The following is a 57,142-nucleotide window of genomic DNA, read 5'->3' as shown; positions in this document are numbered from 1 at the left end:
GCCGCCACCGACGTGCTTTTGTGGTGGGGCCATGCCGCGCATGGCGAGGTCAAGGACGAGATCGTCGAGCGCGTGCAGAAGCGGATCTGGGAAGGCATGGGGCTGATCGTGCTGCATTCCGGCCATTACTCGAAGATATTCAAGCGGCTGATGGGCACGCCCTGTTCGCTGAAATGGCGCGAGGCGGGTGAGCGCGAGCGGGTCTGGGCGATCAACCGCGGCCACCCGATCGCGCAAGGCATCGGCGAATGCCTGGAGATCGGCGAGACGGAAATGTATGGCGAGCCCTTCGCCGTGCCGGAGCCGCTGGAGACGGTGTTCGTCTCCTGGTACGAGGGCGGCGAGGTGTTCCGTTCCGGGCTGACCTACCAGCGTGGCGCGGGCCGCATCTTCTATTTCTCGCCCGGCCACGAGACCTATCCGATCTATCACAATGAGGGCGTGCAGCAGGTGCTGCGCAATGCCGTGCACTGGGCGCACAATCCGGCGCCCGCATGGTCCGGCATCACCAATGCGCCGAACGTGCCGACGGACAAGGCCAAGGAGAAGATCGTGCAGAAGGGCCTGCGCCTGCATGCCGATGGCGACAAGGGTTTGAGTTGATGGGGGACCTGATCTGATGCATCGCCTGCTCTTGCTCGGCACCGGCTGGATCGCCGGACATCATGTCGAAGAGTTCGCAAAGGTTCCTGGCTGCAGCATTGTCGCCTGTGTCGATCAGCTGCCTGGCCGCGCGGCGGCGTTTGCCGCTGCCAACGAGATCGGCGCTTCTTTCGAGAGCCTTGAAGCGGCGATCGCCTGGGGCGATTTCGACGCCGCCATCAACGCCACTCCGGACGGTGTGCATAAGGCGACGACGCTGGCGCTGCTTGCCGCGGGAAAACATGTCTTTTGCGAAAAGCCGCTCGCGCCGAACCATGCCGATGCGCTTGCCATGACCGAAGCGGCCGAGGCCGCCGGCCTCGTCAACATGGTCAATCTCACCTACCGCAATTCACCGGCGATCCAGGAAGCACGGCGTCTGGTGTTGGCGGGCGCGATCGGCGAATTGCGCCATGTCGAGGCGAGCTACAAGCAGAGCTGGCTGGTCAGCAAATCCTGGGGCGACTGGCGCCTCGAGGACAAATGGCTGTGGCGGCTGTCGACCCGGCACGGGTCGACCGGGGTTCTGGGCGATGTCGGCATCCACATCCTGGACTTCGCCACCTATGGCGCGGCCCAGGATATTGTCAGCCTGCACGCCGATCTGGTGACGTTTCCGAAGGCCGAGGGCAACCGGATCGGCGACTATGTGCTGGACGCCAATGACAGCGTGGCGATGACGGCACGGCTGGCATCCGGCGCACTGGCGACGATCATGGCGAGCCGCTACACGACCGGCCATGGCAATGACCTGTCGCTGGCGCTGCATGGCACCAAGGGAGCGCTCAAGGTCGAGACCGATGGCAAGGCAGCGCGGCTGTCGGCGTGCCTGGGAGAGGACGTCGATGTTCAGCTCTGGCGCGAGCTGGCCCTGCCGGATGTCAAGCGCAACGCCCGGCGGTTTGTCGACGCGCTGGATGCCGGGCAGAATGGTGCCCCGTCCTTCCGGCGCGCCGCCGACATGCAGAAGTTGATCGACGCCGCCTTTGAGAGTTCGGCGAGCAGGCTGCCGATCTCGGTCGGCTGACATCCGGCCATCACAGCGGTTGGCAGCCTTGGCGCAAAGCGATCAGCCAGGATTGCCGTCGCGCCAGGCGGTCTGCCCCATCAACCGGTTCATGGTCGACAGATACTCGTCTTCCGAGGTCGACCAACGCAACCTCGCCATTTCCTCGGTGTCCGGACCGGCGAGATAGCGCAGGCGGTTTGATGGATCGGTCGCCGCCGCATGGATTGTCGCAACGACCTGTTCTTCATCCGCATCCGGGAGCGGGTAGTTCATCATCGACCGCATCATGTGGTCGAAGTAGGGCTTGTATTTTGCCGGCACGGAAACGGCCTGTGACGCCTCCATGGTGTTGGCGGTGAAACTGGTGGTGCGCATGGCGCCGGGTTCGACCAGCTTGACCAGGATGTTCTGCGATTCAAGTTCGTAGGACAGCGATTCCGACAGGCCTTCGACGGCATGCTTGGTCGCGGTGTACAGCGCCAGCAGTGGTACGGCCGCCAGCCCGACGCCGGAGGTGATGTTGACGATCGTGCCGCCGCCATGATCACGCAGATGCGGGATGACGGCCTGCATGACATTCATCACCCCGAAAACATTGGTCTCGAAAATGCCGCGGATCGTCGCCTTCGCGGTCGCCTCGAAGATCGAAACGACGCTGATGCCGGCATTGTTGACGACGGTGTCGATATGCCCAAATCGCGCGATCCCGGCGGCAATGGCGCTCTCTATGCTGGCTGGGTTGGTGACGTCGAGAGGCAAGACAAGCATTTGCTCGGGATAGCCGGCGGCGAGGCTCTGGTCCGGCTTGCGCATCGTGGCGATGACGTTCCAGCCTTGGGCCGCGAAGTGCCTCGCCGTGGTCTTGCCCAGTCCGGAGGAACAGCCGGTGATGAGGACGGTCTTGGTCATTCACATAACTCCTTGAGGTTATGCGGGTGATCTAGGTAAAACGTTTGGGCTGATCTATAATGGAAAATGCCAGTTAAATTACGGATCGTCTCATTTGGACCCCTTGACCGATATCATCGCCCTGTTGCGCCCAAGGACGCTGCTGCTTGGCAATCTCGCAGCAACCGGTGAGTGGGGCATCCGCTCGCCATACCAGACCGACCCCACCTTCTATCTGGTGACCGAAGGTGAATGCTGGTTCGAGCCAGACTATGCCGAGGCGGTGCGGCTGTGCGCGGGGGATTACCTCCTGGCCGCGCAGCCGTCTTCGGTGTGCTTCGTCAGCCACCCCGGCGCCAAGCTCGTCCTGTCCGACACCGAGTTCAAGCAACGCAATACGGTCAACAATGAGCTCAGGGTCGGCACACTAGCGGAAGGCCCGACGACGCGCATCCTTGGCGGCCTGATCCTGTGCGACCCGGCCAATGCCGATCTGCTGTTCGGTCTGCTGCCACGCTTCACCCATATACGGGCGGCGGAGGAAGTCGGGGAAAGGCTGGGAAACCTGATGCGCATCATCGTCGATGAGACAAACGCTGCACGGCCGGCCAGGGACATGGTGCTGTCGAGGCTGATCGAGGTGATGCTGATCGAAACGCTGCGGCGGGATGGCGCTCGGCGCGCGTTACAGCCTCAGGGACTGCTTGGCGGCCTTGCGGATCCGAAGCTGGCGAGGGCGCTCGCCCACATCCATGCGGATGTCGGCAGAGCGTGGACGGTCGCCGAACTCGCCAGAAGTGCCGGTATGTCACGCTCGCGCTTTGCGCGGCGGTTCACCGATATCGTCGGGGCGGCACCGGTCGAATATCTGCTGGCGTGGCGCATGGCGCTGGCCAAGGATGCCTTGCTGCATAGCCACAAACCGCTCAGCCAGATCGCCGCCGATGTTGGCTATCAATCGGCTAGTGCCTTCAGCACCGCCTTCAGCGGCAAGGTTGGCTGCGCACCAACTCAATATCAGGCGCAGAACCTGGGGTAGCTATCTCGTCCATGCCCGGGGAACCCCCGGGCGGGTATGCGGTCGATCTTAGAACGCGCTTGGCAGGATCCAGGGATTGATGCTGATGCCAAGGCGCGGGCCCTTGCCTTCAGCGATATTTTCCGCGGTACCCTTCTTCTCGACCGAGCCGGTCGAGGCGCAATCCAGCTTCACATTGGTCTTGGTGTCGACGCAGGTCGCGGCCGGCAGGTGCTTGACCGGCTGGGTGGTGCCGGCGGCGAAGGCCGAACCGGAAAGTGCCACCACGGCGGCGAGGGCGAGGAGTGTCTTTTTCATCGTCAGTCTCCGTTTTCGACGGGTGAATTTCTTCCGTACATGTACGGTGCTACGTACAAATACGACTGCCGATCGCGAAGTTCAAGTCAAGATCGTACGCGTACGATAAATTTTTTGTTAACCAAGAATTTGCCCTCGGTTTGGTCCGAAAGGGTGGCTGGAAACGAAGGAGATGTCGTTCAGCAGTTGACCAGTGTATCGGTCAATGGCGGTACGTTCTGGGTGCTCAGTGCGGCCAGTTGGAAATCGCACATGCGTTTCACGAATGCCTGCGGGTCGCCGAAGGGGTAGAAGGGAAAGGTGATCAGCAGCGAGATCGTGCCGTGGCCGACCGCCCACAACATGGTGGCGATGGCGCGCGGATCGCCTTGCAATTTTCCGGCGGCGACGCAGGCTTCGACCCGCGTGATCAGCACCTTCATAGCCGGGTTGGCCTCGTGCATTTCTTGAAAACTCCGACCTTCCGGCGGTCTGGTCTTTTCGGTCATGAAAACGGTGCGGTATTCATTGGGATTGCCGAGGCCGAAGGCGGCATATTCGGTCATCACCGCCTGCAAGGCCTCGACCGGATCGTCGGACGGATGCTCCTCGATACGGCGGGCAAGCGTTTCGAAAGCGTCCTCGGCCAACGCGAACAGAATGTCCTGCTTGTCGGCGAAATAGGAATAGACCGACATCGGCGCGTAGCCGACCCGCTTGGCCAGTTTGCGGATGGTCAGGCCCTCATAGCCTTCTTCCTGAACGAGCTTGTGCGCGGCCGCGACCAGTTCGGAACGCAGTTCGGCCTTCTGTTTCTCGCGGCGTTTCTGCACGCTCAGCGGCAAATCCGGTGCCTTTCGGTCGTGTCTGGGGTTGGTTGTATCTGGCTAAATTATATACGCTGTACGGAAACGGACAAGGGCACGGGAAGTTCCCAGACGGCATGGCTCAGATGGCGCCGACGCCGCCGTCTATGGCCAGCGCATGGCCGGTCATGAAGGAGTTGGCCGGGTCGGCGGCGAACAGGATGGCGGTGGTGATTTCATCGACTTCCGCCACGCGTTTCATCGGCACGCCGCGTGTCAGTTCGGCCAGCGCCTCTACCTCCGGCATACCGGAGGCGCGCACGAAACTGTCCACCATTGCCGTCCTGGTGCGGGCCGGGCAGATGGCGTTGATGCGCACACCCTTGGTCGCATATTCGGCGGCCGCCGATTTGGTCAGCCCGACGATGCCATGCTTGGCGGCGGCATAGACCGAGAGTTTCGGCGCGCCGACCAGTCCGGCAACCGAGGCGATGTTGACGATGGCGCCGCCCCTGGCTGTCGCCTTGAACTGCCGCTCCATCTGCGGGATCTGGTGCTTCATGGCATAGAAGACGCCAAGCAGGTCGATCTCAAGCACACGGCGGGCCTCGTCCGACGGAACCTGCGGCAGGCGCACGAAACTCTGGACGATGCCGGCATTGTTGACGGCGACATCCAGCCTGCCGAATCTTTCGACCGCCAGCCGGACCAGATCCTCGGACAGTTTTTCGTCGGCCACGTTACCGGCCAGGATCGCCGTCTCTGTGGGCAAGGTTGCGGCGAGATCTGCGAGCGCCTTCTCGTCGATGTCCGACAGCACCAGCCGCGCGCCCTCGGTGGCAAAGCCTTTCGCGGCACCCTGGCCGAGGCCGCCGGCGGCACCTGTGATCAGCACCGTTGCTCCGTCAAAGCGGCCCATAATTGCTCCCGTCATGTCTGCTTGTCGATCAGTCTGGCGGCGAGATGCGACAGCAGCTTCACCGCCTCGCCATAGGTCCTGGCCTTTTCGGGATTGGAGGCATTGCCGTCCAGCGCGCGCTTGTAGACACCCTGGCAGATCGCCGCCAACCGGAAGAAGGAGAAGGCGAGGAAGAAGGTCCAGTTGCCGATGCCGCCGAGCCCGCGCCGCCGGCAATAGGCAGCGATATAGTCTTCCTCGGAAGGCAGGCCGAGCGCGGCGCGGTCGACGCCGCCGAGGCCGCGAAAGCCGGAAGCATGCGGCAGGCGCCATTGCATGCATTGATAGGCGATATCGGCAAAGGGGTGGCCAAGCGTCGACAGTTCCCAGTCGAGCACCGCGATGACCCTTGGCCGGTCCGGCGCGAAGATCAGATTGTCCAGCCGGTAGTCGCCATGCACCAGCGATACCAGGCCGTCATCCGCGGGCAGGTGCGTTTCCAGCCAGGCGATCAGTCGGTCCATGTCGGCAATTATGCCGGTTTCGGAGGCGCGGTACTGGCTGGTCCAGCGTGCCAGCTGCCGTTCGAAATAATTGCCCGGCCGGCCGAAATCGGAAAGACCCACCGCGTCGACATCGACATCGTGCAGGGCCGCGAGCGTGCCGTTCATGGCGTCGTAGATGGCGGCGCGTTCATCGTTGTCACGTGCCTCGGGCAATGCCGGATCCCAGAAGATACGGCCGTCGAGGAAATCCATGACATAGAACATGCGGCCGATCGGCGAGTCCTCGGCCGACAGATGCAGCATTTCGGGCACTGGCACGGCGGTGCCGGCAAGCGCCTTCATCACGCGGAATTCGCGGTCGACCTGATGCGCCGACTTCAGCAACTGCCCCGGCGGCTTGGCGCGCAGCACATAGCGGCCGCTGGCCGCCGTGATGAGATAGGTCGGGTTGGACTGGCCGGATTTGAATTTTTCGATTGAAGCAAACCCGGAAAAGCCGGGGATTTCCGCCTTGAGGTAAGGCGCAAGCGCTGCCTGGTCGAGCGCGTTGGGGTCGTTCATGCGGTCTCGGGCTGGCGTTCGATCAGCGTTAGCGTCAGCCAGCGGGCGGTCAGAGCCGGTTTCTTCGAGCCCTCGATCTCGATCGTCACGTCGTGCGCCGTCTGCACCCAGCCCGAGGGTCTCACCTTGACATCGGCCAGCACGAAGCGGGTGCGGATGCGCGCGCCGGTCTTCACCGGCGCCAGGAAGCGCAGCGAATCGAAGCCGTGATTGACGCCCATCTTGCCGTTTTCCAGCGGCGGCATGGTCTCGAAGGTCATTGCCGACAGCAGCGACAGCGACAGGAAACCATGCGCGATGGTGCCGCCGAAGGGCGTCTCGCGCTTGGCCCGCTCGGGATCGCAATGGATGAACTGGTGATCGTCGGTGGCGTCGGCGAACTGGTCGATCATCCGCTGCGTCACCACCCGCCACGGCGAAACGCCAACCTCCTTGCCGACACTGGCCAGAAGCACATCGAGACTGATCGGTTCCACGCTCATGTCCTCCAGTTCACCTCCGGCTTCTATGGCCGGAAAATGTCATTCCTTGAACAAGGTCAATCCATGCTGCACCGACTGCCCGCCGTCGATCGGCAGGATGGCGCCGGTGACATAGCTGCCTGCACGGCTGCACAAATAGAGCGTTGCGCCGGCAATGTCATCCGGTGCGCCGATACGGCCGATCGGAACATGGCCGCCGACATGTCTGGCCTGCTCATCGGTACCGGTGGCAAAGGCCGTCATGCGGCTTTGGAAAGGGCCGGGGGCAAAGGCGTTGACGGTGATGCGGCGGGCGGCGAATTCGAGTGCGAGCGTACGCGTCAGATGATGCACCGCGGCTTTGGACGCCGTGTAGGAATAAGCGTCGTCGGCCAATGGCTGCGTCCCCATCACCGAACCCAGGTTGATCACCCGGGCCGGATCGGCGTCGCTGGCGGCGGCTTCGAGCAGAGGCAGCAATTCGCGGGTCAGGTGGAAGACGGCGGTGACATTGACGCCGAACACCTTGGCCCATGCCGAATAGGGAAAACTCTCCAGCGGCGCGCCCCAGGAAACGCCGGCATTGTTGATCAGGATATCGAGTTTGGCGGTCCGCGCCTTGACCTCGGCGACGAGTGCGGCGATGCCGGCCTCGCTGGAGACGTCGCCGGCGAAGCCCTCGGCCCGGCCGGGGGCGCCGAGCCCGTTCAACGCATTGGCGACCTGGATGCAATCCTCGCCCTTACGCGAAGCGATCATGACGCTGGCACCGGCCTTGACCAGCGCTGTCGCCGCCATGCGGCCGATACCGGTCGCCGCGCCCGTCACCAGCGCGGTCTTGCCGGCCACCGAAAACAGCTCGTCGAGATAGGCCATTCCAGTCCTCCACGCTTTGCCCTGGGCAAACAGTTCGCGTTGACAAGGCTATCCGAAGTACGGTCATCCTTGCCACGGGTAAATTGCCGGGCCTCTATGAAGGGTTAGCGACCGATGACGGAGATGAATCTTGGCATGACCGAGCGGCTGAAGCCGATCCACGCGCGCGTCGCGGCCATGGTGCGCGACGAGATCATGCCGCTCGACAAGGAATACTTGGGCGAGGTGGGCAAGGCGGGCGACCGCTGGGTCTACAGCCCACGCCAGAGCGAAATCCTCGAAGGATTGAAGAAGACCGCCAGGGAGCGCGGTCTGTGGAATTTCTGGCTGACAGGCTCGGAACGCGGCTACGGCCTGTCCACCGTCGAATACGCTTATCTGGCGGAGGAGATGGGCAAGGCGCATCTCGGCGCCGAAACCTTCAATTGCTCGGCGCCGGACACCGGCAATATGGAGGTGCTGGAGCGCTACGGCTCGGCCGACCACAAGAAGGTGTGGCTCGAGCCGCTTTTGGATGGAAAAATCCGCTCGGCCTATCTGATGACCGAGCCTGATGTCGCCTCGTCCGACGCCACCAACATTTCGATGCGCTGCGAGAGGCAGGGCGACGATTATGTGCTCAACGGCGAGAAATGGTGGGCCTCGGGCGCCGGCGACCCGCGCTGCGCTATCTACATCGTCATGGTGCGGACCGGCGGCGACGACGAGCCTCAGCACCGCCGCCATTCGATGATCCTGGTGCCTTCCGACACAAAGGGCGCGACCAAGGTCCGCGCCATGCAGGTCTATGGCGACGACGACGCGCCGCATGGCCATATGCACCTGCGCTTCGACAATGTCAGGGTGCCGGCAGCGAACCTGATCCTCGGCGAGGGCAGGGGGTTCGAGATCGCGCAAGGGCGGCTCGGTCCCGGCCGCATCCATCACTGCATGCGTGCCATAGGCCAGGCCGAGATGGCGCTGGAGATGCTGTGCCAGCGCTCCGTGCGCCGCGAGGCCTTCGGCCAGAAGCTGGCGAAACTCGGCGCTAATTTCGACATCATCGCCGAATGCCGCATGGAGATCGAGATGGCCCGGCTGCTCTGCCTCAAGGCGGCTTGGATGATCGACCAGGGCGATGCGCGCGCCGCTGCGCCCTGGATCAGCCAGATCAAGGTCATCGCGCCGCGCGTCGCGCTGAGGATCACCGACGAGGCGGTACAGATGTTCGGCGCCCAAGGCATCAGCCAGGACACGCCGCTGGCGCGGTCGTGGACGCATCTGAGGACATTGCGCCTTGCCGACGGCCCTGACGCCGTGCATCGCCGGCAGGTGGCGCGGTCGGAGCTGAAAAAGTACACGCAGGAGAAGCTGTGAGCAGCAGCCGCTAGACCATGAGGGTTCTGTCAACAACCAAGGAGTGTCGCCGATGACCATTCCCTCCGAAATGAACGCGTTGCTCCTGGTCGGCGACGGCTACACCAAGACGCCAAGCGGCAGTGCGCTCGAGGCGATGGAGCCCTATCTCGTGCCGGGCCGCATCGCGGTGCCGGTGCCCGGACCGAGCCAGGTGCTGATCAAGGTCAGCCTGGCCTCGATCAACCCATCCGATGTCGCCTTCATCAAGGGTCAGTACGGCCAGCCGCGCGCCAAAGGCCGGCCGGCCGGCTTCGAGGGTGTCGGCACGATCGTCGCCGGCGGTGACGAGCCCTATGCCAAGAGCCTCGTCGGCAAGCGCGTCGCCTTCGCCACCGGCCTCAGCAACTGGGGCTCGTGGGCTGAATATGCCGTCGCCGAGGCGACAGCCTGCATTCCGCTGCTCGATACGGTGCGCGACGAGGACGGCGCGGCGATGATCGTCAATCCGATTACCGCCATCGCCATGTTCGACATCGTCAAGCAGGACGGCGAAAAGGCCTTCGTCATGACCGCCGGCGCCAGTCAGCTTTGCAAGCTGATCATCGGCCTGGCCAAGGAGGAAGGGTACCGGCCTATCGTCACCGTGCGCCGCGATGAGCAGATCGCGCTGCTGAAGGAGATCGGCGCTGCCCATGTGCTCAACGAGAAGGCGCCGGATTTCGAGGTCACGCTGCGCGAGGTGATGAAGGCGGAGCAACCGCGCATCTTCCTCGATGCGGTCACCGGGCCGCTGGCCTCGGCCATTTTCAATGCGATGCCGAAACGGGCGCGCTGGATCATCTATGGCCGGCTCGACCCTGACGCCACCATCATCCGCGAGCCCGGCCAACTGATCTTCCAACACAAGCATATCGAGGGTTTCTGGCTGAGCGAATGGATGCGGCAATCTAGGGAGCGGCGCGGTCCGGCGATCCTTGAAGCGCAGAAGCGCTTTTCCGACGGGCGCTGGTCGACCGACGTGACGGCCGTCGTGCCGCTCGCCGAGGCGATCCCGCGGGTGCCGGCGGAACTGGCCAAGCCCAACGGCAAGGTTTTCATCCGGCCTTGATGCTATTCGAAGCCACGCCGGAAGCCCGAATACGAGGCTTTCGGCGCGTCTTTCCTGTTAGGACGCCCGCACATCCGGCCATCCGCAGCGGCCCGCCGAGATCACAACCGCGCTCTTCAGCCCCCTATGCCTCGCCGCTTTGTCCGTGATATGCCGCCGCCATCGAATGCCGGGACGGTGCTGGACTGAGCCTGTTCCGGGTGTTGTGGGGTGTCTTGATGACGATATCCAAGCCGGTTTTCGACCGTTTGGGATTTGGCCTGTGGATCGGGGCGTTCCTGATCGTCCTTGTCCTGGTCTTGTGGTCTCCCCACACGCGGACGGTCTGGCAAGCCTACATAGACGGCAGCGAGGCGTTGCTGGCCCGACAGCCGCTCTACAATATTCAGTCCGAGATGGGATATCTATACGCGCCGGCCTTTGCGGCGCTCTACGTTCCGTTGGTGAAACTCGGTCCGCATCTGGGCGGCCTGGTATGGCATACTATCGGCTTCGCGGTGCTGACCTTTGCCGCGATACGGCAGGTGCGCAAGCTCGGCGGCGGGGAATTGCCGTGGCTGCTTTCCTTTGGGCTGTTCCTCGCCCTGCCGATGGCTTTGGCGGCGATCCGCAACGGCCAGGCGACGATCCTTTTGACTGGCGCCTGCTGGCTTCTCACCTTGTCGGCGCTCGAAGGACGGCGGGCCGAAACCTTCTTCTGGGCCTCGGTCGCTATCATCGCCAAGCCGACCGCGATCATCATGCTTTTGTTGGTCGGCGCCCTGCGCCTGCGGCTGATACCGGTGCTGGTGCTGGCGGTGCTGTTCGTGCTCGCCTTGCCCTATGCGTTCGCACCCGCTAGCTATCTCAACGACCAGTATCGTGTTTTTGGCGGGATGCTGACCTCGATGGCCGTCGACAACACCAGCCACTTTATTCCCACCGATTTCACGGCCCCCTTCACCAAAATCGGGCTCCCCATGCCGGAATCCGGCGCAACCATCGTGCGCATGGTCATGGCCCTGTTCACGCTTTCATTCGTCATCTGGTTCGATCGCAAGCTTGAACGCGGGACGGCTGGTCTCGCCATCTTCCTGACGGCGACATTTTACATGTGCGTCTTCAACCCGCGCGTCGAGCCCAACACCTATGCCATGATCGCCGTGCCTGCCGGTCTCGCTATTGCCTTGTTGTGGCGGGAGGAACGAGGCGGTGTCCTGGCTTCGGTGCTGTCCGTGATGCTGTTCCTGACAGGATTGACCGGAGTCGAGCGCCATATCCAAGATTTAACGTACCCTTGGTTCCGGCCGATTGCGGTCACCGTTATCGCTGGCTTCCTGATCTGGTGGTTCTGGGCCAAGACGGGAGGCAAGGTCATGAATGAAAGGCCTGTCGCAAATGGCTGAGTCGCGGCCCGTTCTCGATATTGTCGCGCCGTTCTTGAACGAGGCGCAGTCCGCATCGGCCTTTGCCGCATTGCTTGACAAGCTCGAAGCCGAGGTGTCGCAGCGCTTCGGCATGGAAGTCCACAAGATCCTCGTGGATGATGGCAGCAGCGACAATGGCGCCGAGCGGTTTTCACAGGCGCTGTCGGGTTCCTGGGAGATCGTGCGGCTCAGTCGCAATTTCGGCAAGGAGGTCGCGGTGCTCGCCGGTCTCGACCAGTCGCGCGGCGACATGGCGCTGGTCATGGACGCCGACCTCCAGCATTCCATGGACACCAGCCTGAAGATGATCGCCGAACTGGTGGAAAATCCCGATATCGATGTCGTCTACGCACAGAACGACCGCCGCGAAGCCAGTTGGCGGCGCAGCCAGCTGGCGAAGCTGTTCTACAGCCTGATCAACAGCAGCCAGCGGTTCGACATCCCAGAAAATGCCGGCGACTTCCGCGTCATGCGCGGCGCCGTAGTGCGCGCGCTGACCAGCCTGCGTGACAAAAGGCGCTTCAACAAGGGCCTGTTCGCCTGGGCCGGCTTCCGCCAGAAAGCCATAGCCTATTCACCGGAGAACCGTGTCACCGGCAAGTCGAAATGGAGCCGGCTCAACCTGATCGCGTTCTCGCTGGAAGGGTTTACGTCCTTCTCCGTCATCCCGCTGCGCATCATCAGCCTGAGCGGGATGCTGGCGGCGTTGGCGGGCATCTTCTACGGAGCCAAGGTGTTCTTCGAGGTGCTGTTCTACGGCATCGCCGTTCCCGGCTATCCCAGCCTCATGGTCGCCGTCGTCCTCCTCGGCGGCCTCAATCTCACCTTGCTTGGCCTGATCGGTGAATATGTCTGGGTCACGCTTTCGGAAAGCAAGGATCGGCCTGTCTATATCGTGCGCGACGTCGTGCGCGGCGTTTCGGACAGGCCGCCAGGCGCATCCGGCGCATGACGCGGCGCATTCGCCTGATCGCCGACGATTACGGCCTGGCGCCCGGGGTTTCCGCTGGAATTCTCGACTTGCTCGATCGCGGCCGCCTGACCGGCACAAGCTGCATGACCGGCTTTCCGGAATGGCCCGATGCGGCGGAGCGTATCAAGCCGCTATGCGGCCGCGCGGCGGTGGGGCTGCACCTGACCCTCACCGACCAGCCGGCCGTCACCGGCCGGTCGAGCCTGGCGCCGCAAGGCCGGCTGCCGCCGCTGCGTTCGCTGGCACTGCCGGTCCTGCGCGGCAGCATTGACGAGCGGGATGTCCGTGCCGAGCTCGACGCGCAGTACAGCCGCTTCGTCAAGGCGCTTGGCCGCCGACCTGACTTCATCGACGGGCACCAGCACGTGCATTTCCTGCCTGTCGTGCGCACATGGCTGCGGGCGCATTTTTCCGAAGCCGGCGGCCAGCCGGCGCTGCGTGGCGCTCCGGCGTTGGGCGATGCCGTCGTCGCGCCGAAGGTCGCGGCAATTGCCGCCGTGGCCGCCGGCTTCAACCGCTCTATGGCGCGCGTCGGCTTCACTCTTTTCGAGCCGCTCGCCGGCATCTATGACTGGCGGCAGCCCGAACGGTTCGCGCCGGTTCTGCAGGCCGCAGTCGAGACACTGCCGGAACGAGGCCTGTTCATGTGCCATCCCGGCCATGTCGACGACACGCTGCGGGCGCGCGACCCGATGCAAGGCGTGCGCGAGGTGGAATATGCGGTGCTGGCCTCCGACGCGTTTGGTGCAAGCCTCGCCCGCGCCGGCGTCGAGATCATGGACGGCAAGGGATGAGCGGCGCCGACCAGCCTCGCCGTTCGACCGGCAGCAAGATCGTGCGCTTCGCCATAGTCGGGCTGGCGAACACGGCCATCGACCTCGCTGGCTTTTTCCTGCTGCTCAAGCTGCATGTTGCGCCGCTGCCGGCCAACGTCATCTCATGGTTGATCGCCGTCATCTTCTCTTTCGTGGCGAATGGCTTCTGGTCGTTCGAGCGCAACCAGGCCATCCGGCTGCATGACGCCTTCCTGCGTTTCGTCTCGCTTGGGGCGTTGATTTCGCTCGGCGTCTCCAGCCTGTCGATCGCGCTGTTCGCCGGTATTGCCGGCGTGTGGCCGGCGAAGATCGGCGGTGTCATCGTGGCGGCGGTGCTGAACTTCCTTGCCGCGCGCTGGTCGATCGAAGGCCGGTTGCTGAAATAGCAGCTACTGCGCCGGCTCCACACTGACATAGGCGGCTTCCTCGAGCTCACGCTTGAGGCGTGTTTCCTCATGGGTCTTCGGGGTGACGAAGCGGCCAAGCAGGAGATAGGCGACCGGTGTCAGGAACAATGTCGAGACGGTGGCCAGCCCCAATCCGCCGACGATGACCCAGCCGAGCGCCACACGTGCCTCGGCACCCGCGCCCGCCGCCAGCACCAGCGGCACGCCGCCAAGGATGGTGCAGATCATCGTCATCATCACCGGCCGCAGGCGGATAGTCGAGGCCTGCTCGATCGCCTCGCGCACGCCGAGCCCGCGATCACGCAGCTGGTTGGCGAACTCGACGATGAGGATACCGTTCTTGGCCATCACGCCGACCAGCAGCACCAGGCCGATCTGGCTGTAGGCGTTGAGGCTGGTGCCCGACAGCAGCAAGGCGAAGATGGCGCAGGCCAGCCCAAGCGGCACCGTCGCCATGATGATGACGGCGCTGACGAAGCTTTCGAACTGGGCGGCCAGCACCAGGAGGATAATGACCAGCGCGAAGCCGAAGATGGTGACCATGGCGCTGTTGGTTTCGCCCAGCGTGGCGGCTTCGGCCAGCGGCAGGATGCGGCTGCCCGGCGGCAAGAGCGGGGTGGCGATCTCCTCGGCGCGGCTCAGCGCGTCGCCAAGCGCGAAATTACCCGAGAGGTTGGAGGTGATGGCAACCGATGGCTGCTGCTGTTCGCGCGACAGCGATGGCGGCACGGCGCGCTCGGTCAGCGTGGCTATGGTCGACATCGGCACGAAGCGGCCGTCTCCCGTCTTCAGGAAGACGTTTTCCAGATCGGTCGGATCGTTGATGGGATTGGTGGTCGAGACCAGTTTTACGCCATAGCTGCGGTCGGCGATGTAGACGTCGACGACATCGTTGCCGTCGAGCATGGCCTGCATGGTGTTGGCGAGCCCCGTGATGTCGATGCCGAGGTCGGAGGCGCGCTCGCGGTCGATGGCGACGGCCAGCTGCGGCTGCGTCGGGTCGATCGACAGGCGCGGCGTCTGGAAGCGCGGGTCCTTCTGCATCTCGGCGATGATCTTCACCGCCGCGTCGCCGAGCGCCTTGCGGTCGTTGCCGACCAGCGCGAATTGCAGGCCGTTGCCGGCGCCACGGATGCCGAGGCTGTTGGGCTGCACCGGGAAGATGCGCACACTCGGCACCTGCTTGGTGAGCTGGCTGATCTCGGCCATGATCTCCTGCTGGCTGCGGCTGCGCTCGTTCCAGGGCGCCAGCGTCATCACCATGAAGCCGGAATTGTAGGAGCCGTTCTGGCCGGCATTCTCGAAGGTCGAGCGGATCTCGCCGGATTCGCGCATCGGCTGGATCAGCTTCTCGATCTTCTGCATCTGCTGCGTCGTATAGTCGAGGCTGACGCCCTGCGGCGCATTGATGCGCAACAGCACGGCCGCGCGGTCCTCGGTCGGCGTCAGTTCCTGGCGGATGGTGCCGAACAGGGTGAAGGCGGTGCCGGCAAACAGCACCGCGACCAGAACCACGATCCAGGGCGCATCGAGGCAAGCGTGCAGGGCGCGCTTGTACGCGGTATTCAGGACGCCGCCGATACGGGCGCCGATGCCGTGGCCGCCCTCGTGGTGAAGCGAGGCGCCGGTCAGCATACGCGAGGCGAGCATCGGGCAAAGCGTCAGCGCCACCACGCAGGACAGCAGCACCGACATGGCAAGCACGAAGCCGAATTCGCGGAACAGGCCGCCGGTCTGGCCGGGCAGGAAGGAGATCGGCACGAAGACGGCGACCAGCGTCAGCGTCGTGGCGACGACGGCGAAGAACACTTCCTGCGCGCCGAGCACGGCGGCCGCACGCGGCCCCATGCCTTCGTTGCGCCGTCGCACGATGTTTTCAAGCACCACGATGGCGTCGTCGACGACAAGGCCCGTCGCCAGCACCATGGCAAGCAGCGTCAGGATGTTGACGGAGAAGCCGGCCAGATAGATGGCGGCGATGGTGCCGATCATGGCGACCGGCATCGACAGGCCCGGGATCAGCGTGGCGCGCCAGTCGAGCAGGAAGATGTAGATGACGATCAGCACCATGGTCACCGACAGGCCGAGCGCGATCTCGACCTCGTGGACCGCGCCCTTGACGAAGACGGCGTCGTCGCTGGTGATCTTGATCGCCATGCCCTCGGGCAGGTTTTCCTGCAGTTTGGCGACGGCGGCCTGAACGCCGGTCGAAATATCAAGCGTGTTGGATTCCGCCTGGCGGATGATGCCGATGCCGATGCCGGTCTTGCCATCGGAGCGCAGCGTGGTCTGGCCGACATCGGGACCGAGCGTGACGGTGGCGACGTCGCGTATGCGCGTCGTGCCGCCGATGATGATGTTTTCGAACTCCTCGGGCGTGGTCACGTCGGCCGTGGTGCGGACGATCAAGTCCTGGTTGGTCGTGGTGATCGACCCGGCAGGGGAATCGAAGGCGACCGAGGCCAGGGCTGTCCTGAGGTCGGCCACGGTGAAGCCGAGGCTGGCGAGCTTGTTCTGGTCGACGTCGATGCGGAAGATCTTGTCGCGGTCGCCATAGACCTGAACGTCGGCGACGCCGGGCACGGCTGCCAGTTCGTCCTCGATCTGGTCCTGCACCACCACGGTCATGTCCTGGACCGACATGTTGTCGGACGTCACAGCCAGCCGCATCACCGCATCGGAATTGGCATCGGCCTTGACGATGCGCGGCGGATCGGCGGTGTCCGGTATCTGGTTGGCGACGCGGCCGACGGCATCGCGCACGTCGGAGGCCGCGACGTTGAGGTCGACGCCGTCGTTGAACTCGATGGTGACGCGGCTCTGGCCGAAGGAGGAGGAAGACGAGATCGACTTGACGCCGGAGACGCGTGCCACCGCACCTTCGATCGTGTCGGTCAGCTCGCGGTCGACGGTTTCGGCCGCGGCGCCCTGGAACGTGGTGGAAACGGTGACCACGGCGCGGTCGACGTCCGGAAGTTCGCGGATCTCGACGCCGTAGAAGGCGGCGAGGCCGGCAACCGCGATGAGGACGTTGAGCACGAAGGCCATGACCGGCCTGCGGATGAACAGCGCGGTGAAGCCGGTATCGCTGGCGGCATTGACGGATCCGGTCATGAGCCTTCGGCGGTGTTGGCGGCGCGCTGCTCCTGGCCGGCGATGCGGACCTCGCCGCCCTCGCTGACGCTCTGCGTGCCTTCGGTGACCACCATGTCGCCGCTGTCGATCTCGGCATCGATCAGCACGGTCTCGGTGTTGCGCTGGATGATGCGCACCGGCACGCGCTTGGCCTTGCCGTCCTCGATCTGCCAGACATAGGCGCCGTCCGAGCCCCACAGGATCGCCAGCGGGCTGACGGCGGGATAGGTCTCGCCGGGGAATTTCATGGTGATGGAGAACGACATGCCGGCGCGCAGCGAATCGGCGGGATTGGCGATCTTGGCCTTGACCAGCAGCGTGCGGCTCTTCTCGTCGATGTGGTTGTCGATGGCCGACACCGTGCCGGTATAGGAGCTGCTCGGATTGGCGATCGGCGTCGCCGTTAGTTGCGCGCCGACCTTGACGGCGGCGGCAAAGCGCTCGGGCACCTGGAAATCAACCAGGATCGAGGAGCGGTCATCGAGCGTGGCGATGGCCGACTGGTTTGTCACATAGTTGCCGGCGGAGATCGGCAGGATGCCGACAGTGCCTGATATCGGTGCCAGGATCGACCGGCGCTGCAGCGCAAGCTCGGCGTCCTGCAGCGCCAGCTTGGCGCCCGCCAGAACCACCTCTGCATCGGCCACCGCTACCGGCGTCGCGGCATTGGAGGCGCGCAGCGATTTGACGCGGTCGAGCTTGGACTGCGCATCCTGCAAAGCGAGCTTGGCCCGGTTCTGCGCGATGATTTCGGTCTCGAAATCGAGCGTCGCAATGATCTGTCCCTTGTCGACATGGCTGCCGGATTCGACCAGCAATTCGGCAAGGCGGCCGGAACTGTAGGGATTGACGGTCACGGAAGCGTTGGCGCGGCCAGTGCCGATCGCCTGGAGGCGGTCGTTGATGACAGCCGAGGCGGCCGGCGATGCAACGATGGTGGCAATCCGGGCGCCGTTGCGCGCCGCCTGACGGGAGCCAGCCGCCGCCGTGTCCTTGGCAGGAGGTGTGGCGCCATAGGCCCAGTCGATGCCCCAGCGCGCCAGCACTTGCGGAGCGCCGGGGTAGAAGCGCGCCCACGCCGCCGTGGCTGCGACCACGATCACAAACGCAAGGACAATCTGTTTCCAGCTCGGCATCGACACTCCAGCGGCAAGAATCGCCCGCCGGTTCCAGGTGGAAGCGGATGCAGCGACGATACGGGCTGGCGGCGAAAACCGGCCACGCCACATCCCGGTATCACCGGTTTATGGCAATTATCACGCAATCGTGCACATTAAATCTCGGTAACGTGAATTCGAGATGCCCGCCTAGCGCGGATGCGATTGGCTGGTGACCTTGCTAGCGCAGGCCTTCCATTTCACGGATGCGCCGGGCGCCGTCGGCCTCGAGCTGTCTGGTGACGGCGCCGATCAGCGTTTCGACGACGACGAAGAGCGCGGCCGAGGAATCCCACGCGGACGGCACCGCGGTTCGTCCGGCGATGACATGGCGGGCAAACCGGGCGATCGGCGAAAGCCACTGGTCGGTGAACAGCACGATCTGGACGCCGCGCTGATGCGCCTTCTCGGCGAAACGGACGAGGCTGTCCTGGTAGCGCCGGATGTCGAAGATCACCAGTACGTCGCGCTTGCCCATGTCGATCAGCCGGTCGCGCCACATGCTCTCCTGGCCGGCGAGGTGAAAGACATCGGGCTGGATGACGGCAAGGTGGGCGGCCATGTAGCGCGCCAGCGGATCGGTGAAGCGGCCGCCGATGAGGAATGTCTTGCCACGCCGGTCGGCAAGCCGTGCCGCGATGTCCGTCAGCTGCTTGTCGGAGAGGTGGCGGAAGGTCTCGCGCATATTGTCGAGCGTCGCTTCCAGCATTGGCGAGACCGTGCCGCCGCCGGGCGAGGGCGGGTTGAGCGTTCGTATGGCCGGAGACTGCAGCTGCGCCGCCAATTCGTCCTGCAGGCTCGACTGGAACTCCGGATAGTTCTGGAAGCCGAGCCGGGCCACGAAGCGCAGGATCGTTGGCGAGGAGACGCCGGCCGCGGTCGAGAATTCGGCGACCGTCTTCAGGCCGATCATCGGATAGCTGGCGATCAGCGTCTGCGCCGCTCGCCGCTCGCCGGCCGGCATCGTGCCGATGCGGTCGGCGATCAGTTCGGCAATGCTGGAAATCATCTTTTCCCCCACCCCTTGGCTTGGCCCATGAGATCGCATTTGACAAAGCCGGGTAAACTGTATGAAATCATCCATAGGGACGCAATGAGGCAAAATACGTAACATACGATACAGCGCTCCCCGGGGACGGCAGACTATGGAGAAAGCACGGCCCGCCAGCCTTGCATCGTCCGATACCGTGAGGGTGACGAACCCGGGCGGATCGAGCCCTTTCGTGCTGACCTGCGACCACGCCTCCAATTTCCTGCCCGCCGAATTCGGCACGCTCGGCCTTGCCGCCGAAGACCTGTCCCGCCACATCGCCTGGGATCCAGGCGCGCTGCCGGTGGCAACGCGCATGGCGCAAGCGCTCGATGCGACGCTGGTCGAAACCCGCATTTCGCGCCTCGTCATCGACTGCAACCGGCCGCTCGACGCGCCGGACCTCGTGCCGCCGATCAGCGAGACGACATCCATACCGGGCAATGCCGGCCTGTCGGAAAAGCAGCGCGCGGAACGGATCGCCCTGTCATGGCAGCCGTTTCACGGCACCATCGAACGCATCGTCGAGGAACGGCTGGCGCGCGGCCAGGAGACCCGGCTGGTGTCCGTGCATTCTTTCACGCCGGTCTACAAGGGTCACGACCGGCCCTGGCATATCGGCATCATCCATGACGAGGATCGCCGGCTGGCGTCGCCGCTGATATCGGCGCTCAAGCGACTTGCCGGCATCACCGTCGGTGTCAACGAACCCTATTCGCCGGCCGATCGCGTCTATTTCACGCTGGAGCGGCATGCGCGCTCGCGCGGGTTGCCCTGCGCGATGATCGAAATCCGCAACGATGAAATCTCCGGTGAGACCGGGCAGCGGAAATGGGCGGATCTGCTCACAGGCATTTTTTCGGATCTGGAACCAGAGGAGGCCACGCGGCCCAGATCGCATTCAGTCAGAAAGTCAGTCCAATCGGCCAGCTGAGAAACAAACAGGGGACTTCCAATGGCAGCACCGGGTTATACAGACGTTGACAAGGCGGAGGACGTAAAGCACCTCCACAGCATGGGCTATGCCCAGGAACTGGAGCGGCGTCTCAGCCGCTTTTCGAATTTCGCGGTTTCCTTCTCGATCATCTGCATCCTGTCGGGCGGCATCAATTCGCTGGCGCAAGGCACGTCGGGCGCGGGCGGCATCGGCATCGGCATCGGCTGGCTGGTCGGCTGCTTCGTGTCACTGACCTTCGCTGTTGCCATGTCGCAGATCAGCTCGGCCTATCCGACGGCCGGCGGCCTCTATCACTGGGGTTCGATCCTCGGCAACCGCGGCACCGGCTGGGTGACGGCCTGGCTCAACCTGCTCGGCCTGATCACCGTGCTCGGCGCCATCAACGTCGGCACTTGGACGTTCTTCGTCGGCGCCTTCGGGCCGGCACTCGGCATCGAGGGCACGCTGACCAACCAGATGATCTTCCTGGTCGTGGTCACCGGCCTGCAGGCGCTGATCAATCATCTCGGCATCAAGCTGACGGCAAAGCTGACCGACTTCTCGGGTTATTTGATCTTCTTCGGCGCGATCCTGATCGCGGTGGTCTGCCTGATTTCGGCCGAACATTGGGATTTTAGCCGCCTGTTCACGTTCCACAACTACTCGGGTGACGCAGGCGGCGGTGTCTGGCCGTCGGTTTCGAATGCCTGGGTGTTCGCACTTGGCCTGTTGCTGCCGATCTATACGATCACCGGCTACGACGCTTCGGCACACACGTCCGAAGAAACCATCAAGGCGGCGTCTTCCGTGCCGCGCGCCATGGTGATGTCGGTCGTCTGGTCGGCGCTCTTCGGCTATCTGTTCCTGGTCGCTTTCGTGCTGATGATCCCGAACATGGACGACGCCGCCAAGCAGGGCTGGAACGTGTTCTTCTGGGCTTTCGACCAGCGCGTCAGCCCCGGCGTCAAGGAATTCGTCTATCTCGTCGTGTTCGTGTCGCAGTTGCTGTGCGGTCTGGCCACGGTGACGTCGGCATCGCGCATGATCTTCGCCTTCTCGCGTGACGGCGGCCTGCCCGGCTCGGCGGCACTCGCCAAGGTCAGCCCGACCTATCGCACGCCGGTGGCGGCGATCTGGACGGCGTCGATCCTGTCGGTGCTGTTCGTCTGGGGCTCGACGCTGGTTTCGGTCGCCGGTACCTCGGCCTACACCATCGTGGTGTCCTGCACCGTCATCTTCCTGTTCCTTTCCTTCACCGTGCCGATCGTGCTCGGCATGCTGGCCTGGGGCACGCCGAAGTGGGACAAGATGGGGCCGTGGAACATGGGGCGCGGCGTGTTCATGCTGTTTGCCTTCCTGTCGATCGTGTCGATGATCCTGATCTTCGTCATCGGTATCCAGCCGCCGAACGACTGGGCGCTCTACATCACCGTCGGCTTCTTCATCCTGACGGCGATCGTCTGGTTCGGCTTCGAGCGCAACCGCTTCCAGGGCCCGCCGCTCGGCGACATCATCGCGGCACGCCAGGCAGCGATCAAGGCAGCGGAACAGGCGGTCGGCGAAACCGGCCACTGACATCTCCCATCAAGGCCATGGCCGGCACGTGCCGGCCATGGTTTCATTTATCCCTTTCAATGACCAAGCGCTGGAGTGCCACAGGAATGGCCGGAAATTTCTCGTTCGATCAGTTGAAGAAGGCGGTCTCCAGCGGTGAGATCGACACGGTGCTGGCCTGCGTCGTCGACATGCAGGGGCGGCTGGCGGGAAAGCGGTTCCTGGCGCAGTACTTCGTCGATTCCGCGCATGACGAAACGCATGGCTGCAACTATCTGCTGGCCGCCGACATCGATATGGAGCCGGTGCCCGGCTACAAAGCGGCGAGCTGGTCCAAGGGCTATGGCGATTTCGTCATGAAGCCGGACCTGGCCACGCTGCGGCGCATTCCGTGGCTCGAAAAGACAGCACTTGTGGTCTGCGACGTGCTCGATCACCACACCCATGACGACCTGCCGCATTCGCCGCGCGCCATCCTGAAGAAGCAGGTCAAGCGGCTCTCCGAGCGCGGCTATATCGGCTATTTCGCTTCCGAACTCGAATTCTACCTGTTCAACGAGACCTATGATTCCGCCCGCAAGAAGCACTGGCAGGGCCTAGATACCGCCTCGCCCTATATCGGCGACTACCAGATCGGCATCACTACCAAGGAAGAAGGCGTCATGCGCCGGCTTCGCAACGAGATGGAAGCCGCCGGCATCCCGATCGAGAATTCCAAGGGCGAATGGGGCCCGGGCCAGGAAGAGATCAATGTGCGCTATGCCGAGGCGCTCGACATGGCCGACCGCCACGTCATCCTGAAGAACGGCGCCAAGGAAATCGCCGAGTCCGAAGGCAAGGCGATCTCCTTCATGTCCAAATACAATTACGGGCTCGCCGGCAACTCCAGCCACATCCACAATTCGCTGTGGAGCGCCGACGGCAAGACGCCATTGTTCTTCGACAAGAAGGCGGACTGGACGCTGTCGACGCTCGGCCAGCAATGGGCGGCGGGGCAGTTGAAATACGCCAAGGAGTTCACCTGGTTCCTGGCGCCCTACATCAATTCCTACAAGCGCTTCCAGGCCGGCACCTTCGCGCCGACCAAGATCATGTGGAGCGAGGACAACCGCACCGCCGGCTTCCGCCTGTGCGGCGAGGGCACCAAGGGCATCCGCATGGAATGCCGCATCGGCGGCGCCGACCTCAACCCCTATCTCGCCTTCGCGGCGCTGATCGCCGCCGGGCTCGCAGGCATCGACGAGAAGCTCGAACTGCAAAAGCCGTTCGTCGGCGATGCCTACCAGGCGTCTCGTCTGCCTGAGATTCCGAAGACGCTGCGCGACGCCACCGAGACGCTGGCCAAGTCGAAGATGCTGAAACAGGCGCTCGGCGAGGACGTGCTCGAGCATTATGTCCACACCGCCAAATGGGAGCAGTTCGAATACGACCGCCGCATTACGGATTGGGAACTGCACAGGGGGTTTGAGCGGTACTAAGCAGTGTCGGCGCCGCCCCCTGGCCATCGCAGGATGGCGGGCGGCGTCAAAACCAAGATTTCATGAAGTGCGAGGACTGAAGGAATGACCGAAACGGTCAAGTTGAAATCCCCCATCGATGGCTCGATCTACGCCGAGCGGCCCGTGGCAACGGACCAGGCGGTCAATGCCGCGGTCGAGCGCGCCAAGGCGGCGCAGGAGAAGTGGGCGCAGGTACCGATCGTCGAGCGCGGCAAGTACATGCTGGCGATGCTCGAAGCGCTGGTGGCGATGACCGACGAGATCGTGCCGGAGATCGCCTGGCAGATGGGACGGCCGGTGCGCTATGGCGGCGAGTTCGGCGGCGTCAAGGAACGTACCAATTACATGGTCGAGATCGCCGAACAGGCGCTGAAATCCGTGCCGGCCTCAAACCCGAAGGATGGGTTTCGCCGCTATGTGAAGAAGGATGCGCTCGGCGTCGTCATGGTGATCGCGCCGTGGAATTATCCTTACCTGACCGCCGTCAACACCATCGTGCCGGCGCTGATGGCCGGCAACGCCGTCATCCTCAAGCACGCGGCGCAGACGCTGCTCGTCGGCGAGCGTTTTCAACAGGCCTTCGACAAAGCGGGCCTGCCAAAGGGCGTGTTCCAGAATGTCGTGCTCAACCATGCGCAGACCGAAAAGCTGCTCGGTTCCGGCAAGATCGACCATGTGAACTTTACCGGTTCGGTTGGCGGGGGCCGCGCCATCGAAAAGGCGGCGGCAGGCACTTTCATGACGCTCGGCCTCGAGCTTGGCGGCAAGGACCCGGCCTATGTGCTGCCCGACGCCAAGATGGACCATGCGGTTGCCAATCTGGTCGACGGTGCCTTCTACAATTCCGGCCAGTGCTGTTGCGGCATCGAACGCGTCTATGTGCACGAGAAGGTCTATGACGAATTCGTCGAAGGCTTCATCGCCGAGACGAAGAACTATGTCGTCGGTAATCCGCTGGAACAGGCAACGACGATGGGGCCGATGGCGCAGGCGCGCTTTGCCGACCTGATCCGCGAGCAAAAGGCCGAAGCGCTGCGCAAGGGCGCCAAGGCGCACATCAACATGAAGGTGGCTGACGACAAGGCCGGTTCGCCCTATCTCGCGCCGGAAGTGCTGACCGAAGTCGACCACCAGATGAGCGTCATGCGCGAGGAAAGCTTTGGCCCGATCGTCGGCATCATGAAGGTGCGCAATGACGAGGAGGCGATCGCGCTGATGAACGACAGCGCCTATGGGTTGACCGCCTCGATCTGGACCCGCGATACCGAACACGCGGTGGCGATCGGCAACCGCGTCGAAACCGGCACGGTGTTCATGAACCGCTGCGACTATCTCGATCCGGCGCTGGTCTGGACCGGCGTCAAGGACACCGGCAAGGGCGCGGGACTGTCGGCCATCGGCTATGACAATCTGACCCGGCCGAAATCCTTCCACCTGCGCGAAGCCATCTGATTTATCGAAAGACAAAAATGTCCAAGCTCATCTCCAAATGGAACTACCCCACCACCGTCCGCTTCGGCGCCGGGCGCATTCAGGAACTGCCTGAGGTGCTCGCGGCCACCGGTATCAAGCGGCCGCTCTTCGTCACCGATCCGGGCCTGGCGAAACTGCCGGTCGTCGCTTCGACGCTGAAAATCCTCGACGATGCCAAGGTGCCTTACGGCGTGTTTTCCGAGGTGAAGCCCAACCCGGTCGATTCCAACCTCACCGCCGGCATCGCCGTGTACAAGAAGGGCAAGCATGACGGCGTCATCGCCTTCGGCGGCGGCTCGGCGCTCGATCTCGGCAAGCTGATCGCCTTCCAGGCCGGCCAGACGCGGCCGGTGTGGGATTTCGAGGATGTCGGCGACTGGTGGACGCGCGCCAATTCGGATGCGATCGCGCCGATCATCGCCGTGCCGACCACGGCCGGCACCGGCTCGGAAGTCGGCCGCGCCGGCGTCATCACCAATGAGGAGACGCACACCAAGAAGGTCATCTTCCATCCGAAGCTCCTGCCGGCGATCGTCATCGCCGATCCGGAACTGTCGGTCGGCATGCCCGCCTTCATCACCGCCGGCACCGGCATGGATGCGCTTGCCCACTGCCTCGAGGCCTATTGCGCGCCGGGTTACCATCCGATGGCCGACGGCATCGCGGTGGAAGGCATCCGGCTGGTGTTCGAGAACCTGCCGAAGGCCTATGCCAACGGCAAGGACCTGGTCGCGCGCGCCCATATGATGAGCGCGGCCGCCATGGGCGCCGCCGCTTTCCAGAAGGGACTGGGTGCCATCCACTCGCTGTCGCACCCGATCGGCGCGCTCTACGACACCCATCACGGCATGACCAACGCGGTGTTCATGCCCTATGTGCTCGCCTTCAACCGTGACTCCATCGAGGAGCGTATCGCCCGGCTCGCCGCCTATTGCGGCATCAAGGGTGGCTTCGACGGGTTCGCCAAGGCGATCATCAAGCTGCGCAAGGAGTTGAAGGTGCCGCACGCGCTGCCGGGTCTGATCAAGGGGCTCGACATGGACAAGAAGCGCAAGGCGCTGATCGCCGACATGGCGGTGGTCGATCCGACGGCTGGCGGCAACCCGGTCAAGCTGACCAAGAAGGCAGCGCTGACGCTGCTGGAAAACGCTATCGCCGGCACGATCTGACGGCATCGTCATTGCCGAAAATTGATCTGGAAAATCAGGGCTAACCAAGGGGGAAAGGATGAAATGCAAGGCGGAAAGTGATTAGCCGGAAAAATAAGTGATGGCTAATTGCTACAGCCCGTTAAAAAGAGTTAACTTTTTCTGCTGCCGGCCAATGGTTTCATAAAGCTTTCATCTGGCTGTCACATGAAAACGATACCGCATCGCAGGCGTCCAACGGCGTCAGTTCAACGGAGAGAACACATGTTCAAATTCACGGGGAAGGTGCTTTCCCTCTCGGCCGCGACCCTTATGGTGTCGTCGGTGATTTCGTCCGCGGCTTCGCTGGACGATCTCGTCAAGGCCGCGAAGGCTGAAGGCCAGCTCACCACCATCGCGCTGCCGCATGACTGGTGCGGTTACGGCGACGTCATCGCCGGCTTCAAGGCGAAGTATCCGGAAATCACCATCAACGAGCTCAACCCCGATGCCGGCTCCGGCGACGAGGTCGAGGCGATCAAGGCCAACAAGGACAACAAGGGCCCGCAGGCTCCCGACGTCATCGACGTCGGCCTGTCCTTCGGCCCGACCGCCAAGGCCGACGGCCTGCTGATGCCTTACAAGGTGTCGACCTGGGACTCGATCCCAGACAGCGCCAAGGATGCCGATGGCGCCTGGTACGGCGACTATTACGGCGTTCTGTCGTTCATGGTGAACAAGGACCTGATCAAGGAATCGCCGAAGGACTGGGCCGATCTCCTGAAGCCGGAATTCGCCAACGCCGTAGCCGTCGCCGGTGATCCGCGTGCTTCGAACCAGGCCATCCAGGCGGTGTACGCCTCCGGCCTGTCGACGGGCGCCGCTGCCGGTGAAGCCGCCGGCAAGGCTGGCCTCGACTTCTTCAAGAAGCTCAACGCCGCCGGTAACTTCGTCCCGGTCGTCGGCAAGCCGGCAACACTCGCCCAGGGCCAGACGCCGATCCTGATCAACTGGGACTACAACGCGCTTGCTGGCCGCGACACGCTGAAGGGCAACCCGCCCGTCGACGTCATCGTGCCGAAGACGGGCGTCGTCGCCGGTGTCTACGTGCAGGCGATCAGCGCCTTCGCGCCGCACCCGAACGCTGCCAAGCTGTGGATGGAATACCTCTATTCCGACGAAGGCCAGATCGGCTGGCTGAAGGGCTATTGCCACCCGATCCGCTTCAACGATCTCGCCAAGAACGGCAAGATCCCGGCGGATGTGCTGGCCAAGCTGCCGCCGGCGGAATCCTATGCCGCCGCCGCGTTCCCGACGCTCGACGAGCAGGGCAAGGCCAAGGAAGCCATCAGCAAGAACTGGGACGCCGTTGTCGGCGCCAACGTCAAGTAGCACTTGAAATCCACCGGGCGGTCGCAAGGCCGCCCGGCCTTTCCTCGAAGACGGTAGCCGGCGCATGACCGATCTTACGCTTTCAAATCGAACGATTGCCTCCAAGCCCGCGCCGCCCAACGAGGCGACCGCATTTCGCCTGCCGACGCAATGGATCGGCGTGGCGCCCTTCTTCATCTTCGCGCTGATGTTCCTGATCCTGCCCACGATCTATCTCGTGATCGGGGCTTTCCAGAACAGTGATGGTCAGCTTACGTTCGACAACATTCTGCAGCTGGTCAGCGACCCGTCGATCAGCAGTTCCTACTGGGTTTCGATCAAGATCAGTTTCTGGTCGGCCATCATCGGCGCGTTTGCCGGGCTGGCAATAGCCATCGCCATCGTGCGCGGCGGACTGCCAAGCTGGACGCGCTCCGCGACCCTGACTTTCTCCGGAGTCGCCTCGAATTTCGCCGGCCTGCCGCTGGCCTTCGCCTTCCTGGCCACGCTCGGCCGCGTCGGCATCGTCACGACGCTTCTGCGTGATGTCCTCAACATCAACATCTACGCAATGGGCTTCAATTTCCTCACCACATCGGGCCTGATCGCGGTCTACCTGTTCTTCCAGATCCCGCTGATGGTGGTCATCATCGTGCCGGCCATCGACGGGTTGAAGAAGGAATGGGGCGAGGCGGCGGCCACGCTCGGCGCCACGCAGGCGCAGTATTGGCGCATGGTGGTCATCCCGGTGATATGGCCGAGCTTCCTCGGCACCGTCATTCTTCTCTTCGCCAATGCCTTTGGCGCCATTGCCACGGCCTACGCGTTTGCCGGCCCGGCGCTCAACATCGTCCCCATCAAGCTCTACTCGCAGATCAATGGCGACGTGTTGCACAATCCGCAGCTCGGCTACGCCATCGCCTTCGGCATGATCGTCATCACCGGCCTGGCCAATGTCTTCTACATCTGGTTCCGGACTCGCTCCGAAAGGTGGCTGAAATGAAGTCGGGAAAATTCTGGGCCTGGGTCGTCTTCATCGTCGGTGCGGCGTATTTCTTCATTCCGCTGATGGCGACGGTCGAATTCTCGCTGCGCATGCGCCGCGGCGTCCATTCCTTCGATGCCTATCAGATCGTGCTGGGCGACGCGCGCTTCCAGTCGACCTTCCTGTATTCGGTGGTCGCCGCGATCTTCACCATCATCCTTGGTGTGCTGGTCGTCGTGCCGGCGGCCTACTGGATCCGGCTGCGTCTGCCGCAGCTCAGGCCGATCGTCGAATTCATCACGCTCTTGCCGCTGGTCATTCCGGCCATCGTCATCGTTTTCGGCTATATCAGGATGTACGGCTCGAATTCGCCGCTGCCGTTCCTTGGCAGCAACATGGGCGCCAATGCCTTGCTGGTGATCGGCTATGCAACGCTGGCACTGCCTTACATGTATCGTGCCGTCGATACCGGGCTGCGCACCATCGACGTGCGGACCTTGACGGAAGCAGCGCAGATCCTGGGCGCCGGCTGGGGCACGATCATCGGCCGCGTCATCCTGCCCAATGTGCTGATCGCCGTGCTGTCGGGTGCCTTCCTGACCTTCGCAATCGTCATTGGCGAGTTCACCATGGCCAGCCTGCTCAACCGCCCGGCCTTTGGGCCGTACCTGCAGAACATCGGCGCGAACCGCGCCTATGAACCGGCAGCCCTTGCCATCATCGCCTTCGCCATTACCTGGGGCTGTATGTCGCTCATCCAGATACTGTCCCGGTTCGCGCCGAAGTCGTCGAACCGTCCGAATTGACCTGAGAGAAAAGCCATGGCCGAGCCATTCCTGTCCATCCAGCACGTGCGAAAGTCCTACGGTTCCAACACCGTGGTCCAGGACTTCAGCCTCGATGTCGAGCCGGGCGAGTTCGTCTCGTTCCTCGGACCGTCCGGTTGCGGCAAGACCACCGTCCTGCGCATGGTTGCCGGCTTCGAGGATCCGTCGGCCGGCAAGATCGTCGTCGCCGGCAAGGACATTACGCGGCTGAAGCCCAACCAGCGCAATGTCGGCATGGTCTTCCAGGCCTACGCGCTGTTTCCCAACCTGACCGTGGCGCAGAACATCGCCTTCGGGCTGAAGGTTGCCGGCATGAACAAGGCCGATGCCGACAAGCGCGTCGCCGAGATGCTCGACATGATCAAGCTGCCGCAGATGGCCGACCGCTATCCCTACCAGCTCTCGGGCGGCCAGCAGCAGCGCATCGCGCTGGCGCGTGCGATCGCGCCGAAGCCGAAGCTGCTTTTGCTCGACGAGCCGCTGTCGGCGCTGGATGCCAAGGTGCGCGTGTCGCTGCGCGAGGAAATCCGTTCGATCCAGAAGAAGCTCGGCATCACCACCATCTTCGTCACGCATGACCAGGAAGAGGCGCTGTCGATCTCCGACCGCATCGCCGTCATGTATGGCGGCAAGGCCGAGCAGGTCGCCACGCCGTTCGAAATCTACAACCGGCCGGCGACCAAATTCGTCGCCAATTTCGTCGGCACGCTCAACGTGCTCGAAGGCAAGGTCACCGATGCCGCGGCCGGCACGGTTCAGGTCAACACGCAGGAAGTCTCGCTCAAGGGCAAGCTCAACGGCTCGAAGTCCGGCGACACGCTGTCGCTGGCGCTGCGGCCCGAGGCGATTTCGCTCGGCCGCCAGCCCGGCCGTGACTCCAGCCTGACCGGAGAGATATCCGAAGTGCACTTCCTCGGCTCGGTGATCCGGGTCCGCGTCGGCATCGGCGGCAACACAGTGTCGCTCGACACATTCAACAACTCGGCCACGCCGCCACCGGCGGTCGGCGAGAAGGCCGAGATTTCGTTCTCATCGGGCGACATGCTGGTCTTGCACTAGCGGAGCGAACGTCATTCCGCGGCGGTCTCTGATGCGCCGAACAACGCATCTTGATCGTCGATGCTCGCAACCCTCGATGCCGTGGGTTCGGTGTCTGTCATAACCAACCGTCGGCACCGCCCCTCAGTTGGTCACTTTTAAATCCCTGGGCAGGCCAAGGCTTCGACAATCAACAGTATCCTGCCTCGGGGTACTGCCAACCGTCGCTCTTCACCGCTACGATGAGCCATGGCTCTTTTTGAACTCACCCTTGTCCTGCTTTTGACGGCTGTCGCGCTGACGGCGCTGTCGCGGCGGCTGGAGGTCCCCTATCCGTCGCTGCTGGCACTGGCCGGGGTTGGCATCGCCTTCGTGCCTGGCGCACCGATGATCGAGATCGATCCGGAACTGGCGCTTGCCCTGTTCATCGCGCCGGTGCTTCTCGATGCAGCCTATGACACGTCGCTGCGCGACCTGAAGCGCTACCGGCTGTCGCTGCTGCTCTTGGCACTTGGCGCCGTCATCTTCACCACTGTCGTGGTTGCCTTCGTCGGCTGGAAGATGGCCGGCTTGCCGATCGCGGCGGCGATCGCGCTCGGCGCCATCGTCGCGCCGCCGGATGCGGTGGCGGCGAGTGCCGTTCTCGGGCAATTCAAGGTGCCGCACCGCATCACCGCCATCCTGCAAGGCGAAAGCCTGCTCAACGATGCCACCGCGCTCTTGATCTACCGTCTGGCGGTTTCGGCGGCACTCGGCTCCATCATGCTGAGCAACGCCATTCCGGTGATCCTGCTGTCGACGATCGGCAGCCTGATAGCCGGTTATCTGCTTGGCCGCCTCTCGCTGCTGACGCTAACCCGTATCGAGGATGCGGCGAGCAGCACCGTGGTGCAGTTCGCCGGGACGTTCGGCGTGTGGATACTGGCCGACAAGCTCGGTCTTTCCGCCATCATCACCATCGTCGTCTACGCCATCACGATTGCGCGCATGGCGCCGCGCCGCATGTCGGCGAGACGTCGTGTCAGCACCTATTCGGTCTGGGAGTCGGCGGTGTTCGTTCTCAACGTGCTGGCTTTCGTGCTGATGGGCCTGCAGGCACGGTCGATCGTCGGCCGGCTCTCCGGCGAGGGGCAAGGCGAAGCCTTTCTGTTTGCCGCGACGGTGCTGGTTGTCGTCATCGTGGCGCGCCTCGTCTGGGTGGCGAGTTATGTTGCGATCATCCGATGGTTTGCCCGTCTCGGCGGCGAAGACAGCAAGCGGGATTTGCCGACATTTGGCGGCGCCGTGCTGGTCGGCTGGTGCGGCATGCGGGGGCTGGTGACGCTGGTGGTGGCCATTGCCCTGCCGGCCGGCTTTCCCGGACGCGACCCGATCGTGCTTGCCGCCTTCGCGGTGGTTCTGGGCACGCTGGTGCTGCAGGGGATGACGCTGAAGCCTCTGCTGCGGATACTCAACTTCGATCCCGACAGAACCGTCGACAATGAGGTTGCGCAGGCGCGCGTTGCCGTCATGCAGGCCGCACTCGACGTGCTGAGCCGCAAGACATCGGCCGCGGCGGCTGTCGTGCGCGAGCAGTACGAGGCTCAGCGCGTGATCGCGGAAAACCCGGAAGACGCACAGGCGGCAACCGAATACGACCGGCTGCGCCTCTACGCCATCAACCGCCAGCGCGACACGCTGGAGGAATTGCGCAGCAACGGCACGATCGGCGACGAAGCCTATCACCGGCTGGAGGAAGAGATCGACTGGGCGGAACTGGCGGCATCGCCAGCGGGCCGATTCCAGCCATTGACCACCGATTAGGACGGTTCTTCGACGGAGCTGAACCGCTTGCGTTGGTTGGATGCCCTCGCGGCGTTTTCCGGCGGGCGGAGGATACCGGAGCGGTCCGGAATCGGTGCATGATCGCGCGGCGGGGCATGGGGGACGCTTCTGGCACAAGCCGCTTGCATTCTCCTGCACATTGCAAGCAATCCACTGAGCGGCTACTGCCATCACCGAAGGTGAGCCGGGTAAGCAATGAAGCTGGTCAGCTACAACATCCAGTACGGGTTCGGCAGCGACGGCCGCTACGATCTTTCGCGCGCGGCGCGCATCGTCGACGGCGCCGACATCATTGCCTTGCAGGAGGTCGAGCGGCACTGGCAGCGCAGCCATTTCGACGACCAGCCGGAGCTGCTGTCGCGCCTGCTGCCGGACTATCACTGGGTCTACGGCCCGGCCTTCGACATGGACGCCAGCGAGCGACGGGATGGTCGCCTGGTCAATCGGCGCCGGCAGTTCGGCACCATGGTTCTGTCGAAACTGCCGATCGTCTGGTCGCGCCTGCATGTGCTGCCGATGCACCGGACGCTCAGGCCGCTCAACACACGCAACGCGGCGCTCGAATGCATGATCCGTACGCCGGTCGGCCCGGTGCGGGTACTGTCCTTGCATCTCGCCCATATCGCCGCCGAGGAGCGGCTGGAGCAGATCGACTATCTGCTGGCCGAGCACCGCCGTGCGCCGTCAGACAGCGGGCCGTGGAGCGGTATCGATGACGAGCCTTCGCGCAACTGGACCAGCGGCGAAGCCGAGCCGGAAAATCCGCTGGCGGCGATCTGGATGGGCGATTTCAACATGGAGCCGGGCAGCGCCGAATACCGCCGCATGGTCGGCAGCACGCCCTATCATAAGGGTGCTGCCTATCTCGACGGCTTCGTCGATGCCGCCGTCGTGGCGATCGAACCCGCTGATGACTTCCACACGCATGAGAAGATCATCGACGGCAGGCTGGCAAAGCGCCGGCTCGACCACTGTTTCGTCGGCGGGATGTTCGCGGGGCGGGTCCGCTCGGTCGCATCCGACATAGGCGAAGGGGCGTCCGACCATTTCCCGGTCCGAGTCGACATCGATCTCGAAACGCCGCTCGGCTTGGGAGGTCGATAGACCCGAATGACGCTTTTCGTCTTCTTCGCGGTGCTTGCCGCAGCCGCCATGCACGCGATCTGGAACGCGCTGGTCAAGGTGCATCTCGACCGCTTCCTGTCGATCACCCTGATGACATTGGGCATGGGGTTTGCCGCGCTGTTCGTGCTGCCTTTCGTCGAATTCCCGAAGGCCGAGGTCTGGCCATTCATTCTCGCTTCGGTGGTCTTCCACATGGGCTACCGAACCTTCCTGATCGGCGCCTACAAGGCCGGCGATTTCGCCCAGACCTATCCTCTGGCGCGCGGCACGGCACCGCTGCTGGCAGCACTTGGTGGCATCGTGGTGGTGCAGGAGGTGCCGGCACCGTTTGCCATTCTCGGCATCCTGCTTTTGTCGGCCGGCACGCTGGTGATGTCGTTTCGCGGCGGCGCGCATCTGGAGAAGCTCAACCTGCGCGCCGTCGGTTTTGCACTCGGCACGTCGATCTTCATTGCCAGCTACACACTGTCGGACGGCAGCGGCGCGCGGCTGGCGGCGACGGCGCAAAGCTACGCGGCCTGGCTGTTCGTCTGCGACGCGACATGGGCGCTGGTGCTGTGCCTCATCTTCCGCGGGCCGCAGTCCCTGCCCGTGCTGGCGCGCGACTGGAAGGCCGGGCTGTTCACCGGCGTGCTCAGCGGCGCGGCCTACTGGATCGTGATGTGGGCGATGACCAAGGCGCCGATCGCCTCGGTGGCATCGCTGCGCGAAACCTCGATCCTGTTCGCCATGCTGATCTCGGTCTATGCGCTTGGCGAGAAGATGACGGGCTGGCGCGGCGCTGCCGCGCTCAGCATCGTTGCCGGGGTTATCGCGCTCCGGCTGGGTTAGGCCGCACTCAACCCAGGACTGTCATCACCTGGCCGCGTCGTTCCGGGCTGAAGCGGATGACGACGATGATGCAGACGGCGACCACGCCGGCGAAAAGCGCCAGCGCATAGCCGTAGCTGCCTCCGGCCGCCTCCGCTATGCCCGCCTGATACGGTCCGCCATAGGATGCGGCAAGGTTGCCGGCCTGATAGATGAAGCCGGGCAAGGTCGCGCGGACCGCACCCGGCGACAGTTCGTTGAGATGAACCGGGATGACGCCCCAGGCACCCTGGACGGCCACCTGCATGACGAAAGCGCCGATGGCCAACATGAAGGGCGTGGTGCTGTAGGCCCATAGCGGGATCGACGGCAGGGCGATCAGGCAGGCAAGTGTGATGGCGTTGACGCGGCCGATCCTCTCCGACAGCGCGCCGAAGGCCAGGCCGCCGACGATGGCGCCGATATTGGCGACGATGGTGATCCAGCTCACCGTGTGCGGATCGAAGCCATGCTGCTTCTTCAGAAAGGTCGGGTAGAGGTCCTGCGTGCCATGGCTGAAGAAATTGAAGAACATCATCAGCACGACCGCGTAGAGCGCGACGCCCCAGTGCTTCTGCAGCGTTTCCAGGAGCCCCGGTCTGACCGATTTCCGCGCCTCGACGAAGGCCGGCGATTCCGGCACGTGCGAGCGGATGAAGAGCACGATCAGCGCCGGCACGAAGGAGAGCAGGAACATGGCGCGCCAGCCGATCGTGTAGCCGCCGATCGTCTGCTGGTAGAGCAGGCCGTAGACCACCGCCGCCAGGAGGTAGCCTGCGGGATAGCCGCATTGCAGGATGCCCGATACGAAGCCGCGCGCGCTGGGCGGGATGGATTCCATGGCGAGCGAACTGCCAAGCCCCCATTCGCCGCCCATGGCTATGCCGAACAAAGCGCGCAGGGCGAGGAAAATGCCGAGATTGGGCGAGAAGGCGGCAAGCGCGCCGATCACCGAATAGCTGACGATGTTGAGCATGAGGATGGGCTTGCGCCCATATTTGTCGGCGAGCATGCCAAAGAAAAACGCGCCGATGAAGCGCGTCGCCAAGGTCAGGAACAGTGCCTTTGAGACTGCCGGGACATCGGTGTGGAATTCACTCGCAATATCGGTGAGCAGGAATGTCAGAAGGAAGAAATCAAAAGCGTCGAGCGTCCAGCCCAGGAATGAGGCCAGAACGGTTTTCTTCTGCCCGGCAGTGAGATTCAAGGCGTCCTCCTTTGGTGCCCCAAAGGAACGATATGTCGCCCCGCTCGCAAAAGAGAACAGCGATCAGCCGGCTTTCGAAGAACCGGCGGTCACTTTTTCGTAAGGTCGAGGTCGAAGACCATCAATCCGTCCGTGCCGCCCTCGAGTGCGGCGACCAGCCGGGCGCCGGCGCGCTGATGAGCTTCATGGACGAGATAGGCGTCGCGGGCGGCGGCATCGCGGAAATCGATGGTGAAGCCATGGCCGAAGCCGCGCGCGAAAGGCTCGGGACTGACATTGGCACTGAAGTGGACGGTGTCCATGCCGTCGATCACCTTTCGAAGCGCCTCGAGGTCGGCATGGATCGCCGCGCGCTCGCTTTCGGGGACATCGCCGCGAAACCGGGCGAACACACAGTGCCTGATCATTCTTTCATCCCCTTCAAGCAGCCCGGTTGCCGGAAAACACCGCCGGCGGCAGCGGTTCACGGCCGAGGATCAGGTCGGCGCCCTTTTCACCGACCATGATGGTCGGCGCATTGGTGTTGGAGGAGGGCACGCGCGGCATCACCGAGGCGTCGCAGACGCGCAAGCCCTCAATGCCGCGCAGCCGCAAATCCGGCGTCACGACGGCCATCTCGTCATGGCCCATGCGGCAGGTGCCGACAGGATGGTGATCGGTCTTTGCGCTGCGGCAGGCGTAGTCGAACAGTTCGTCGTCGGTCGCCAGCGACGGGCCGGGCAGCACTTCGCGCAGCACGTAAGGGGCAAGGGCCTTCTGCCGCATGATTTCGCGCGCCAGCCGCAACCCCTTGATCGACATGGCGCGATCGTAGGGATCGGACCAGTAGTTGGGATCGATCAGCGGGTGGTCGGCCGGGTCGGCGCTCTTCAGCCGCACCGTGCCGCGCGAGCGCGGCCGCAGGAAGGCCGAGTTCAAGGTGACGCCCGGATTGTTCAGCTTCTCGACGCCGGCCTCGATGCCTGAGCCCAGGCCGAGATGGAACTGGATGTCCGGCGAGGCGGCGGTCGGGTCGGCGTACCAGAAGCCTCCGGTCTCGAACAGGCTGGAGGCCACCGGCCCCTTCTTCAAAAGCAGATATTGCAGGCCGGCCCAGGCCGTGCGGTGCAGCTTGGCGTAGTTGTCATAGGTGTGGTCGCCGGTGCATTCGGCGATGACGAACAGATCGAGATGGTCCTGCATGTTGGAGCCGACGCCGGGCAGGTCATGCACGGGTGTGACGCCCACCGATTTCAGGTGGTCGGCCGGACCGATGCCCGATTGCATCAACAGCTTCGGCGAGCCGATGGCGCCGGACGAGACGATCACCTCGCGCCCGGCGCGCAGGATATTCTTCTCGCCGCCCGGCCGGTCAACGACTTCAACGCCGACGGCGCGGCCTTTCTCGACGACGATGCGGGTCACCAGCACATCGGTCCTGACCGTCAGGTTCTTGCGCGGGCGGATCGGCTTGAGATAGGCCACCGAGGCCGAGGAGCGGCGGGCGTCCTTCTGGGTGAGCTGGTAATAGCCGACGCCTTCCTGGTTGGCGCCGTTGAAGTCCGGGTTGAAGGGGATGCCCATCTCCTGGCCGGCACGGAAATAGGCTTCGCAGATCGGTAGCGGCGAGATCGGGTTCGACACGCCGAGCGGCCCCTGGTCGCCGTGAAAATCGTTGGCGAAACGCTGGTTGTTCTCGGCGCGCTTGAAATAGGGCAGCACGTCGCGATAGCCCCAGCCGGCGAGACCCTCTTCCTTCTCCCAGGCGTCGTAGTCGCGGGCATTGCCGCGCGTGTAGATCTGGGCGTTGATGGAGGAGCCGCCGCCGACCACCTTGGCCTGCGTGTACCAGAAGACGCGGTCCTTCATGTTTTTCTGCGGCACGGTGGACCAGCCCCAGGACGCAATGCCCTTGGTCATCTTGGCGAAGCCCGCCGGCATATGGATGTAGGGATGCCAGTCCTTGCCGCCGGCTTCCAGCAGCAGCACGGAATTCAAGGGATCCTCGCTCAGCCGGTTGGCCAGAACACAGCCGGCCGGGCCGGCGCCCACGATGATGTAGTCGGTCATGTCGTTTCCACCTATAGCCGCGGCACGGAGAGCGCGCCGTCGACATTGATGATCGAGCCGGTCGAAAAGCCGAGCCTGCCGGCGGCAAGCGTCGCCACCACCGCGCCTATGTCTGACGCTTCGCCCCAGCGTTTGGCCGGCACCAGCCCGCTGTCGATCAAGGCATCGTATTTGGCGGTCACGCCTGCCGTCATGTCGGTGCGGATGATGCCTGGACGCAACTCGAACACGCCGATGTTCTCGGGCGCGAGCCTGAGCGCCAGGTTCTTCACCCACATGGAAAGCCCGGCCTTCGAGATGCAGTACTCGGAGCGCTCCGGCGAGGCCATCTCGGCGCTGACCGAGGTGACGGTGATGATCGATCTTGTGTGGCCGCCGGGTGTGGCCAGCATTGCCTTGGCGACGGCCTGGCTGAGGAAGACCGTGCCGCGCAGGTTGATGCCCAGCGTGCGGTCGAAATTTTCGGGCTTCAGCTCCAGCAGATCGCCGCGCACCACGGCGCCGACGCCGGCATTGTTGACGAGGCAGTCGATGCGGCCGAAGACGCGCATCGCGGCATCGATCAACACGGCGTGGCTGCCGAGATTGGCGACGTCACAACTGACATAGGCGAGTTTTGCGCCGCGCGCCGAGATGTCTGCGTCGAGCCCGTCAGGCGCCTGTTCGGCAAGGTCGGCAATCAGGATGTCAAAGCCGGCATCGGCTAAAGCCTCGGCGCAGGCCAGCCCAATGCCGCGCGCGCCGCCGGTGACGATGGCCGCGGGGCGGGTCATGCGGCAAGCTCCACCGTGCGGATATGGTCAGCCACCCGCAACGCCTGAGCAGCGATCGACAGCGCGGGATTCACCGCAGCCGAGTTCGGCAAAAAACTGCCGTCGACGACGAACAGGTTCCGGTGGTCGAACGACCGGCAGAACGGGTCGAGCGGCGATGTCGCCGGATCGTCACCCATCTTCACCGTGCCGCATTGGTGCGATGGCGTGCGCTTGTCGAAGGGACGTGACAGCACGATGGGGTAGCCGCAGGCGCGGAAGTTTTCGCGCATCACCTTGGTCAGGCCGTCGAGCGACTGCATGTTGGAGCGCCGCCACTGCATGACGATATCCTTGCCGTCGACCATGATGCGGCTTTCGGGATCGGGCAGGTCCTCGCACATCAGGTACCAGTCGACGGCGTGGCCGGCCATGTAATCGAGCGCGAATTTCGGCATCGTCTTCACATTGGCCTTGAGCATGTTGCCGTCGATCTTGCCGAGCAGCTGGACATTGCCGAGCGGTCTGCCGCCCTTGCCGTCCGACAGATAATAGTCGTTCAGCATCAGCGTCTTCTGGTAGACGGCATCGTTCCTGCGGCGCGGATCGATGGCCAGCATGGCGCTGGAATTGTGGTTCATGAAATTGCGGCCGACCTGGTCGGAGCGGTTGGCGAGGCCCTTGCCATCGGGTGAGGGCGAGCGCAGCAGGATGACGGCGGAATTGACCGCGCCGGCGGAGAGGATGACCAGCTTCGGCGACACTTTCTTCGCCTCGCCGTTCTGCCGGTAGTGGATCGCGACGATGCTTTTGCCATCGGGTGCCGCCTCGAGATACTCGACGTAGCAGCCGGTCTCGAGCCGGATGTTGCTATCCCTAAGCGCCGCCGCCAGCGGCGCCGTCTGGGCGTCCATCTTGCCTTGGCCGGTGTTGGGGAAAGCGTCCCAGCCGGTTCTGCCTTCCTTCAGCCAGGTATCGATGTCGACGCCGAGCGGCAGTGAGGCCGGATGCAGGCCGAGGCCCTTCAGTTCAGCGCGGGCGCGCGCGATCGGCGCTTCGTCGGGCACCGGCTTGAAGGCGTAGGGAATCGAGTGGAACGGTTCGGTCGGGTCCTCGCCCAGCGCGCCGCGCACGCGAAACAGCTGCTCCGCCTTGGAATACCAGGGCTCGAACGCATCATAGGAAAACGGCCAGGCGGGCGAGACGCCGCCGAAATGCTCCATGGCGGAAAAATCTTGCCTGCGGTAGCGGATCAGCACCGCGCCGTAGAATTTCGAATTGCCGCCGACATAGTAGTAGTTGCCGGGATTGAAGGCTGCACCGCCGGCTTCGCGCCACATCTCCTTCGGCCGGTAGTGGCCGTCGACGAAGATCGAGCGGGTGTCGCGGGCATGCGGGGTTGCCGGCAAGGGCTCGCCACGCTCCAGCATCAGGATCGAGGCGCCGCCGCCGGCCAGGCCGGAGGCGATCGTGGCGCCGCCAATGCCGGAGCCGATGATGACGATGTCCGGATTTGCCATGGCCGTCAGCGGATGCGGTTCTCGGTCGCCGGATCGAAGAACACCGCCTTGGTCAGGTTGAAGGCAAGCGGCGTGCTGGTGCCAGGCTGGATGTTGGCGTCGGCGCGCAGCCGCGCCACCACGCCCTTGCCGCCGAGATTGGTGACGGCGAAGGTGTCCGAACCTGCCGGCTCGACGACTTCGATATGCAGGTCGGCGGTGGCGATGTTCGAGGCGTTGCGTTCGGCGCCCTCCGGATCGGTCAGCGCTTCCGGCCGCACGCCGAAAATGATCGGCTTGCCCTGGAATGCCGAGAGACCCGCCGGCGCATTGGCCATCGGCAGCGTGATCGGCTCGCGCGCCTCGCGCTGCAGCACGACAGACAGCGCATTGCCCGATGTGGCGATGGTCGCCGGGATCAGGTTCATGGCCGGCGAGCCCATGAAGTCGGCGACGAACAGGTTGGTGGGGTTGTTGTAGATCTCGGCCGGGGTGCCGAACTGCTGCACCTCGCCGTCGCGCATGACGGCGATCTTGGTCGCCAGCGTCATCGCCTCGATCTGGTCGTGGGTGACGTAAACGATGGTGGTGCCGGTCGTGGCGTGCAGGCGCTTGATCTCGATGCGCATGTCGACGCGCAGCTTGGCGTCGAGGTTGGACAAAGGCTCGTCGAACAGGAAGAGTTTGGGGTCGCGCACCAGCGCCCGGCCCATGGCGACGCGCTGGCGCTGGCCGCCCGAAAGCTGGCTAGGCTTGCGCTGCAGGAGATGGCCGATCTGCAGGACCTTGGCCACCTTGTCGATCGCCTTCTGGCGCTCGTCGGCCGGCACACCGCGCATTTCCATGCCGAAGGAGATGTTCCCGGCCACCGTCATGTTGGGGTACAGCGCGTAGCTCTGGAACACCATGGCGATGTCGCGCTTCGAAGGGTGCAGATCGTTGATGGCGCGGCCGTCGACGCGAATCTCGCCTTCAGTGATCTGCTCCAGTCCGGCGATGGTGTTGAGCAGGGTGGACTTGCCGCAGCCGGACGGACCGACCAGCACCAGGAAGCCGCCCTTTTCGAGCTCGACATCGATGCCCTTCAGGATCTCAACATTCCCGAAGCGCTTCTTCAGCCCATCAATTTCCAGAAAAGCCATGGTCGTTCCTTCTGAATTGGTCAGCCTTTGACCGCGCCCGCCATCAGCCCGCGCACGAAATAGCGGCCGGCGACGACATAGACGATCAGGGTGGGCAGAGCCGCGATCATCGCGGCCGCCATATTGACGTTGTATTCGACGACGCCGGTCGAGGTGTTGACGACATTGTTCAGCGCCACCGTCATCGGCATGGCGTCGCCGGTGCCGGCATAGGCGGAAGCGAACAGGAAGTCGTTCCAGATGTTGGTGAACTGGTAGATCACCGTGACGACGAAGATCGGCATAGAGTTCGGCAGCATGATGCGGCGGAAGATCTGGAAGAAGGAGGCGCCGTCGACCTGTGCCGCCTTGATCAATTCGGTGGGGAAGGCCTCGTAATAGTTGCGGAAGAACAGCGTGGTGAAGCCGATGCCGTAGACGACGTGGACGAAGACGAGATTGACCGTCGAATTGCCGAGGCCGAAGCTGGTTCCGACGGAGTTCTGCAAGGTCACCCCGAAGCGGCCGACGCTGCCAAGGATCGTCGCCATCGGCAGCAGCACCGACTGGAACGGAATGAAGCAGGCGAACAGCATCAGCCCGAACACCAGCGTCGCGCCGCGAAAGCGCCATTTGGTCAGCACGTAGCCGTTGAGGGCGCCGAGCATGGTCGAGATCAGCACGGCCGGAACCACCATCTTGATGGAGTTCCAGAAATAGCCCTTGATGCCGGCGCAGGTGAGGCCGACGCAGGTCTCGCCCCAGGCCTTCAGCCACGGGTCGAAGGTCGGCGCCTGGGGCAGCGCCAGCATGTTGCCGTTCTGGATCTCGTCCATGGTCTTGAACGAGGTGACCAGCATGACGAACAGCGGCATCAGGTAGAACAGCGCGAAGAGCGCCAGAAGCCCGTAGATGACAACACGATTGACGAGCTTGGTGTTGATGCCGCCGGAGGCCTGGCGGGCAGGGGTGGCGACAGCGCTCATCGCGGCTTCTCCCTGAGTTCCGAATAGAGATAGGGCACGATGATGGCGACGATGGTCATCAGCATGATCACCGCACTGGCCGATCCGACAGCCATCTCGTTGCGCTTGAAGGTGTATTCGTACATGAAATTCGAAGGCAGCCAGGCCGAGCCGCCGGGGCCGCCGGAGGTCAGCGCCACGACAAGGTCGTAGGACTTGATGGCGAGGTGGGCGAGCACGATGAAGGCCGACAGGAAGATTGGCCGCAGCAGCGGGATGACGATGCGGCGGTAGAGCTGGAAGGTTGTGGCGCCGTCGATCTGCGCTGCCTTCATGATCTCGCCGTCAATGCCGCGCAGGCCGGCCAGGAACATCGCCATGATGAAGCCGGAGGCCTGCCAGACGCCGGCGATGACCACCGTGTAGATGACGAAATCCTTGTTCTTGATCCAGTCGAAATGGAAGCTCGTCCATCCCCATTGATGCAGCGTCTGCTCGAGGCCGAGACCGGGATCGAGGAACCATTTCCAGGCGACGCCGGTGACGATGAAGGACAGCGCCATCGGATAGAGGTAGATCGGCCGCAGCACGCCTTCACCGCGGATCTTCTGGTCGAGCAGGATGGCCAGGAACAGGCCGAGCGCCAGGCAGATCAGGATGTAGAGAAAGCCGAAAATACCCATATTGGTTATCGACGTGTACCAGCTCGATGGCGGGTCGGTGTCGAAGGTCCAGCCCCACAGCCGCTGATAGGCGCGCGAACCTGTGATGACGTAGGACGGGAAGGTCTTGGAATTGGTGAAGGACAGATAGATCGTCCACAGGATGAAGCCGTAGACGAAGACGATGGTGATGGCGAAGCTCGGCGCCAGAACGATCTTCGGCAAGGCGTCCTGCAGGCGCGAGCGCACAGAGGTGCGTGACCGCTCCGGCGTCAGCTTGATCTGGCTTGTTGCTACTGTGCTCATGAGCTCCTCCCGTTTCGGGTCGTCCGTGCTGCGCCGTCAGGCGGCAAGGCGGCCCCGTGTATACGGGTCTTGGGTCGGCATGGTGTCGAGCCGGCCAATCCTGAGATAAAACCTTCCCCGCCGAGGCGGGGAAGGTGATTTCGAGCGTTGCGCTTACTTGGCGTCGTCGATCGCCTTGACCAGTTCGGTCACGGCCTCGTCCGAGGTCTTGATCTGACCATGGACGAACTTCGAGACCACGTCCTTGTAGGCATTGGCGACAGCCGGCGGGGCGCCATAGCCCTGGGCCAGCGAGCCGAACAGCGTGCCGCCTTCATTGGCCTTCTTCAGGTCGGCGATGCCCTTCTTGCCGCAAGCGTCGAAGTCGGTGTCCGGAACGTCGGTACGGGCCGGAACCGAACCCTTGACGACGTTGAAGGCCGACTGGAAGCTCTTCGACAGGGTGGCGGTGGCCAATGCGACCTGGGCGGCCTTACGGTCGTCCGGAACGTTGAACATGCCGAACATGTCGGAGTTGTAGATCACGGAGCCGTCGGTGCCCGGGAAGCGATAGCACAGGAAGTCGGTGCCCGGGGTCTTCTTAGCGGCGTGGAATTCACCCTTGGCCCAGTCGCCCATGACCTGCACCAGGGCATCGCCCTTGATGACCATGGCGGTGGCAAGGTTCCAGTCGCGGCCCGAGAAGTTCGGGTCGACATAGGTGACGAGCTTGGCGAGGTTGTCGAACGACTTCTTCATCGTGTCGGACTTGAGCGAAGCGTCGTCGAGGTCGTTGAAGGCCTTTTTGTAGAACTCGGGTCCGCCGGTCGACAGGACGACCGAATCGAACATGGTGGCTTCCTGCCAGTTCTGGCCGCCGAGAGCGAGCGGGATCACACCCGCGGCCTTGGCCTTGTCGAGCAGGGCGACGAAGTCGTCGAAGGTCTTCGGCTCGGTGCCGCCGATCTTGTCCATGACGGCCTTGTTGATCCACAGCCAGTTGACCGAGTGGACGTTGACCGGAGCCGCGACCCACTTGCCGTCATAGACCGAGAATTTCTGCAGGGCCGCCGGAACCGACTTGTCCCAGCCTTCCTTCTTCGCCGTCTCGGTCAGGTCGCCCATGACGCCGGCCGCGGCATAATCGAGCACGGTGTAGCCGAGCATCTGCGAGGCGGTCGGATAGTTGCCGGCCGCGACCATCGCCTTCAGCGCGGTCATGGCAGCATCACCGCCGCCGCCGGCGACAGGAACGTCCTTCCAGGCGTAGCCTTCCTTGGCCAGGTCGCCCTTCAGCACGTTGAGGGCAGCCGCTTCGCCGCCCGACGTCCACCAATGCAGCATCTGCACTTCCTTGACGTCCGCGGCGTGCGCCGAGAAGGCAAAGCTCGTCGCAAGAGCCGTTCCGATAAGCAGTTTGCGCAACATGTACTTCCTCCCTTGTTGCATTACACGACCGGTGGAAGCCCACCGGGTTCTTCCCAACTCAGCCGACCCACCATCCGGTGCGCTGGCCGCGATGAAACTGGATTGTCTTTTCCTCGGTATAGTCCTCAACGGCGCGTTTGCCGAGTTCGCGTCCGAGACCGGACTGCTTGTAGCCCCCGAAAGGCAGCTCGGGATAACCTTCCATGAATGTGTTCACCCAAACCGTCCCCGAACGCACCCCACGCGCCACCGACATGCAAGTGTCGATGCTGGCGCTCCACACGCCTGCAGACAGACCATAGGGCGTGTTGTTGGCGATGTGCAACGCCTTTTCAATCGATTCAAAAGTGAGCACGGAGAGCACCGGGCCGAACACTTCCTCGCGCGCAATCGCCATGTCCTCGGTGACGTAGCGTAAGATGGTCGGGTCGAGATATTGGCCGGCATTAGAGGCCAACTGCTTGCCGCCGCTGAAGACATTGCTGCCTTCGCCTGCCGCTGCCGCAACGTAATCCGTCACCTTGGCCAGATGGTCGGACGAGATCATTGCGCCGACCTTGGTTTGCTCGTCGAGCGGGTCGCCGACTTTCACCCTGGCGGTGAGCGCCTTGACGGCATTGAGAAAATCGTCGGCGATCGCCTCGTGCACGATCAGCCGGCTGCCGGCATTGCAACACACTCGCCGGCATTGAAGAAGCCGCCGAACACCGCCGCGTCGGCGGCGGCCTGGAGGTCGGCATCGGGAAAGACGATCTGGCCGTTCTTGCCGCCAAGTTCCATCGAGACCTTCTTCAGCAACTGCGCGGCGGACGCCATGGTCATCTTGCCGACGCGGGTCGAGCCGGTGAACGACACCATCTCGACCAGGGGATGGCTGACCAGCGGTGCGCCGACATCGGCGCCCAGACCGGCGAGGATGCTGACGACGCCGGCGGGCAGGCCGGCTTCGAGCAGGATGTCGCCCAGCACGAAGGTCGAGGCCGAGGTCATTTCGCTGGGCTTGACCACCGCCGTGCAGCCGGCGCCGAGCGCGAAAGGCAGTTTCTGGCTGACGATGAGGAACGGGAAATTCCACGGCGTGATGATCGACACGACGCCGATCGGCTCGCGCACGACCACGCCCAGCATGGCGTCGCCGAGATTGGCGTAGCTCTCGCCATGCAGCGTGCGGGCGAGCGAGGCGGCATAGCGCCAGATGTCGACGGCGCCGCCGATCTCACCGCGCGCCTGGGCAATCGGCTTGCCGGATTCGAGCGCGTCGAGCCGGGCGATGTCTTCCAGCCGTGCCTCGATCAGGTCGGCCGCCTTGAAGAGGATCGCGGCGCGCTCGCCGGCCTTCATGCGTGGCCACGGCCCGGTCTCGAACGCCTTGTGCGCGGCCTGCACGGCCGCTTCCACCTCGGCTTGGCCGGCTTGCGCATAGCGCGAAACGGTGAAGCCGTGGCCGGGGCTCTTGCGTTCCAGCGTGCGGCCGTCGCGAGCATCGACGTGCTTGCCGTCGATCAGCAGCCGATAATTTTTCGGCGCGGTTGAGGCCTCGGCGGGCATGGCGATGTTGAGGGGTGCGTTCATCAGGACTGTTTTCTCTAGCTTCTTGAAAATGCTGGCTTCTGCTTGGCCTTGAAGGCGTCGACGCCGGCCTTGAGGTCGCCGGTGAGCGCGATAAAGCCGCTGGCCAGCGCTTCGGTGGCGGCCGCACTTTCCTCGCCCTCGGCCACCGCGATCATCAGCTTGGCCGCTTCCGTCGCCAGCGGGCCACGTTCGGCGATCTTTTCCCCCCAGCTCTTGGCTTCGTCGAATGCCTTGCCGGTTTCGGTCACCCGATCCACCACGCCAAGGGCCAGCGCTTCGGGAGCGAGAAGTATCTCACCACCCAAGGCCATGCGCCGGACCGTCTGCGTGCCGAAGCGGCGCACGGCGCGCTGCGTTCCGGACCAGCCGGGGACGACGCCGATCGAGGTTTCGGGGAAGCCCAATTTCACATGCGCCTCGGCGACCCGGAAATCGCAGGCGACCGCCAGTTCCAGCCCGCCGCCCAGCGCATGACCGGACAGCACGGCGATCGTCGGTTGCCGCAGCCGCGCCAGCCGGTCGAACACGCGGTGACCATAGCGCACCCATTGCACCTGGAAATCGGCGGCGCTCATCGCACCCCAGGCCTCGACATCGCCGCCGGCGCAAAAGCCCTTGCCTTCGCCGCGCAAGAGCACGACGCGCACGCCTTCGGCCATCTCTGCCTCGTCGAGCGCGGCTTCCAGCGCCCTCAGCATCGGAATGTCCAGCGCGTTGAACTTTTCCGGGCGGCGCAGCGTGACGATGCCGATGGCGCCGTCCCTTTCGAATATGACGAGGCGCTCAGCCATGCGCGTCTCCGAGCGAGGCGCCGCCATTCAGCGACAGGCCGATCGGCCGATCCTGGTAGAGTGCCGCCGGCGTTACCTTGAGGTCGTTGGCGACACCGAGCGGCATCTCGGCCTGCGCCAGGACATCGCGCTCGAGGTCGATGCCCGGCGCCAGCTCGGTGACCATCAGGCCGTCGGGCGTCAGCTTCATCACGCAGCGCTCTGTAACATAGGTGATGTCCTGGCCTTGGGCGACGGCGCGCTTGCCGGAAAACGAGATGTGCTCGACCTCGTTGACCACCTTCTTGACCTTGCCCTCCTGGTCGATGCGGATGCCGCCATCGGCCAGCGAAAGCTTGGCGCCGGCATTGAAGAAGCCGGAGAAGACGATCTTCTTCGCCCGCGCGGTGATGTCGACAAAGCCGCCGGCGCCGGCGGTGACATGCGGCCGCGCCGACAGTTTCGACACGTTGACCGAGCCGTGGCGGTCGATTTGCAGGAAGGACAGCAGCGAGGCGTCGAAACCACCGGCCTGGAAATAGATGAACTGGTGCGGTGAGGGCATGATCGCCTCGGCGTTGGAGGCGCAGCCGAACTTGAAGTCGAGCAGCGGCACGCCGCCGACCGCGCCCTGCTCGATCACCCAGGTGACCTTGCCGTGCTGGCCTTCTTCCAGAAGGATGCGCGGCACGTTGGCCGAGATGCCGAAGCCGATGTTGACGGCCATGCCGTCGCGCAATTCCATGGCGACGCGGCGCGCGATCACCTTCTGCACGTTCATCTCGGCGTTGCGGAAGGTCGACAGCGGCCGGAAGATCTCGCCCGAAATCGCCGGGTCGTAAGGCGTCAGCGTCGTCTGCAACTGGTCGGGCGCGACAACGATATGGTCGACCAGCACGCCGGGCACGCGCACGTCATGCGGCTTTAGCGTGCCGTTCTCGACGACGCGCTTGACCTGTGCGATCACGATGCCGCCATTGTTGCGGGCGGCGAGCGCCTGTTCGAGGCCGCCGAGATAGGCGCCCTCATGCTCATAGGTGAGGTTGCCGCGCTCGTCCGCCGTGGTGGCGCGGATGATCGAAATGTTGGGCACGATCGAGCGGAAATAGAGCCATTCCTCGCCGTCAAACTGCTGTACCGAGACGATCGGCTCGCTGGCCGCCGCGTTCATGGCGCAGCCCTGATGGCGCGGGTCGGCGAAGGTGTCGAGACCGACCTTGGTGAGCACGCCCGGCCGTTTGGCGGCGGCCTCGCGATGCATGTCGAACAGGATACCGGACGGCACGTTGTAGGCGGCGACGGAATTGTCGCCGATCATCTTCCAGATCTGCGGCGGCTCGGACGAGGAGGGGCCGGATGGATAGGAACCGCACAGCGTGCGCTTCAACAGGCCGGGCTTGGCCAGATGATCGATGCCCTTGATGCCGTACATGTCGCCCGCGGCGATCGGGTGCAGCGTGGTGATGTTCTTGGGATGACCTTCGCTATCGAAGCGCTCGCCGATGGCGGCCAGCACCGCGTCCGGACAGCCGAGCCCGCTCGACGACGACACGGATACCGTCATGCCATCCTTGATCAGGCTGGCTGCCTGCGCTGCGGAAACGACCTTGCTCACTTCATGCTCCCGAGTTTCGGGTCGATCTTGACGGCCTTGCCGGAGCTGGCCGATTGCAATGCCGCCTCGGCTGCAGTGAGCGACCAGACGCCGTCCTCGCCGGTGGCGGCAGGCTGGCCCTTGCCGAGGATCGCGGCATGCAACTGACGCACCGATCTGACGTAGAGGTCCTCGCGATCGAAGCTCAGTTGCTCCTCGCCCTTGGCCGTGCGCAGCAGCACCGAGCCGTCCGGTTTCTGGGTCATCACATCGCTGGCGATCAGCGAGCCTTCCGGACCATGCACCTCGAAGCCGGTGCCGGCGAATTTGGTGGTGAAGCCTTCATGCGACTGGGCGATGAGGCCCGACTTGAAGCGCCAGATGCACATGGCGCCGTCTTCCAGTCCGCCGCCGGCCATGCCGGCCGATTGCGTGAAGGCCGAGACCTCGACCGGATCGTCGCCGAGCACGAAGCGCAGCGTGTCGGCATCGTGCACGGTGATGTCGAGCACCACGCCGCCGCCGGCTTCCGGCTTGGTGATGCGCCAGCCCTGCAGGGTCTCCGGCAGATAGACGGAATGGAAGACGCGTGCGGCGATCGGCTTGCCGATGCGCCCCGATGCGATGGCCTCACGCATGGCGCGATGCGCGCCGGCGTTGCGCAGATGATGGTTGGTGCCGAGCACGATGCCGGCCGCCCTGGCCGCCGCCACCATTTTTCGGGCGTCGGCGCTGGTCAGCGCCAGCGGCTTCTCGCACAGCACATGCTTGCCCGCCTTGATGGCGGCTAGCGCCTGGTCGAGATGCAGCTCGTTGGTGGTCGAGATGTAGACCGCGTCGATGTCGGACTTCAGCAAGGCATCCAAGGTCGACACGGCGGATGGAATCCCGTTTTCCCTGGCATAGGCCGTGGCGCGTTCCGGATTGGAACTCATCACCGCCGCGATCTCGCCACCCTCTTGCGCGCGGATGGCGTTGATCATGAACTGCCTGGCGATCGTGCTGGCGCCGATCAACCCCCATTTGACACTCACGCGGCGCCTCCCGTTCCCGTCGGCCTGTTTCGCGTGCGGAGATCCGGACCGCAGCTTTCCCTGACCACGAGATTGACCGCGCCGATATGGTCTTCGGCCCGCGTGGTGCGCGACTGGATCAGCTTGAGCATGACGTGAGCGGCGCGCTCGCCGAGGCCGGCTGTGTCCACCGCGACGCTGGTCAGCGCCGGCATGTAGTGTTCGGCCTCGACCACGTCGTCGAAGCCGACGACGGCGAAATCCGGTCCCGGCTCAAGCCGGCGCTTGCGCAACGCCAGCATCACGCCAAAGGCGACGGCGTCGTTGAAGCAGAGAGCCGCGGTCGGCGGTTCAGCCATCGTGAGAGCGGTATCCAGGCAGGCGAGGCCGCCTCTGCGGTTGGTTTCGCCCTCGACGACCAGCACGTCGCGGGCGGAGATGCCCAGCGTCTCGCAGGCCTCGCGAAAGCCGCCCAGCCGTTCCTGATAAACCACCAGATCCGAGGTGCCGCCGAAGAAGGCGAGCCGGCGATGTCCTTTGGCGATCAGATGAGCCGCGGCAAGATAGGCGCCGCGATGATTGTCGGGCGCGATCACAGGGATGCGGCTTTCGGGCAGGCGGCGCATGGCGAAGACCACCGGCACGCCCGCCAATTCCAGCCGCCGGAAAGCGCCTGGCGTGGTGCCGCGCGCCGGTGACACGATGAGCCCGGCGACGCCTTGTTCCATCAGCGACTTCAGCACCTCTTCCTGGCGCACCGGATTCTCCGCCGTATTGGCGATGAATGGCACGATGCCGGCCGACTGGAAGACGCGTTCCATGCCGACGGCCAGTTCGGCGAAGAATGGGTTGGTGAGGTCGTTGATGACCATGCCGATGACGTTGGAATGGGCCTTGCGCAGATTGGCGGCGCCGCGGTTGTAGACATAGCCTACATCCTCGATCGCCTTGCGCACCTTGACCGCGGTTTCAGGCCGGATCAGCCCGCTGCCCTGGAGCACGAGCGATACCGTCGATTTGGACACGCCCGCCTCGCGGGCAATGTCGAATATCGTGGCCTTGGCCCGGCTGGCCATCTCGATGCGTCCTCCCAGTTTTCCCAATCGAATTTATTGGAACGTTCTAATCACTGGTTCAATCTTGAGTCAATCGCGAATTTTTCTCAGCCGCAAAAACTGATTGTTCGTACTCAAATGGCCCATCAGGAAAGGCTTCCTGTGCTGCAGCGCAGCATTTGCCGCCAACTTCGCTCCGAATCTTAAAGGTTCTTGATTTATTGGAACGTTCCATTTAATAGGCGCTGCGAAGGGAGAGGTCGATGGATATTGTCTTGCCTGCCGAAGGTGGCCGCAACGCCCGCTACGCGCTTGTTGGACAGCCGGTGCAGCCGGCGATCGGCGCACGGTTTTCACGCGTCGCCTATGCCGCCGCGCATGTAGTTGCCGATCCCCTCGAAATGACCGATCCATGGTCGCGGCCCGCGGTCGACTGGGACAGCACAATGGCGTTCCGCCATCATTTGTGGCGGCTCGGCTTCCGCATTGCCGAGGCGATGGACACCTCGCAGCGCGGCATGGGTTTCGACTGGGCCAATGCGAAGGAATTGATCCGCCGCTCGATCGCCGAGGCGCGCACCGTCGAAGGCGCCGATCTTGCCTCGGGTGCGGGAACCGATCATCTGGCGCCGGCCGCTGCCGGGACGCTCGACGATGTGATCGCGGCCTATGACGAGCAGTTCGCCTTCATCGAAGGGCAGGGCGGCAAGGCGATCATGATGGCCAGCCGCGCATTGGCGGCTGTCGCGAAGGCTCCGGACGATTATGCGCGCGTCTATGACCGCATCTTGAGCCAGGCCTCCGGCAAGGTCATCCTGCACTGGCTGGGTGACATGTTCGACCCTGCCTTGAAGGGCTATTGGGGCAGCCGCGATTTCGAGACCGCGCTCGATACGGTGGTCGCCATCATCGAACGCCACGCAGACAAGGTCGAGGGCATAAAGATATCGCTTCTCGATGCCGGCAAGGAAGTCGCGCTGCGTAACCGGTTGCCGGACGGCGTCGTGATGTTCACCGGTGACGACTTCAACTACCCCGAACTGATCGCCGGCGACGGCAACAGGCATTCGCACGCGCTGCTTGGCATTTTCGACGCCATCGCGCCGGTCGCCAACGCCGCCCTGGCAAGGCTCGCCGAGGGCGACCGCGCCGGCTATGACGCGTTGATGGCGCCGACGGTGCCGCTATCGCGAAAAATCTTCGAGGCGCCGACCGAATATTACAAGGCCGGCATCGTCTTCATGGCCTGGTTGAACGGCCACCAGGACCATTTCACCATGGTCGGGGGCATGCAGTCGGCGCGCGGCATCCGCCACTACGCCGAAATCTTTCGCCTTGCCGACCAGGCAGGCCTGCTGGCCGATCCTGACCTTGCCGTATCACGGATGAAGAACCTGTGTGTCGTCGCAGGCATCTAAGCCGAACGAGACGTTTTCGATCACCATCGAGCGAAGGCAGAGCTACGTGGCGCTGCGGGGGAGCCGCAGTTGCGTGCGTGATACCGAAAGTCTGAGATTGGATGGTGGGCGTGACAGGGATTGAACCTGTGACCCCTGCAATGTCAATGCAGTGCTCTCCCGCTGAGCTACACGCCCATCCGAAGCCGCGCATACACCATTTTTGGTCGGGCGCGTCAATAGCGAGAAAAAGGAAAGAAGGCGTCGTCTCGCCGCACCGGCAAACAGATGCCGATGCCTCGGTTGAAGGCGGCTCAGGCCGCCTGCAGCATCTTCTCGACCTCGTTGACGAGATCGCGCAGGTGGAAGGGCTTCGACAGCACCTTGGCGTCTTTCGGCGCCTTGGAATCCGGGTTCAGCGCAACGGCGGCGAAACCGGTGATGAACATGACCTTGAGGTCGGGATCGATCTCGGTGGCGCGACGCGCCAGTTCGATGCCGTCCATCTCCGGCATGACGATGTCGGTCAACAGCAGCGAGAACGGCTCCTCGCGCAGCCGCTCATAGGCGCTGGCGCCATTGTCGAAATCGCTGACCTGGTAGCCGGCGCGTTCCAGCGCCTTGACGAGGAAACGACGCATATCGTCGTCGTCTTCCGCCAGAAGAATGCGTGCCATGATATCCCGTCCGAATCACCCGCCCGAGACTGCCGCCCAGGCAGCCCGTTAACCATCCTGTATATGAGGCGGTGACGGTAAACATCAAGTGAATGCTGCGAAGCATTATCCGCATTCGGCGGGGCGATGCGGATGGCGAAATGCTGGACATGCGGCCAGCAAGGTGGCACTTTCATATCATGATGCATCGGTGTTTTCGGGTTCGTGCAAATTGAAGACGGCAGCCGAGGATTTTTCGGTCGTTCAACCCTTCGAAATCCGATCGGGCGTCGAACAGCGCGTCCCCTTCCTGTTCAACTCACCACATAGCGGCCGCTACTATCCGGAACGCTTCCTCGCCATGGCGAGGCTCGACCGCAACGCCATCCGCCGCTCGGAAGATTGCTACGTCGATGAATTGTTCGGCGGCGCCGTGGCGCTTGGCGCGCCGATGCTGGCGGCGAATTTCCCGCGCGCCTATCTCGACGTCAATCGCGAGCCTTGGGAACTCGACCCGCGCATGTTCGCCGAGCCGGTGCCGTCCTTCTGCAACATCCGCTCGGCGCGGGTGGCCGGCGGACTTGGCACGGTGCCGAAGCTGGTGGGCGAGGGGCTCGACATCTATTCCGGTCGCCTGCCGCTCGCCGAAGCCGTCGCCCGCATCGAGGCCGTTTACAAGCCCTATCATGAAACGCTGAAGCGGCTTTTGACCAGGACCCATGCCCGTTTCGGCTTTGCCGTGCTGATCGACTGCCATTCGATGCCGGCAAGCATCCGTGTCGGCGACAGCGGTCTGCGGCCGGACTTCATCATCGGCGACCGTTTCGGCATCTCGGCCACCGCTGCCCTGACCGAGACGGCGATCGGCCTGTTGACCGCGATGGGCTATACCGTTGCCCACAACAAGCCCTATGCCGGCGGCTTCATCACGGAGCACTATGGCCGCCCGGCGCGTCATCTGCATGCGCTGCAGATCGAGGTCAATCGCGGGCTCTACATGAATGAACGGACGTTCGAGAAGACTGCCGGCTTCGACGCGCTGGCCGATGATCTGACGCGATTTTCAGCGGATCTCATGGCGATGCCCGACCATCACTTCATCGACCTGCCGCTGGCCGCGGAGTGAAATAGCCGGCCCGAGGCGCAGGCGTAAAAAAAGACCGCATCGTTTGCACGATACGGTCGAAGTCTAGGGAGGAAACGCCCAAGGAGGGCATGGACAGGAAACCCTGTCCGAGGTTGAGGGTATTGTGCGGTGCACAAATGTCAAGCGATCTTCAGGCTTTTTTAATTCAGAGTGATGTGGAAATTGCGTTTCGATGACGCAGATGTGACATTCGGGCAACAGATGTCGCCGCGAATAAATCGATAAACAGGCTTGTTTTGGCGGGAAAGTGTCGGCAGAGCCCGGTGAGGCACTCGGCAATGCGGGAGAATCAGTTGGACATCAGCATCGATTTCATGCGCCGCATCGCGCAGGCGGCAGCGGTCGAGACCTTGCCGCGCTTTCGCGCCCAGGGTGCCGTCGCCAACAAGGAAAAAGGCAGTTTCGACCCGGTCACGGAAGCCGACCGCGAGACCGAACGCGCCATCCGGGCGCTGATATCGGCGCAGTATCCCGACCATGGCATTCTCGGCGAGGAGCATGGCAGCGAAAACACCTCCAGCCGGCATGTCTGGGTGATCGATCCGATCGACGGCACGCGCGCCTTCATCTCCGGCCTGCCGGTGTGGGGGACGCTGGTCGGGCTGACCGTCGACGGCGACGCGGTCGCCGGCATGATGGCGCAGCCTTTCACCGGCGAGCTGTTCTACGCCAACGCCTCGGGCTCGCACTATGAGGGGCCGGGCGGTCCGCGCAAGCTTTCGACCCGCAAGACGACAAGGCTCGACGAGGCGACGCTGTTCACCACCACGCCGGCACTGTTCAAGGGCGAGGCGCGCACGCGCTATGACGCGTTCGAGAAACAGGTGCAGCTGGCCCGCTACGGCGCCGATTGCTATGCCTTCGCCATGATCGCCTCGGGGAGCGTCGACATCGTCGCCGATCCCGGCCTGAAACCCTACGACATCGTGGCGCTGATCCCGATCATCGAGAAGGCGGGCGGCGTCGTCACCACCTTCGATGGCGGACCGGCGGAAAAGGGCGGCGATGTGCTAGCGGCGGCGACGCCGGAGCTTCACGCGGCGGCCATGGCTGCCCTTCGCGGCTGATATCTCCGCGCTTTCTTTGAAGCCGTTGCTTCAGCGCGATCTGATCGAGCGCTGGAATTCCGCCGGTGTGCGTCCATAGGCCTGTCTGAACGACGCGCTGAAATGGCTGTGGCTGGAAAAGCCGAGGTCCATGCCCAAAGCGGTCAGATTGTCGTAGCGGCCAAGCAGGTCGAGCGCGCGCGCCAGCCGCAGGCGCAGATGATAGCGATAGAGCGGGATGGCCTCGACCTGCTGGAATATTTGCGTCAGATAGACCGGTGAGACTCCGACCTCGGCGGCAATCTCGGCCAGCGTCCAGCGCCGCGACAGATCCGACGCCAGCACCAGCTTGGCGCGGTCGACCAGCTTCTGCCGTCCGGGGCTGGCGCCCGCGACGTGCGAAGTGCGCTCGCCGAGCGAGCGCCGCACACCAGCGTTAGCGCCAGCGTCTCGGCCTCCAGCGTTTCGGCGACATTGCGGCTCAGGCTGTGGCGCAACAGCGCCACCAAGGCCTGCGCGCGCGGATCGATGCGCCGGCGCTGGCGGCGAAACGCCAGGACACCACCGGCGCGCAACTGCTCCTGCGGCGCCAGTTCCCGCAAGTGGCCTTCCTCGATGACAAGGTCGAGGCAGGCATCGCCGCCTTCGACAGGGTGGCTGATCTGGTAGGCCTCGGCCTTAGCAGCTGGTTGGCTTCCGCGACCGCATCATTGCGGCCGACATGGCGCACGAAGACGCCGCGATAGGCAAACACCAGATGCGTCGCCGACGTGCACTCCTCATCGCTCCTGTGACGGCATTCGCCGCTGCAGACGACATCCCGCACCCTGACAGTGCCGGTGTCCATAAGGAGCTGAACCTTGAATTGCGACATGGCCGTTGCGCTCATCCCTCGTGCCGGAAACTGATTCCGGCATTGCGATGGGCACTTTAGGCAAGCGGCCTGCCCAATCTTGTCAGGAGACTTTCTCGCTGGGGCTGCTCAATCCCATGAGCGGCGCCTGAACTCCGAATAGGCTTGGCCGCGTGACAGACCGATGTCCTTGAGCTGTTCGTCGGTCATTTCCAGCAAGGCAAGCCGGCTTCGGCGCTTCTCCATCTGGCGGGCGAGCCATCTCGCCGCCGCGATGCATTGGGCGTGCAAGGCGTGCAGGGTGGTTTCGGTGTGGACTGGCGGCACCTGGGCCTGGCCAGCCAGGCGTTGTGCCGCTGCGTGATCGGTGCGCATGGCTCAATCCTCGCTCACGCCGGCCGCCGAGGCGCCGGCCTCGTTCAGCGCCGTCGCGCATTCCTCGCAGCAGACCTCGACGGTCTTGCCGCCGACCTTGACGCGGATCGGGTTGGCATCCAGCTGGCAATCGCAGGCGGCGCAGGTTTTCTCGGTCATGATCTCATCTCCATGGCGTTCAATTCGACGCATTGAGATGAGCATTTCGGGGTGGGGGCGGGCTGTCATAATCTTTAGCGGTTTGCCCGCCGCGAGGGGCGGCTGGCCGACCATCCTGACAACGGTGTGTCAGCTATGCCGGCCTTCGAAGGAACCGCGGTGCCGGTCAGGCCGTCGGATCGTCCGAGCCAGGAATGAAGGCGTCGAATGCAGCGAGGAATTGTTCGCGGTAGAGGTCGACCTCCTGCAGGATCTCGTGCTTGGAGCCGTCGATCATCAGCAGCGAGCCGAGCCTCAGGCTTCTGGCGTAGGCCTCGACCGCCCTGGTCGAGACGACCTGGTCGGCGCCGGCGGCGATGATCAGCAGAGGCACCTGTATCCGCGCCATGAAGTCGGGGTCGCTCACCGCTTCCGACGCCTTTGCCGCTGCCTGCAGCCAGCGGATCGTCGGACCGCCAAGCGCCATTCGCGGATACTCTTCGTAGATGCGCGTGTTGCGGCGATAGCGCCGCGGATCCGACGTTACCTTATTGGCCTCGAAAGGCAGCGTGTGTCTGGGCCGCGGACCCCAGGCGGCATAGAGCCGGCCAAGGCCCAGAATGCAGAGGACCGAACAGATACGGCGGACCGTCCGGATCGAGACCGGCAGGTCGGGCAGGGTCAGGAACGGCGCGATCAGCACCATGCGGCGCACGCGGTTGACCATGGACGGCGCGGCAAGAAGCGCGATCACGGCCCCGGCTGAATGGGCGAGGATGTAATACGGCCCGCGGCAATCGGGCAGCACGATCTCCTCGAAGAACTGCTCCAGATCGGCCGTGTAGTCGCGGAAGGACCTGACATAGCCGCGCTGGCGATCGCGGATCAGCCGGTCGGAATCGCCCTGGCCGCGCCAATCGAGCGTGGCGACGCCAAAGCCGCGGGCGGCAAGGTCGCGGATGGTTTCGAAATATTTCTCGATGCACTCGTTGCGGCCGGACAGCAGCACCACGGTGCCCCGCATCGGGCGCGCCACCGCCGCGAACAGGCCATAGCGGATCTTCTTGCGGTCGCGGGTGACGAAAAAGCCTCCGGTGGCGTTGTCTGGCCGCGGATTGTCCTCGGATTCGTGGAAAAGCGGCGTGTCTTGGAGAAGGTCCGTCATGCGGCGCTTTGTGCTCGGCGTCTTCAGGTGCCAGCCTGTCGCGGCTGGCCTCGTCAAGGTGATAGACGCCAATGCATCAAAAGCAAAGCAAATCCGGCTTGTGCCGGGATCGTAACGGGGAAGGCCGGAAGCCGCTCGAAGGCGTGCTTCCGGCCCCTGTCGATCCGGGAGGAAGGGACGTTAACACCCGGTTCGGCCTCGTTGCGGCACCTTTGAAAAGCCCGGCGCCGCCAATCCTTGATCTTGGTGCCACTTTAGCGGCGGCTGTCTGAACGGGCGCCGAAGCGCCGGTTCATCTGCCGTTCATCAAGGGGCAACCCATCCAGTTTTTGCCGCCGGGCGAAATCTTGAAATGCATTGGGGCGCTCCCCAAATGTGGAATGCGGTCGCCAATGTCGGGGCCGCTGGTCCTGCCGAAACGCCGCTTACGGGTTTCGCACCGGCCATACGCAA

51 protein-coding genes, 1 tRNA gene and 2 pseudogenes (1 of these 54 cut by a window edge) are annotated in these 57,142 nt (G+C 63.8%); 24 read left to right on the top strand and 30 right to left on the bottom strand.

The genetic code is table 11. The features are described from left to right. A protein-coding gene (locus tag ACVILI_RS30695; RefSeq protein ID WP_019861121.1) for a ThuA domain-containing protein crosses the window boundary here: on the top strand, positions 1-603 show its 3' portion. Its footprint begins 183 nt before the window's first position; the window shows 603 of its 786 coding nt (coding positions 184-786); its start codon lies off the left edge, out of view; its stop codon occupies positions 601-603. A 16-nt stretch (positions 604-619) separates the two neighbouring features. Continuing rightward, positions 620-1,669: a Gfo/Idh/MocA family protein gene (locus tag ACVILI_RS30690; RefSeq protein WP_019861120.1), complete on the top strand. Its 1,050-nt coding sequence runs from the start codon at positions 620-622 to the stop codon at positions 1,667-1,669. 42 nt (positions 1,670-1,711) lie between these two features. On the opposite strand, the gene ACVILI_RS30685 is transcribed toward ACVILI_RS30690, so the two are convergent. Further along, complete coding sequence (locus ACVILI_RS30685) at positions 1,712-2,560, bottom strand: SDR family oxidoreductase (protein ID WP_019861119.1); 849 nt, start codon at positions 2,558-2,560, stop codon at positions 1,712-1,714. A 103-nt stretch (positions 2,561-2,663) separates the two neighbouring features. Here ACVILI_RS30685 and ACVILI_RS30680 point away from each other — a divergent pair, with 103 nt between their 5' ends. After that, positions 2,664-3,578, top strand: coding sequence for an AraC family transcriptional regulator (locus ACVILI_RS30680; protein WP_051726866.1), 915 nt, complete (start codon positions 2,664-2,666; stop codon positions 3,576-3,578). Positions 3,579-3,626: 48 nt separating this feature from the next. Here ACVILI_RS30680 and ACVILI_RS30675 read toward each other — a convergent pair whose 3' ends face one another. From ACVILI_RS30675 to ACVILI_RS30650, 6 genes are all read right to left on the bottom strand, one after another. Then, positions 3,627-3,875: a DUF680 domain-containing protein gene (locus ACVILI_RS30675; RefSeq protein ID WP_038649518.1), complete on the bottom strand. Its 249-nt coding sequence runs from the start codon at positions 3,873-3,875 to the stop codon at positions 3,627-3,629. Between the two features lie 179 nt (positions 3,876-4,054). Then, complete coding sequence (locus tag ACVILI_RS30670) at positions 4,055-4,699, bottom strand: TetR/AcrR family transcriptional regulator (protein ID WP_019861116.1); 645 nt, start codon at positions 4,697-4,699, stop codon at positions 4,055-4,057. A 103-nt stretch (positions 4,700-4,802) separates the two neighbouring features. Next, positions 4,803-5,579: an SDR family NAD(P)-dependent oxidoreductase gene (locus tag ACVILI_RS30665; RefSeq protein WP_457102749.1), complete on the bottom strand. Its 777-nt coding sequence runs from the start codon at positions 5,577-5,579 to the stop codon at positions 4,803-4,805. Positions 5,580-5,590: 11 nt separating this feature from the next. After that, positions 5,591-6,625, bottom strand: coding sequence for a phosphotransferase (locus tag ACVILI_RS30660; RefSeq protein ID WP_038649515.1), 1,035 nt, complete (start codon positions 6,623-6,625; stop codon positions 5,591-5,593). Then, complete coding sequence (locus ACVILI_RS30655; protein ID WP_019861112.1) at positions 6,622-7,107, bottom strand: MaoC family dehydratase; 486 nt, start codon at positions 7,105-7,107, stop codon at positions 6,622-6,624. Before ACVILI_RS30655 ends, ACVILI_RS30660 begins: the two co-directional genes overlap by 4 nt. Positions 7,108-7,146: 39 nt before the next feature. After that, positions 7,147-7,962: an SDR family oxidoreductase gene (locus ACVILI_RS30650; protein ID WP_038649512.1), complete on the bottom strand. Its 816-nt coding sequence runs from the start codon at positions 7,960-7,962 to the stop codon at positions 7,147-7,149. Positions 7,963-8,076: 114 nt separating this feature from the next. On the opposite strand from ACVILI_RS30650, the gene ACVILI_RS30645 reads away from it, so the two are divergent. The 6 genes from ACVILI_RS30645 (at position 8,077) to ACVILI_RS30620 (ending at position 13,988) form a co-directional block, all read left to right on the top strand. After that, positions 8,077-9,318, top strand: coding sequence for an acyl-CoA dehydrogenase family protein (locus ACVILI_RS30645; protein ID WP_240564533.1), 1,242 nt, complete (start codon positions 8,077-8,079; stop codon positions 9,316-9,318). 52 nt (positions 9,319-9,370) lie between these two features. Then, complete coding sequence (locus ACVILI_RS30640) at positions 9,371-10,408, top strand: zinc-binding dehydrogenase (protein WP_038649506.1); 1,038 nt, start codon at positions 9,371-9,373, stop codon at positions 10,406-10,408. 218 nt (positions 10,409-10,626) lie between these two features. After that, the gene (locus ACVILI_RS30635; protein ID WP_038649503.1) at positions 10,627-11,793 is read left to right on the top strand and encodes a glycosyltransferase family 87 protein; all 1,167 of its coding nucleotides are present in this window, start codon (positions 10,627-10,629) and stop codon (positions 11,791-11,793) included. Beyond that, on the top strand, positions 11,786-12,766 hold the full coding sequence (locus ACVILI_RS30630) for a glycosyltransferase family 2 protein (protein ID WP_064980832.1): 981 nt from the start codon (positions 11,786-11,788) through the stop codon (positions 12,764-12,766). The genes ACVILI_RS30635 and ACVILI_RS30630 overlap by 8 nt, the downstream gene beginning before the upstream one ends. After that, entirely contained in the window at positions 12,763-13,581 is an 819-nt protein-coding gene (locus ACVILI_RS30625) for a ChbG/HpnK family deacetylase (RefSeq protein WP_038649500.1), read from the top strand. Before ACVILI_RS30630 ends, ACVILI_RS30625 begins: the two co-directional genes overlap by 4 nt. After that, the gene (locus tag ACVILI_RS30620) at positions 13,578-13,988 is read left to right on the top strand and encodes a GtrA family protein (RefSeq protein WP_038649497.1); all 411 of its coding nucleotides are present in this window, start codon (positions 13,578-13,580) and stop codon (positions 13,986-13,988) included. The genes ACVILI_RS30625 and ACVILI_RS30620 overlap by 4 nt, the downstream gene beginning before the upstream one ends. 3 nt (positions 13,989-13,991) lie before the next feature. On the opposite strand, the gene ACVILI_RS30615 is transcribed toward ACVILI_RS30620, so the two are convergent. The 3 genes from ACVILI_RS30615 to ACVILI_RS30605 form a co-directional block, all read right to left on the bottom strand. Then, the gene (locus ACVILI_RS30615; RefSeq protein ID WP_457102724.1) at positions 13,992-17,123 is read right to left on the bottom strand and encodes an efflux RND transporter permease subunit; all 3,132 of its coding nucleotides are present in this window, start codon (positions 17,121-17,123) and stop codon (positions 13,992-13,994) included. Continuing rightward, positions 17,120-18,280, bottom strand: coding sequence for an efflux RND transporter periplasmic adaptor subunit (locus tag ACVILI_RS30610; RefSeq protein ID WP_038649492.1), 1,161 nt, complete (start codon positions 18,278-18,280; stop codon positions 17,120-17,122). The genes ACVILI_RS30615 and ACVILI_RS30610 overlap by 4 nt, the downstream gene beginning before the upstream one ends. 202 nt (positions 18,281-18,482) lie before the next feature. Next, positions 18,483-19,310, bottom strand: a complete 828-nt coding sequence (locus tag ACVILI_RS30605) for a MurR/RpiR family transcriptional regulator (RefSeq protein WP_020629035.1) — start codon at positions 19,308-19,310, stop codon at positions 18,483-18,485. Positions 19,311-19,446: 136 nt separating this feature from the next. Between ACVILI_RS30605 and ACVILI_RS30600 the strand changes: the two genes are divergently transcribed. The 12 genes from ACVILI_RS30600 to ACVILI_RS30545 all read left to right on the top strand — a co-directional run bounded on the left by ACVILI_RS30600 (position 19,447) and on the right by ACVILI_RS30545 (position 33,922). Beyond that, positions 19,447-20,265 (top strand): N-formylglutamate amidohydrolase, encoded by an 819-nt coding sequence (locus tag ACVILI_RS30600; RefSeq protein ID WP_038649489.1) that lies wholly within the window; start codon positions 19,447-19,449, stop codon positions 20,263-20,265. 21 nt (positions 20,266-20,286) lie between these two features. After that, entirely contained in the window at positions 20,287-21,843 is a 1,557-nt protein-coding gene (locus tag ACVILI_RS30595; RefSeq protein WP_019861096.1) for an amino acid permease, read from the top strand. Positions 21,844-21,929: 86 nt separating this feature from the next. Next, positions 21,930-23,300, top strand: coding sequence for a glutamine synthetase family protein (locus tag ACVILI_RS30590; RefSeq protein WP_038649486.1), 1,371 nt, complete (start codon positions 21,930-21,932; stop codon positions 23,298-23,300). Between the two features lie 84 nt (positions 23,301-23,384). Next, the gene (locus tag ACVILI_RS30585; RefSeq protein ID WP_038649483.1) at positions 23,385-24,773 is read left to right on the top strand and encodes an aldehyde dehydrogenase family protein; all 1,389 of its coding nucleotides are present in this window, start codon (positions 23,385-23,387) and stop codon (positions 24,771-24,773) included. 17 nt (positions 24,774-24,790) lie between these two features. Continuing rightward, positions 24,791-25,963 carry an iron-containing alcohol dehydrogenase gene (locus ACVILI_RS30580; RefSeq protein ID WP_019861093.1) on the top strand — a complete coding sequence of 391 codons (1,173 nt, stop codon included), beginning with the start codon at positions 24,791-24,793 and terminating at the stop codon, positions 25,961-25,963. 243 nt (positions 25,964-26,206) lie between these two features. After that, positions 26,207-27,313: an ABC transporter substrate-binding protein gene (locus ACVILI_RS30575; protein ID WP_019861092.1), complete on the top strand. Its 1,107-nt coding sequence runs from the start codon at positions 26,207-26,209 to the stop codon at positions 27,311-27,313. A gap of 64 nt (positions 27,314-27,377) precedes the next feature. Further along, a complete protein-coding gene (locus tag ACVILI_RS30570) occupies positions 27,378-28,295 on the top strand; it encodes an ABC transporter permease (protein WP_019861091.1) in 918 nt (305 codons plus the stop codon). Next, on the top strand, positions 28,292-29,083 hold the full coding sequence (locus ACVILI_RS30565) for an ABC transporter permease (protein ID WP_038649481.1): 792 nt from the start codon (positions 28,292-28,294) through the stop codon (positions 29,081-29,083). Before ACVILI_RS30570 ends, ACVILI_RS30565 begins: the two co-directional genes overlap by 4 nt. 15 nt (positions 29,084-29,098) lie before the next feature. Then, positions 29,099-30,163: an ABC transporter ATP-binding protein gene (locus tag ACVILI_RS30560; RefSeq protein WP_019861088.1), complete on the top strand. Its 1,065-nt coding sequence runs from the start codon at positions 29,099-29,101 to the stop codon at positions 30,161-30,163. Between the two features lie 228 nt (positions 30,164-30,391). Beyond that, entirely contained in the window at positions 30,392-31,945 is a 1,554-nt protein-coding gene (locus tag ACVILI_RS30555) for a cation:proton antiporter (protein ID WP_019861086.1), read from the top strand. A gap of 216 nt (positions 31,946-32,161) precedes the next feature. Then, on the top strand, positions 32,162-33,070 hold the full coding sequence (locus tag ACVILI_RS30550) for an endonuclease/exonuclease/phosphatase family protein (RefSeq protein WP_038649479.1): 909 nt from the start codon (positions 32,162-32,164) through the stop codon (positions 33,068-33,070). A gap of 6 nt (positions 33,071-33,076) precedes the next feature. After that, positions 33,077-33,922 carry an EamA family transporter gene (locus ACVILI_RS30545; RefSeq protein ID WP_019861084.1) on the top strand — a complete coding sequence of 282 codons (846 nt, stop codon included), beginning with the start codon at positions 33,077-33,079 and terminating at the stop codon, positions 33,920-33,922. Between the two features lie 7 nt (positions 33,923-33,929). On the opposite strand, the gene ACVILI_RS30540 is transcribed toward ACVILI_RS30545, so the two are convergent. From ACVILI_RS30540 to ACVILI_RS30475, 14 genes and pseudogenes are all read right to left on the bottom strand, one after another. Then, the gene (locus ACVILI_RS30540; RefSeq protein WP_240564534.1) at positions 33,930-35,147 is read right to left on the bottom strand and encodes an MFS transporter; all 1,218 of its coding nucleotides are present in this window, start codon (positions 35,145-35,147) and stop codon (positions 33,930-33,932) included. A gap of 89 nt (positions 35,148-35,236) precedes the next feature. Further along, positions 35,237-35,554, bottom strand: a complete 318-nt coding sequence (locus ACVILI_RS30535; protein WP_038649472.1) for a Dabb family protein — start codon at positions 35,552-35,554, stop codon at positions 35,237-35,239. 13 nt (positions 35,555-35,567) lie between these two features. Then, positions 35,568-37,196, bottom strand: a complete 1,629-nt coding sequence (locus ACVILI_RS30530; protein WP_038649470.1) for a GMC family oxidoreductase — start codon at positions 37,194-37,196, stop codon at positions 35,568-35,570. Positions 37,197-37,207: 11 nt separating this feature from the next. Then, the gene (locus ACVILI_RS30525; protein ID WP_038649468.1) at positions 37,208-37,969 is read right to left on the bottom strand and encodes a 3-ketoacyl-ACP reductase; all 762 of its coding nucleotides are present in this window, start codon (positions 37,967-37,969) and stop codon (positions 37,208-37,210) included. Further along, positions 37,966-39,468, bottom strand: a complete 1,503-nt coding sequence (locus tag ACVILI_RS30520) for an FAD-dependent oxidoreductase (RefSeq protein ID WP_038649466.1) — start codon at positions 39,466-39,468, stop codon at positions 37,966-37,968. Before ACVILI_RS30520 ends, ACVILI_RS30525 begins: the two co-directional genes overlap by 4 nt. A 5-nt stretch (positions 39,469-39,473) precedes the next feature. Next, a complete protein-coding gene (locus tag ACVILI_RS30515) occupies positions 39,474-40,589 on the bottom strand; it encodes an ABC transporter ATP-binding protein (RefSeq protein WP_019861075.1) in 1,116 nt (371 codons plus the stop codon). 20 nt (positions 40,590-40,609) lie between these two features. Next, positions 40,610-41,554, bottom strand: coding sequence for a carbohydrate ABC transporter permease (locus ACVILI_RS30510; RefSeq protein WP_038649463.1), 945 nt, complete (start codon positions 41,552-41,554; stop codon positions 40,610-40,612). Further along, complete coding sequence (locus ACVILI_RS30505) at positions 41,551-42,501, bottom strand: carbohydrate ABC transporter permease (RefSeq protein WP_027047381.1); 951 nt, start codon at positions 42,499-42,501, stop codon at positions 41,551-41,553. The genes ACVILI_RS30510 and ACVILI_RS30505 overlap by 4 nt, the downstream gene beginning before the upstream one ends. A 153-nt stretch (positions 42,502-42,654) precedes the next feature. Next, a complete protein-coding gene (locus tag ACVILI_RS30500) occupies positions 42,655-43,908 on the bottom strand; it encodes an ABC transporter substrate-binding protein (protein WP_027047380.1) in 1,254 nt (417 codons plus the stop codon). Between the two features lie 58 nt (positions 43,909-43,966). After that, positions 43,967-45,480: pseudogene (locus ACVILI_RS30495) on the bottom strand (aldehyde dehydrogenase family protein). 14 nt (positions 45,481-45,494) lie between these two features. After that, positions 45,495-46,271 carry an enoyl-CoA hydratase/isomerase family protein gene (locus tag ACVILI_RS30490; RefSeq protein ID WP_027047378.1) on the bottom strand — a complete coding sequence of 259 codons (777 nt, stop codon included), beginning with the start codon at positions 46,269-46,271 and terminating at the stop codon, positions 45,495-45,497. Continuing rightward, positions 46,264-47,865: an acyl CoA:acetate/3-ketoacid CoA transferase gene (locus tag ACVILI_RS30485; RefSeq protein WP_038649457.1), complete on the bottom strand. Its 1,602-nt coding sequence runs from the start codon at positions 47,863-47,865 to the stop codon at positions 46,264-46,266. Before ACVILI_RS30485 ends, ACVILI_RS30490 begins: the two co-directional genes overlap by 8 nt. Continuing rightward, a complete protein-coding gene (locus ACVILI_RS30480) occupies positions 47,862-48,878 on the bottom strand; it encodes a Gfo/Idh/MocA family protein (protein ID WP_038649454.1) in 1,017 nt (338 codons plus the stop codon). Before ACVILI_RS30480 ends, ACVILI_RS30485 begins: the two co-directional genes overlap by 4 nt. Beyond that, complete coding sequence (locus ACVILI_RS30475) at positions 48,875-49,933, bottom strand: LacI family DNA-binding transcriptional regulator (protein ID WP_019861068.1); 1,059 nt, start codon at positions 49,931-49,933, stop codon at positions 48,875-48,877. The genes ACVILI_RS30480 and ACVILI_RS30475 overlap by 4 nt, the downstream gene beginning before the upstream one ends. A 242-nt stretch (positions 49,934-50,175) precedes the next feature. Between ACVILI_RS30475 and ACVILI_RS30470 the strand changes: the two genes are divergently transcribed. Next, a complete protein-coding gene (locus ACVILI_RS30470; RefSeq protein ID WP_038649452.1) occupies positions 50,176-51,330 on the top strand; it encodes a dihydrodipicolinate synthase family protein in 1,155 nt (384 codons plus the stop codon). Positions 51,331-51,432: 102 nt separating this feature from the next. Here ACVILI_RS30470 and ACVILI_RS30465 read toward each other — a convergent pair. Both ACVILI_RS30465 and cpdR read right to left on the bottom strand, forming a co-directional pair. Further along, positions 51,433-51,507: transfer RNA gene (locus ACVILI_RS30465), tRNA-Val, on the bottom strand. 116 nt (positions 51,508-51,623) lie between these two features. Next, positions 51,624-51,986: a cell cycle two-component system response regulator CpdR gene (cpdR, locus tag ACVILI_RS30460; RefSeq protein ID WP_006199474.1), complete on the bottom strand. Its 363-nt coding sequence runs from the start codon at positions 51,984-51,986 to the stop codon at positions 51,624-51,626. A gap of 163 nt (positions 51,987-52,149) precedes the next feature. Between cpdR and ACVILI_RS30455 the strand changes: the two genes are divergently transcribed. Beyond that, positions 52,150-53,091, top strand: a complete 942-nt coding sequence (locus ACVILI_RS30455; protein WP_027047377.1) for an N-formylglutamate amidohydrolase — start codon at positions 52,150-52,152, stop codon at positions 53,089-53,091. 314 nt (positions 53,092-53,405) lie between these two features. Beyond that, positions 53,406-54,179 carry a histidinol-phosphatase gene (gene hisN, locus ACVILI_RS30450; protein WP_027047376.1) on the top strand — a complete coding sequence of 258 codons (774 nt, stop codon included), beginning with the start codon at positions 53,406-53,408 and terminating at the stop codon, positions 54,177-54,179. A gap of 30 nt (positions 54,180-54,209) precedes the next feature. On the opposite strand, the pseudogene ACVILI_RS30445 reads toward hisN, so the two are convergent. The 4 genes and pseudogenes from ACVILI_RS30445 to ACVILI_RS30430 all read right to left on the bottom strand — a co-directional run bounded on the left by ACVILI_RS30445 (position 54,210) and on the right by ACVILI_RS30430 (position 56,689). Further along, positions 54,210-55,032, bottom strand: a pseudogene (locus ACVILI_RS30445) (helix-turn-helix transcriptional regulator). Positions 55,033-55,140: 108 nt separating this feature from the next. After that, a complete protein-coding gene (locus ACVILI_RS30440) occupies positions 55,141-55,386 on the bottom strand; it encodes a DUF1127 domain-containing protein (RefSeq protein WP_038649446.1) in 246 nt (81 codons plus the stop codon). A gap of 3 nt (positions 55,387-55,389) precedes the next feature. Beyond that, the gene (locus ACVILI_RS30435; RefSeq protein ID WP_164987199.1) at positions 55,390-55,545 is read right to left on the bottom strand and encodes a hypothetical protein; all 156 of its coding nucleotides are present in this window, start codon (positions 55,543-55,545) and stop codon (positions 55,390-55,392) included. 166 nt (positions 55,546-55,711) lie between these two features. Further along, a complete protein-coding gene (locus ACVILI_RS30430; RefSeq protein ID WP_038653329.1) occupies positions 55,712-56,689 on the bottom strand; it encodes an alpha/beta fold hydrolase in 978 nt (325 codons plus the stop codon). Between the last annotated feature and the right edge of the window lie 453 nt (positions 56,690-57,142).

It is taken from the genome of Mesorhizobium sp. USDA 4775, from assembly GCF_054062655.1.
Note: the sequence above shows the minus strand (reverse complement) of the source record. Positions and strands in the feature narration are given on the sequence as shown.

Bases quoted from the DNA above. Each gene is read 5' to 3' on its own strand.
- ACVILI_RS30690 (WP_019861120.1), top strand. From the start codon at position 620: ATGCATCGCCTGCTCTTGCTCGGCACCGGCTGGATCGCCGGACATCAT.
- ACVILI_RS30685 (WP_019861119.1), bottom strand. From the start codon at position 2,560: ATGACCAAGACCGTCCTCATCACCGGCTGTTCCTCCGGACTGGGCAAG.
- ACVILI_RS30675 (WP_038649518.1), bottom strand. From the start codon at position 3,875: ATGAAAAAGACACTCCTCGCCCTCGCCGCCGTGGTGGCACTTTCCGGT.
- ACVILI_RS30665 (WP_457102749.1), bottom strand. From the start codon at position 5,579: ATGGGCCGCTTTGACGGAGCAACGGTGCTGATCACAGGTGCCGCCGGC.
- ACVILI_RS30660 (WP_038649515.1), bottom strand. From the start codon at position 6,625: ATGAACGACCCCAACGCGCTCGACCAGGCAGCGCTTGCGCCTTACCTC.
- ACVILI_RS30655 (WP_019861112.1), bottom strand. From the start codon at position 7,107: ATGAGCGTGGAACCGATCAGTCTCGATGTGCTTCTGGCCAGTGTCGGC.
- ACVILI_RS30650 (WP_038649512.1), bottom strand. From the start codon at position 7,962: ATGGCCTATCTCGACGAGCTGTTTTCGGTGGCCGGCAAGACCGCGCTG.
- ACVILI_RS30645 (WP_240564533.1), top strand. From the start codon at position 8,077: ATGACGGAGATGAATCTTGGCATGACCGAGCGGCTGAAGCCGATCCAC.
- ACVILI_RS30640 (WP_038649506.1), top strand. From the start codon at position 9,371: ATGACCATTCCCTCCGAAATGAACGCGTTGCTCCTGGTCGGCGACGGC.
- ACVILI_RS30635 (WP_038649503.1), top strand. From the start codon at position 10,627: ATGACGATATCCAAGCCGGTTTTCGACCGTTTGGGATTTGGCCTGTGG.
- ACVILI_RS30630 (WP_064980832.1), top strand. From the start codon at position 11,786: ATGGCTGAGTCGCGGCCCGTTCTCGATATTGTCGCGCCGTTCTTGAAC.
- ACVILI_RS30625 (WP_038649500.1), top strand. From the start codon at position 12,763: ATGACGCGGCGCATTCGCCTGATCGCCGACGATTACGGCCTGGCGCCC.
- ACVILI_RS30620 (WP_038649497.1), top strand. From the start codon at position 13,578: ATGAGCGGCGCCGACCAGCCTCGCCGTTCGACCGGCAGCAAGATCGTG.
- ACVILI_RS30615 (WP_457102724.1), bottom strand. From the start codon at position 17,123: ATGACCGGATCCGTCAATGCCGCCAGCGATACCGGCTTCACCGCGCTG.
- ACVILI_RS30610 (WP_038649492.1), bottom strand. From the start codon at position 18,280: ATGCCGAGCTGGAAACAGATTGTCCTTGCGTTTGTGATCGTGGTCGCA.
- ACVILI_RS30605 (WP_020629035.1), bottom strand. From the start codon at position 19,310: ATGATTTCCAGCATTGCCGAACTGATCGCCGACCGCATCGGCACGATG.
- ACVILI_RS30600 (WP_038649489.1), top strand. From the start codon at position 19,447: ATGGAGAAAGCACGGCCCGCCAGCCTTGCATCGTCCGATACCGTGAGG.
- ACVILI_RS30595 (WP_019861096.1), top strand. From the start codon at position 20,287: ATGGCAGCACCGGGTTATACAGACGTTGACAAGGCGGAGGACGTAAAG.
- ACVILI_RS30590 (WP_038649486.1), top strand. From the start codon at position 21,930: ATGGCCGGAAATTTCTCGTTCGATCAGTTGAAGAAGGCGGTCTCCAGC.
- ACVILI_RS30585 (WP_038649483.1), top strand. From the start codon at position 23,385: ATGACCGAAACGGTCAAGTTGAAATCCCCCATCGATGGCTCGATCTAC.
- ACVILI_RS30580 (WP_019861093.1), top strand. From the start codon at position 24,791: ATGTCCAAGCTCATCTCCAAATGGAACTACCCCACCACCGTCCGCTTC.
- ACVILI_RS30575 (WP_019861092.1), top strand. From the start codon at position 26,207: ATGTTCAAATTCACGGGGAAGGTGCTTTCCCTCTCGGCCGCGACCCTT.
- ACVILI_RS30570 (WP_019861091.1), top strand. From the start codon at position 27,378: ATGACCGATCTTACGCTTTCAAATCGAACGATTGCCTCCAAGCCCGCG.
- ACVILI_RS30565 (WP_038649481.1), top strand. From the start codon at position 28,292: ATGAAGTCGGGAAAATTCTGGGCCTGGGTCGTCTTCATCGTCGGTGCG.
- ACVILI_RS30560 (WP_019861088.1), top strand. From the start codon at position 29,099: ATGGCCGAGCCATTCCTGTCCATCCAGCACGTGCGAAAGTCCTACGGT.
- ACVILI_RS30555 (WP_019861086.1), top strand. From the start codon at position 30,392: ATGGCTCTTTTTGAACTCACCCTTGTCCTGCTTTTGACGGCTGTCGCG.
- ACVILI_RS30550 (WP_038649479.1), top strand. From the start codon at position 32,162: ATGAAGCTGGTCAGCTACAACATCCAGTACGGGTTCGGCAGCGACGGC.
- ACVILI_RS30545 (WP_019861084.1), top strand. From the start codon at position 33,077: ATGACGCTTTTCGTCTTCTTCGCGGTGCTTGCCGCAGCCGCCATGCAC.
- ACVILI_RS30535 (WP_038649472.1), bottom strand. From the start codon at position 35,554: ATGATCAGGCACTGTGTGTTCGCCCGGTTTCGCGGCGATGTCCCCGAA.
- ACVILI_RS30530 (WP_038649470.1), bottom strand. From the start codon at position 37,196: ATGACCGACTACATCATCGTGGGCGCCGGCCCGGCCGGCTGTGTTCTG.
- ACVILI_RS30525 (WP_038649468.1), bottom strand. From the start codon at position 37,969: ATGACCCGCCCCGCGGCCATCGTCACCGGCGGCGCGCGCGGCATTGGG.
- ACVILI_RS30520 (WP_038649466.1), bottom strand. From the start codon at position 39,468: ATGGCAAATCCGGACATCGTCATCATCGGCTCCGGCATTGGCGGCGCC.
- ACVILI_RS30515 (WP_019861075.1), bottom strand. From the start codon at position 40,589: ATGGCTTTTCTGGAAATTGATGGGCTGAAGAAGCGCTTCGGGAATGTT.
- ACVILI_RS30510 (WP_038649463.1), bottom strand. From the start codon at position 41,554: ATGAGCGCTGTCGCCACCCCTGCCCGCCAGGCCTCCGGCGGCATCAAC.
- ACVILI_RS30505 (WP_027047381.1), bottom strand. From the start codon at position 42,501: ATGAGCACAGTAGCAACAAGCCAGATCAAGCTGACGCCGGAGCGGTCA.
- ACVILI_RS30500 (WP_027047380.1), bottom strand. From the start codon at position 43,908: ATGTTGCGCAAACTGCTTATCGGAACGGCTCTTGCGACGAGCTTTGCC.
- ACVILI_RS30490 (WP_027047378.1), bottom strand. From the start codon at position 46,271: ATGGCTGAGCGCCTCGTCATATTCGAAAGGGACGGCGCCATCGGCATC.
- ACVILI_RS30475 (WP_019861068.1), bottom strand. From the start codon at position 49,933: ATGGCCAGCCGGGCCAAGGCCACGATATTCGACATTGCCCGCGAGGCG.
- ACVILI_RS30470 (WP_038649452.1), top strand. From the start codon at position 50,176: ATGGATATTGTCTTGCCTGCCGAAGGTGGCCGCAACGCCCGCTACGCG.
- cpdR (WP_006199474.1), bottom strand. From the start codon at position 51,986: ATGGCACGCATTCTTCTGGCGGAAGACGACGACGATATGCGTCGTTTC.
- ACVILI_RS30440 (WP_038649446.1), bottom strand. From the start codon at position 55,386: ATGCGCACCGATCACGCAGCGGCACAACGCCTGGCTGGCCAGGCCCAG.
- ACVILI_RS30435 (WP_164987199.1), bottom strand. From the start codon at position 55,545: ATGACCGAGAAAACCTGCGCCGCCTGCGATTGCCAGCTGGATGCCAAC.
- ACVILI_RS30430 (WP_038653329.1), bottom strand. From the start codon at position 56,689: ATGACGGACCTTCTCCAAGACACGCCGCTTTTCCACGAATCCGAGGAC.